Genomic DNA, 57,671 nt, shown 5'->3' with positions numbered 1-57,671 from the left:
TAATTGTAGGTCAACGGTAGGAACGGCTAATGATACAGATCTTACAGATTATGAAATAGTGAAAAGAGCAGCTTTGTTTGTTAAGACTTTTGTTGAAAAATTCGAAAGAAAATTATCTGAATTTTCTGAAGAGGCAAAACCAGGTTCAAAAATAAAGAAAAAAGGCAAAATATTAGGTCAGGTTGATTCAATTGTGAAGAGTGCTGTTCCACCAGGTGTGCGAGTAATTCCTGATAAAGTAATTGAATTTATAGATTGTCTTTCTGCAAAAGAGCATAAGAAAAGAGCAAAAAGTGCTTCTGCAAAAGTTAGGTCTTTCGAAGATGAAACAAGAAAGATCTTAGTAGATGCTAGTTTGGAAATTTTTCAAAAATTTGAGAGGCAATTTACTAAGATCATGGATAATGATCAGTTATCTTGGGAGAGGGGGATTGAGAAGTTAGCAATAGATGCTGTAGATAGAGTAATGAATTATATTTTAGCTAATAAAGAAGTATTTTCCATTGATCTTGTAACTAAAGGTATTGTTTTAGGTGAATCAAAAAAGCAGAGCCTGTTTGCCTTATATTCTGGATATCAAGTGAAAGATAAGCAAAGTAATGAGATTTTAATAACTTCAAAAATATATGGAAATGCAGGAATAAAAAGAGAGTATACTGATGCTATTGATTATTATGAACCTAAGGAATGTAGTTATGCTAAAAAATGCGGCTATCGTCTTCCCTTTATATGGGAATTAGAAGAATGGGATAAAGAGATAGAATTAAGATATGTATTTACACAATCACTTGAAGAAAGAAATGAGTATATTTTAGATGAGGAAAAAAAGAGAAGATTGGCTAGTAGTATATTAGAAGAGATTAATGCAAACGATCCAATAAAAAGAAGAGATATAGAAGAATTGAGTGAAAAGGTGATGGAAATGTGTGGTAAAAAAGAAGATAAAAATACACATTTATTTGTCTTTAATCTAGGCCCATTATCAAAGTTATTCATAAAAAGGAGAAGGATGTTGGTAGATTTGGCCAGTATGCTAGACAAAGAAAGTCAAGAATTGGAAATGTCACGGACGGTCTTAATTAGTGGAGGACACGGGACAGGAAAAAGTGAATTGGCTAGAAGCTATGGGTATGATAGGAAGAATGGTACTTGGAAGAATATTATATGGATAGATGCCGAAACACCTAGTACTCTTTTATCTTCATTTCATAGCTTAGCTCAAGAATTAGAAATTTCTATAGAAAAAGGCAAAGGTATACAAAGAATAGATGTTAAGGTGAAAACTGAAATGCAACAAGAGAGGAAAATTAAATCTATTGTTGAAGATGTATATAAGAGTTTTCGAGACGCAAAAAGTCTTTTTATTTTTGATAACGCTAGTAATTATAAGGATATTGAAGAATTTTTACCATCTTATTTTTTTTCTTTGTTTATTGGTAAAGAAAAGCCTTACGTTTTCATTACTTCCTGTAGCAAGAACTGGATAGGAGAAATAGAAAAGATAGTGTTGGATAACGGATTTACTCTACCAGAAGCCATAGATTTTATAGAAACAGCCTTAGGCGTAGATGGTAGGTTATGTAATGCAGATTTGATAACAAAATTAGCAAAAACATTGCATTACCATCCATTGGCTTTGAAAGAAGCAACAAACCACATTAAGGAAGAAGGTGTTAGTATTAGTCAATACCTAGAACGCTATAATGAAAAAATGCAAAAATCAAATCTTGATGATTTAAAGGCGCAAAATATCTCCCCAGAGTTATTTATAACTTTGAAGGTCAATTGTGATAAAATAAAAGAAGAAAAAGATATTGGACAGCGGTCGAATGATATTTTAGCCTTTATGGCTTACTTGAGTCCTGGTAAAATTGATACAGCGGAATTTTTTTTCCAGGAGGAATCGGAAAAGGATCAGCAGAGTACTTCGGATGCACTTAATCTACTTGATAAATTCTCAGTGATTGAGTTAGAGGAATCAATAGCAAGAGTTCATATGGGAATACAAAAAACAATAAGATTAGAAAAAGAACAAGCAGGAACAGAAGAAGAAGTTTTAAGAAGAGTTATGACATCATTTATGGATAGTGGTACTACAAGTGTAAGTCACATTATATCTGCTTGGAGTCATGCAAGTAAATATGACAAGTTAGTTAATGAATTTATAGATTCTATTTATGATGGAGGTACTATCTTACATTTGCTAGCCAAAGATGGAAATGAGGAAGTTATTAAACTTATATTAGAGAAAGTAGATTCAAATAGATTAAGTAAGATTGTTAATGCTGTTGATAAAATGAAATTTACTCCTTTAGACTGTGCTGCCATGCATGGTCATTTAGGAATAGTTAAATATTTTATAGAGAAAGGAAGTGATTTGGATGGAGATCTTACCCCTTTACACTGGGCTGCTGTATGTGGTCAATTAGAAGTAGTTGAGTATTTTATTGACAATGAATATTGGGGGGTTGATAAGTTGAGTAGAGAGAGTGCTACTCCTTTACACTATGCTGTTATCAGTGGTAATATGGATATTGTTAAATATCTTGTAGAAAAAGGGGCCAATGTAAATCTACAGGATGAAAGTGCAGGGCCCTTGCATCATGCTGTTGAAGAGAATCGTTTAGATATTGTTAAATACCTTGTAGAAAAAGCAAGGGCTGATATGAATTTAAAGGACAAAGCGGATGGTATGAGCCCTTTACACTATGCTATTGTCAATGGTCATATGGATATTGTTCAATACCTTGTAAAGGCAGGAGTTGATATAAATCAACAAGATGAAAGTGCAGGGTTCTTGCATTATGCTGTTGAAGAGGATCGTTTAGATATTATCGAATGTCTTGTTACACACGGGGCTGATGTAAATCTAAAGGACAAAGTGGATGGTATGAGTCCTTTACACTATGCTATTAAAAACGATTTTTTAGATATTTCTAAATATCTTATTACACACGGAGCTGATGTAAATCTAAAGGACAAAGATAATATGAGTTCTTTAGACTATGCTAATAAAAGTGATAGATCAGATATTGTTAAATATCTTATAAGGAGAAAGGCTGTTGAAAATCTATGTCAGAAAAATGGTGTGAATTCTTTGTACTATGGTACTGAAAGTGGTAGATTAGATATTGCTAAATACCTTCTAAAGAAAAAGATTAGTATAATTTTAAATCAATCTGATGAAATTGGTATAAGTTCTTTCTACTATGCTAACTTGTATGGTCGCTTAGATAGTATTAAGTCCCTTATAATACGAAGCACTATAGTAGATCCACGGAACAAAGAAGATGTTAATTCTTTGCATCTTGCTGTCATATTTGGTTACTTGGATACTGTTGACTACCTTGTGACAAATGGGGCTAATGTGAATGAACAGGATAAAGAAGGTATGAGTCCTTTGCACATTGCTGTCGCATGTGGTCACTCAGATATTATTGACTACCTTGTGGCAAATAGGGCTAATGTAGATGAACAAAATAAAGAAGGCTTGAGTCCTTTGCACATTGCTGTTATTCATGGTCACTTAGGTAGTGTTAAGTACCTTGTAGAGAAAGGGGCTGATATAAATCTAAAGGACAAATATAGTATAAGTCCTTTATTGTATGCTCTTACTATTACCATTGACCGCCCAGATATTGCTTCCTGCCTTATTAAGTATTCTTCTTTTGTAGCGCAAGAAGTTAATGTGGAATCCGAATTCAAGAATCTTTTGCACAATAATGCTCCAGGTATTATTTATTACCCTGAAGCACAATCCTCAGCTTTAGACTTAAGAGTACAATCACATAAAAGACACCAGAAGAGATCTGCGTATTTCAGCAAATCTAATAAAAAAAGAAAATTAGAAGATGTAAATGAAACATCTAAGGAAAACACATCAAATATACAATTGCTTCAGGGTAGTCAAGATAACGTAAATCTACCATCAGACGTATCAATGCAATTTGAAGGTCTTTTGGGTAAAATGGAAAGTACGGTTAGTGTAACTAATAGGGCACCTATGTCTTCATTTAACAGAGTTGCTGTAGAGTCTGTGAATAACAAGAACTTACAAGCAGGTTAGTTTTATAATAAGCTATTTAATTTCATGAGGAGAATATTCAAAAAACCCGAGAAGTAAAATAATAAATTGATATAAAGAAAAGTTTGCACGTAAGGATTGGCAAAGCTTGGAAAGACTACATATGGCTGGTTTTTGGGTTTTAAATTGCATATGGTAATTAATGAAAAAGGTGAAATTCAAGGAGTTACAATGACTAAAGGTAACGTTGACGACAGAAAACCAGTACCAAAATTAACTGAAAAACTGACTGGTCTTTTGTTGGGTGATAAGGGCTATATAAAGAAAGAGCTCTTTGCAAAACTCTTCGATAGAGGAATAAAACTCGTTACCAAAGTAAAAAAAGGTATGAAAAACACATTAATGCTGCTTGAAGAAAAGATTTTTTTAAGAAAAAGGTCGATTATTGAAACAGTTTTTGGTTACCTCAAAAACAGACTTGATCTTGAGCATTCAAGACACAGGTCTCCAATAAATTTCTTGGTCCACATCTTTTCCACATTAGTTTCATATTCTATGAAGCCTAAAAAGCCCTCTATTTCTAGATTTTACTGTATTGATTAATCCGCAACTGGGGTTTGTAAGACTCAAATTGCTCTTGAAAGAGCGGATAAATTTTATCTACCACACAATACCTGCATGCCATATTATATCTACAAAGTGGATTATTTATTTCACTTATTTTTTCTTCAGTTAACATTCTTCCTAGAGTAGCAGTGTTTAACCTTGTACCTGACCAACAATTCTCATCACGAAATACGTTGTATAAGAATTGTAGTTCATCATCTTTAAGATATTCTACTTCTCCAGTATAGGTTTTTACCCATTTTTCGATAGCTAAACGCCTTCCGGCAGCAATATTAGAATCTGGATATTTAATGATATCCTGTAATTTCTTAAGTATTGTAGCATGGCGATCTGTCCATCTTGGCATTGTACCCCCTATATAAAAATATTTACTGCATTATGCAAAAGTTAGAATCAAATAGCAACACTAAAATTATCAAGGACAAGAAAAATTTTATGAAAAACATTTTTTATATTTAAATATCATCTATTTTGCACTTAACTGATGCGTAGAATTGGTGAGAAAATCAAATAGGCTATAGCGAGAATAGCGGAAGAGTTAGATGTAGGCTTTAATATATTAGAATAATGGATAAAGAAGTATAATAAGTTGAAAAGCGCTCTAAGGGAGCTACAGTACTTAAGCTTTTTCGTTGAGCTGTGAAATATCAGCTTGAGAAAGGCCTGTAGATTCAGCTATTAAGTCAACAGACACGCCAGCCTTAAGTAGGTTTTTGGCCACAGCTATTTTAGCTTGTTTTTCGCCCTCTTCCCTACCTTTTTCTGCACCAATTTTAATACCTTCCGCTTTACCTTTTTCCTGTCCGATTTGGATGCCTTCTTTCCTGCCCTTCTCTTCTCCAATTTGGATTCCTTCATGTTTAGCATCGTCGAGTTTTTGTTCTAAGATAGCAGCTTCTTTTTGTAAATCCATTACTCTTTCTTCATATGCTAATAAGTCCTTCTCATTCCAATGAAATTTATCTAACTCATCATATGCTAACTTTATTATTGGTGATTTTTCTGCTATTTTCCTTAAATCTTCATCAGTTGTTTCTTCTGCATATTTAAAGAAAAATAGCCAACGATCTACTACATTTTCTAGCTGCTCTTCTCTACTTTTGGGAAACTTTGGTAACTCAATGAAGATAAATTGAAAATCTTTCAAATCATGCTCATTAGTTTTTTCATCTCTTATGGTATGGCTAGATATATAATCAAGCTTATCAGGAAATAAATTACAATTAGAAATAGCAATAAAGAAAACCTTCTTTAAATCAATGTACTTACCACCTTTATCAGCCTGCCTCGAGTAAGCCTTAGCAGCGTAAAGTTGAGCGCGTTTTTCAAATCCTTTATCACGAGCGAGTTGCATTTCCGCAATATATCTATTTCCATATGAATCCTTACAAAGAACATCAACAATGCTTTGTTTATCAGAAGCAATCTCAGGATTCATAATGGTGCTGAGAAACTCAACATCTTGAATAACGTTGATTCCAGTAAAGCCTAAGATATCGTTTAGAAAGTGAATAAGGATATTCTTATTTTTTTCAGTACCGAAGATTTTCTTAAATGTTAAATCAAGCTTAGGATCTAAAAATTTTGAAAGAGCCATGACGAATTAACCTAGAAAGCATTAATAATTATACACAATTGTGAAGAAATATTCAACTAAAATTCAAACATAGAAAGAAGCATCCCTTTTTTATATCTTTATTTGGTAGTATTAACCTGTATAATATTTATGGCAAACATCTCAATAAGGTATCAGATAGCACAAAAAGTAAGGAGCTGGAGGTTAAAGCGAGGTTATACTCAAAAAGATTTAGCGGGAAAAATCGGCGTAACGTATCAAATAGTACTACAATATGAAAAAGGAACACGAAAAATTTCGATTGAGAAGTTGTACGCTATAGCAGAAGTGTTATCGATTGGTATTATAGATCTCATTCCTGTATCAAATGAAAAAATCTGTCTTGAAGATGAGGGAGAAGAAATATTAAATCTAGTAAGAGAATATAAAAAGATTGGCGGTCAGGAGTTACGTAGAGTGTTTTGTTTACTGACCAAATTGGTTCAAGTTAGTGAGAAAAGTAGTAAAAAAGCAGAGAAAATAAAAATTGCAAAGGGTCTGGTTAAAGCAGGAATTTCTGTTGATGTTGTTTCACAAGCAATTGGCCTCTCTGCTAATGAGTGTGTTGAAGAAAAAACAGGTTCTATCTACTATAAAATAGGAAAAAAGATAAAAGAATGGACGGGAATATACTCAGAAGGATTTGGCTGAGAAAATGGATACAACACGTGATGAAATAAGCAACTATGAGCAAGGACGTGTGGCCATTCCACTGGAAAAATTATATGCAATAGCAGAAACATTATCAATTAGCATTACAGATCTGCTCATAGAGGAAGATGAGATAGTAGAAAGTGAGCTACCTGATTTGATTAAAGAATACAAAGAAATTGAGAGCCGAGAGTTACGTAATGCACTAATAAAATCTCTGTTTGAAAGCATACAAATTTGTGAAGAGAAAATTAGAGAAGCAGAAAGAATCAAAATTGCAAAGGGTCTGGTTAAAACTGGAATTTCTATTAATATTATTTTGCAAACGATAGGCATCTCTTTAGACGAAATTCAACAAATTTAAGTAAAAAAATCAGTATCTATTAACATCTTTACTTCTTGATGAAAAAATAAGTAAAAAAGATTTAAAAATTGATTTGACTTCACTCGAAAGCTATGGCTCTATGCCAATGCTGATAAAAAACAGCAGTAAATATCTAAAAAAAGTTTGTTGTTAGTGAAAGGTAAATTATATGAATAATAATAAGAATAAAGAAGAAATAGAATTCAGAATATTAGAAAGCAAAGGCAAAGCACTACTTGATCGTGAAATAATGGAAACGTTTCTAAGTGCAGCACATGAAAGGCCACAAGCTCAAGAAATTGCTAAAAATCTGGTGAATACTTATGCAGGAGTAGGAAGGATTTTAGGCCGAGAAATGGATGACCTGAAAGTTATAGAAGGAGTAACTGATTCTGCAGTAGCAATGATTATGTGTGTTAAGGAAACACTAGAAAGGGTACTAAGAGAAAAGCTCAAAAGTGAGCCAATAATGGACTTACAAAGGCTAGTAGAGTACTTAAACGTAAGTATAGGCCACTCAGAAAGGGAATGTATAAAAATACTGTATTTGAATAAAAGGCGTCAATTAATCGGAGAAGAATCCTATATTGGTGAAATGGAAAAAGCACCAGTATACATAAAGGAAATTATAAAAAAAGCATTAATAAAAAATGCAACATTAGTAATAATGTCACATAACCATCCTGGAGGGAGTTTAGAACCATCAGAAGAAGATCAAGCAGTAACGAAGAGCTTAGCAGCAGCATGTAGTACTGTAAGTGTTAGATTGTTTGATCACATTATTATCACAAGTGCAGGCTATTTTAGCTTTCGAGAAAACGGATTGTTATAGCAGAAAGTATTTGCAAATCTACTCACTATAATTTATAATGAGTAATAGAGTGTATAAACTAAGGTTTGTATACTTAAAAAGTATTTTTAATAGTGAGGATAATATGGGTAATAAAATAATTGTACCTTTTGATGATAAAAAAGGAGGTACTTATCAATTAAACGTTGATCTTGATAAATTATCAGAAGGTGAGATGTTAAATGCTATTATAGGAATTGGTCGTGTTAACCAGCAGTCCACCTTTGTAAGCAAAATTAATAAGGCTAAAAAGTCTCAAGAAATAGCACCTTTCCCTGGTAGAGAAGTTCGCGAAAACAAAATCAACTATGGGAAAGGACTTGACTACATATATGGCACAAAACCTGCAAGTGATCAAGAAGATAAAAATCCATTTACCTCCGCCTTGCAAAAAATAAAGCCAAGTGCAAGCGAAAGCAAAGAATTGAGCTGGTTTAAAAGTGCTGTAGTAGAGGCAAAAAACGTAAATGAATTGCACAAAGTTATAGACAAAGTAATAACTTCTGGAGTAAGGCTAAATGCATGTAATGATGGGGAATGGAGTTTTGCAGAATATCTAGTATTAGGTACACATTTTCATAAATTTGATAAGGCTGATCGTAAAAAGCTAATACGTAAATTAATGTTAAGCGGTGCAGAGTTTCATGATACTTTATTGCAGAATAAACTGATAGGTGAAATCTATAATGAGTTACAGCCAGAAGTTCAGCCACAGATAGATAAGAGACTAGAAGAACTAGAGAAGGCTGGCGAAAGTGCTGTTCAAGAAGGATCCTTAATAGATTTCGAGATAGACAATACAACATCATATATAGAATTTTCTGATGATAGCAAGGTAGAGGTAGCCAAAATACTGAGAGAGTTAGGAAGTAATATTTTAAAAATTGGCAATGATGCGGTTGAGGTTAAAAGTGAGAAGGGAGGTATAAGAAACTATATCGATATGTCAGATGAAAGCTCTATTATATTAGAGTTTCCTACAAGCATTGGTAAGCTAAATATTATATTGTACCACGATGTAAAAAAATATGATCAAGTACAAGTCAGAGTAGAAAACAAGAAAATGTGGGCTGAGTTACAAAAAAGAGGCGAAGAAATTGGAAAAAATTGCCTCTTTGGGGGAGTGAAGCTTAAGGAAGCAGTAGAGAAAGGTGGTTTCACTAGATGTGGCATATGGAGTGAAAAGTATGCTATAAAAGAGATTAGCAATGATGAAGTACTCTCTCCACCTTCGTGGGTAAATAGAATATATGGAGGTAGTAAAGAAACCTTTAGGGAACTTTAATGTGTCTACAGTCAACTTTAAGGTTCCAGAGTTTTTTTCTTACCGTTATATCTGGAGCCTTAACAAAATTAAGCTATAGTAGAAAATATTATATGTATGGTTCTTTTAGTGGAAAAAAGTCTAGACTGTGAAGTAGGGGAAAAAGTAAAAAATTGGAGGTTAGAGCGAGGTTATACTCAGAAGGATTTAGCGGAGAAAATTGGTGTAAATTACTGGGTAATACTGCAATATGAGAAAGGGAACCGTAGAATTTCAATCGAAAGGTTGTATGCTATAACTGAGGCACTATCAATCAGTATTACTGATCTTATTCCTGTATCAAAAAGCTGTCTTGAAGATGAGGAAGAGGAAATATTAGATCTAGTAAGAGAATATAAAAAGATTAATGATCAGGAGTTGCGTAGGATGTTTTGTTTGCTAACCAAATTTGTTCAAGTTAGTGAGAAAAGTAGCAGGAAAGCAGAGAAAGTGGAAATAGCAAAGCGCTTGGTTAAAGCAGGAATTTCTGTTGATATTGTTTCACAAATAATTGGCCTCTCTGCTGATGAATGTGTTGAAGAAAAAGTTAGTTCTATATACTGCCAAATAGGAAAGAAGATAAAAGAATGGAGACTAGTGAGAGAGTATACTCAAAAAGATTTAGGAGAGAAAATGAATACAACACGTGACGAAATAAGCAACTATGAACAAGGAAGGACTGCTGTTCCACTTGATAAATTATATGAAATGGCAGAAGCGTTATCGATTAATATCATGGACCTACTTGAACTAACAGAAGATGCGGATGATAAAATAGAAAATGAGCTACCTGATTTGATTAAAGAATATAAAGAAATTGAGAGCCAAGAACTACGTAATGCATTAATAAAATCTTTGTTTGAAGGGATGCGGATTTGTGAGGAGAAAGTGAGAGAGATAGAAAGGATTAAAGTTGCAAAGGATCTAGTAAAAGGTGGAATTTCTATTGATATTATTTTGCAAGCGGTAGGTTTACCTGTTGATGTAGTTCTAGATGGGTAGCTCATGAAAAAATTATAGCAATAAAGTTTTAAATGGAGGTATATGTGTTTGTTTCTGCAAGCAATGTTAGTTATGGAATAGGGCAAAGAGTAGGAAATAGTAGGTTAATGCAAGGGTATAATCAAGTAGAACTAGCAAGTAAAATCGGTTTAACATATCAAGAGGTGAACAGCTATGAAAGTGGCTATAGCGCTATTCCAATTGAAGTATTATATACAATAGCAAAAGAACTATCGATTAGTGCTATAGATCTGCTACCTGAATCAGTAGTAGTAAGAGAGTATAAAGATGAAGACGAAGAAATACTCTATCTAACGAAAATATACGAGAATCAAAAATTAGGCAAAATAGTACCTTCATTAGTCAGGTTTATTCATATTAGCGAAAAAATCAATCAAGAAGAGGCAAGGTTGGAAATAGCAAAAAATCTAGTTAAAGAAGGAGTTTCAGTTGACATAATTTCCCAGGCAACGGGTTTATCTATTTACGAGTATGATAGTACAGAGAGAGAAATCTGCACTGATTCTATATATTACAGAATAGGACAAAGAATAAGAGAATGGAGGTTGATAAGAAGATATACTCAAAAAGATTTGGCAGATAAAGTTGATTTAACGCTCAAGGAAATACACGAATATGAAAGAGGGTACACTGCTATAACATTTGATAAATTATATGAAATGGCAGGAGCATTATCAGTGAATATTAAAGTTCTACTGCCTAAAACAAGAGAAAGCAAAAAGCTATTGAGTTTAATGGATGAGTACGGAGAACAAGAATCATTAGTCAAATCTCTATCTGAAGATATGAAAAATGGCAAGGAAAAAGTTAAAAAAATAGAAAAAATCAAAGTTGCGAAAAATCTAGCAGAGGCAGGTGTTGCTAGTGATGTTATTGTGCGAGCAAGTGGCCTAACTGCTGATGAGTGTGAAAATTGAATTGTGTTTAAGATACAAGTAAAAATAGTCAATATATTAACCATTCTAAATCCTTGTTTAGCTGACTCAACTGAAGCATTTTCATAAAGTTTTGCTGCTAATTCGTGTTGTTTGATAAACTTCAAATTTAATGCTTTTAAAATTGATGCTGAAAACACATATTGCTAATGCTAGCAGAGGAGCTAGTTGGCACAGCCGTCAGTACTCCCGATTACTTTTCCTGATAATGTGATAGTATTCGCAAGTATTATCATATATTACAAAAAAATCAGTTAGCATTTCTGTTTATTAAAATTATACAATAAAGCTGCATTTTATATAATACTTCTCAAATTATTTCTACTAAATATTTATGAATATGGTTAAACAGTAGATAGAAGAAACCTTTTCTATTATTGATCTTTTGTACAGTAAAGTTATCTCATAAAATATTAAATTGGGAGTTTTATGGATCACAGACTAAGAGCTTATTTGCTTGGAGTTACCTGGTTTATACTCAGTTTACTTAGTAGTGTAGTTAATGATACTATATCAAAGTGTCTCGGTTTACACCTTCAAAGTTTTGAGATAATCTTTTTCCGTTTTTTATTTAGCACTATTACTCTTATACCTTTTATATTTTACTATGGAATAGGAGTTTGTAAAACAAGTCGAATATCTATTCAAATAACTAGAGGTGCATTGTTGTTTTGTGGAATGACCTTATGGACCTACGGGTTGACTATTTGCCCAATAGTAACTGCAACAATTATAGGTTTCTCAATACCATTATTTGTTATGCTTCTTGCAATTCCTTTTCTGGAAGAAAATATAATTTGGCAAAGATGGGTAGTAGCTGTCATTGGTTTTATTGGTATTGCTATTACTACTAAAGCTTATAGCGAGGACTTTAATCCTAAAATTCTTATTTTTATTGTATCCGCATTAATCTTCGCTACACTAGATGTACTTAATAAGAAGCTTGTAATGAAGGAGACAATAATAAGTATATTATTTTACTCAGCTCTAACAACAACAATTTTTTCCACTCCATCTTTGTTATTTTATTGGCATATGCCTTCCTTGTCAGAATTAATATTACTGCTGATTTTAGGAATAAGTTCAAACCTAATTCTGTTCTTCATGTTAAAAGCTTTTGCTCTTACTGATGCTACTGCACTTGCACCGTATAGATACATAGAGCTAATAATTTCTGCAATAGTAGCATACGTTATATTTAATGAATTACCTGATAAAAGTGCTTTATATGGTACTTTGATATTAATACCATCAACCTTATTTATAGCTTATTCGGAAGGTAAGGCAATTAAGAAAAATAGTGTAATACTTTTTGGTAGTAACAAATAAAGATATAAGAAGGTAATTTTAATTATCCGTTTAAAGTTTTGAACTATCGCTATCATATAAACTTGAATTTGAAATTTTTGAATATTTCAGAAATGTCCAAAAAAGCATACTGGTCAAGTTAAAAGAATACATCTAATATAGCAACCATTTAAGGTAGTTATCTTATTTATTTTTTTTGAGAAGTTTTGATCTGAAATGAGATAATTTTTTTTAAATAGTCTATAAATTACTAATTTTATCATTTAATATCTAAAATAATTTTTACCGTTTCTCTTTTTTTTTATGCCACTTCTTAACTTGACGAGTATGGCAAATATCAGTAAATCATTTTTTTTAAGTAGTATTTTTGGCTTAGCTTCTTAAAACATTTTTTTGGAGAAGAGATATCCCTTGTTACAGAATTTTTTTGGCATTCCTACGTATCAAGATAAAATATCACAGAATTTCTCTATCACTTTTTGATTGTCCTCTATCATTGCATTTGCCTCTTGCTGAAGAGATTTGATATTTTTTGATGTAATATTATCCATTTCAGGTGATGCTATTTTTAATTGTGATTGTATACGTATATATTTATCAGCTATAACTTGATCAAGTTGGTAATTTACTGAATCTAAACTTGAGGCAAACATCACATGTAATAGTGGTTTTATCCAGCCTATTTTTCCAAATCTCTTTGAATTGGCTATGCTTCTATCTGTTCTTCCAGTACCTATCGATAACAGTATAATCTCATCATTTGGAAACAATTTCTTACCACTTGCGTATGCACATGCCGCTGGATTATTTGCAAAAACCCCTCCATCCACTAATACTCTGTCTATCTGGTCAATTTTTAGATGTTTTGGTATGAAGTAAGTAGGTGCAGCCGTTGCAGCTCTGAGTGCATCTTTCAGCTTAATATTACCTTCTTTCCAGTTTTTAAAGAAAAATGGACGATTATTGTGAATATCATAACTTGTTATCAGTACCTTACTTAATGTGTTTTTTAGAATATCCTCTCCAAAATATTTATCCAGTACAGATTCAATATTTTTATGTGGATATTGTGCGCAGTTAAACCAAGATAGTATTGATCGCCTAAAAAATGAAGACTTAAAAATATATGGTCCATATTCCCGATAGAACTCGACTAAATCATTAGCAGAATATTGAGGTTTATCTTTTTTACATAATCCTGCTATAACAATTCCACCGGTTGAGGTCCCCGCCATAAGATCAAAGATTTCAGCTACCCTCTTTCTTGTTCTTTTTTCTATTTCTGCTAGAATAATGGCTGGTATTATGCCCCTTATGCCTCCTCCGTCAACTGAAAGGATGTATTTTTTCATGATTAGATATTTATTAATTCTGTTAACTTGCTCACTTTTATCAGGTTGTGTTACCTGTCCAAAAACTACAGTCTGTTTTACACCTAGGGAAAATTGTGCCGAACAAATAACCAATGCTATAGATCAAGCTCAAAAATCTATATTAATTCAGGCATATCAATTTACTTCAAAGCCTATTGCACAATCTTTAATTAGAGCAAAAAAACGTGGTATTGATATTAGGGTTATCCTAGATGAATCACAGGTCAGCTCAAAATACAGCGTCATCAATGAATTATTTAGGCAAAAAATACCGATATACATAGACTATAAACCTGCAATTTCACACAGCAAAATTATGATTATTGATGAGCAAAAAATCATAACCGGATCATTTAACTTTTCAGATGCCGCTCAGCAAAGAAATGCTGAAAACCTATTGATCATAACAGGAGATCCTCCACTAGTTGAGCAATACATCGAAAACTGGAAGGATCGTAAATCTCAATCTGATCCTTATACACCAAAAGTAGAAGAATAATTACTTAAAATCAGCTTTAAGCTCATCCAATTCCTCAGAAAGATTTTTTACCCTTTCCTCAAGTACGAGTACCTTTTCCATTAAACCATATTCAATAAGTTTATCGTGAAATTGTACCCTTGAGTCTAGCTTGGATAACCACCATATCAATGCTACGGTTTGGATTAATATGGTAACAATTACCGTAATTGGGATTTTTTGATTTTGCATGTTTCTCCTAATTGTGTAATAAAAAATTTTCAACTACTTCTTGTTTCCAGTTACGAAATATTACCGCTCAGACTCGTGTTTCTTTTCAGCATTATAGAGCAAGTGTATAATTTCATCGTACGGTTTATCTTTATTATGCCGTGATCTTAGTACAGCTACATCTCTTGGGTTTTTCCCACCTGTGTCTCTAATGTTAGGGTTTGCGCCTTTTTCTAACAAAAGTTTAATTATCTCTAGGTTACCTTTGTATGAAGCTGCATGTAATGCTGTCCATTTTTCATATTTTGCTGTGTTTATATCAGCTCCTTCCTCTATTAGAAATTTAACAACTTCAAAACATCCTGCACCTGATGCATAATGTAATGCTGTTAATTCGGGAATCTGTGTATTAATATCTAATAGATTATTTGCTGAAAATTTCACTACTTCTAGGCTGCAGCTCTTAGAAGCAACTTGCAACATTGTTTTATAATTATCTGTAGCTTTTGTTTTCATATAGCAATAGGTAATAACAACACATATTATCATTGTTATACACCACCAAAAATGTAGCTTATTTCTTGAGTCTCTATTCATATTCAATACTTTTTTCAACATTAAACATTTGTTTTACTGATTTTCCTTTAACGTTGATGCTGACAACACAGTGCGATAACCTGAACTATTTAACACATGTTCCGCTCTGTCAATTATCCATTCACCGTCTATATCTTGATGAAACCCTAATAAACTGAGTTTTGCCTCTGCAAATAGTTCTGGATTACCAGGCATAGTAACATCCAATACTGCATTATTTCGCTTTAATTGTTTTAACTTAGCATTTGCTGCACTTAGTGCTGATTCTACATTAGAGTAAAGCGTTTGTATAGTATAACTTGGGCTACCAAAGCCAACTGTTTCTGACATAGTTTCACCTCTTTCATAGCTATGCCATTTTGCAACCACTGAGTTGTACCTACTCACAGTAAAATGCACTTTCCAATTTATCGTGTCTTGAGGTCTAATAGCTGTTGTTCCTAAAGCTTTTCCAGTTGCCGACTTTGCTCTGCCTTTTGGAATAAAAAGTATGTATCCGCCAGCTAACTTTGCCATTGCCTCACGTTCTATTGCTATTTTTGTTAATAAACTTATATCACTTTCTTCTGTTTGGTTAATATGGGAAATCAACACATTTTCAAATTCTTTTGCAACTTTGCATCCATATCCGTGCTTTTCTGCTATTTCCTTAACCAAGTTACCTAGAGTAATTTGATGCCATTCTTTAGATACTTTCTCCTTTAATGATAGTCTTAAATTTGTTGCATGAGCCTTTATTAGTAAGGTTTTAGGTGGACTCTGTACCGTAATTTCATTAACTGTATATATACCCATGGGCGTCACTCCGATTTCCCTATACCCTAAAGAAATATTCAATTCATCTGGGATATTTAAGTTTTCATCTCTGTAATCAACACACACTTCAACTACATCGTCTATTGTCCCAGATTCATCGGTAAGGCGTAATGATATAACTCTATCTTTAATTGATTCACATTTATCTATTATAAAATCTGGCTGCATTTATTCCCAGATCTTCAATTTTGACTTTTGTATTGTTTTTTGAATAGTAGGGAGCTTTATCTTTAATCCTGCCGGTAAAAAGCTTCCGTATTCTGCCAAACCTAAGTTCTCTGCTAGTACTAATTCCACTACTCCATCCGTAAATCCGTAATGTTTCCAGCAAATCAGATCTAGCATTTCTCCTTCTTTGGCTAAATAATATATAGTCATCTATAGCTCTTCAAACTCAAACTAAATTCAACTTTTCTTGGTAGTCCATTAGGTAAAAAATACATCTGCTTTTCTTCTAACTTGGTAATTACGAATTGTCCTAAAATATTACCTAAACTATCTACTAAAACATGTGGGTTTTCAGCTTCTTTCATATTCTTTAATTGATTTAGCCCGTTGAGATTATGTGGATAAATCGTTCCTTCTAAATCTATATTTTCTATACCTTGACCGATATTTTGTAATAGTGGTATATTTTCAATACACTCAATTGTACTCCAACGATTTTCTCTATTATACTTTAAACTTGTTGGAGCAAATTTATAAGGGCCAAGAGACAACATTTTAATAAACGGAGTCTATGGTATCAAATAAAACATCACGTGACTTTTCTCTTATCCTTTTTATTACTTCATCTGCAAGACTACGAACATCTTGATTTGGCTCTGCTTTAATGCTGATAGTATAATTATTAGTGATGTTCTGAGTTTTATTTTGTTCTTTATTTTCAAATTTACTCTTTGCAAATATCTTATCATTATCACTCTCTGTAAACTTTTTCTCCTCAATAAGGCTTTTGATTCTGAAGCTATTCTGATTTCTATTGGAAAATTCTTTAATTATACTGTTACCTAGCAAAGGATTTCCACTGTTGAGAATATTACTCTTTAGGGGACTATGTACTGCTTTTATTTCAGTAACAATACTTTTTCTTTTTTCAAATTCTTTCAGTGGACTATTTTTAGCAAATATGCTACTAACTGTATTTTCTATCCATGAAAAGGCTTCTCCTATAGGTTTAATGAGTGATTTTATGTATTCCAAAAAGCTAGAAAAAAAGTCTTTCACCTTTTGCCAGTTAGTCACAACAAGAGCTGCACCAGTAACAAGTCCAGCAATTAAAAGCCCTATAGGATTACTCATTACAGCAAGCGTTATTGCTCTTAGTCCTGTTACTACTGCAGGAAAAACTGTAGCTGATAAAAATGAAAATACTCCAAGTAGGTTTGCTTTCAGACCAAAAATCGTACTTCCTAGCAATGTAAATCCGTATCCTAGTCCTACTGCTACAATTTTTAAACTTATTAAAGCTGCTATAGTTCCCATGATTGCTGTAGTTAAGGTTGGATATTTTTCTGCAAGCTCTGCTATATATCTAGTTTTTTCTTGTAAAAATTCAGCTATAAATTTTAAAGTAGGCAGCATCACCGAGCCCAGGTTCATACCAACTTCAGCTATTGCATTTCGAAGGAGTTTTAATTTATTGGCTGTAGTGTCTGCACGATTTTTGAATTCTTTTTGCAGAGAGCTTCCGTACTTTTCTGTATTAGCCAATAACTTTATTGCATCCTCATACTTATTAAAACTTCCAGCTAATAATGCAATATCATCTTGATATTCCTGACCGAAAAGTTTCATAAGGATTGTAGAACGTTCCTGATTATCCATTTTCTTTAGAGTTTGAAAAAAGTGAAGTAGTGTTTCTTCTCCGCTTTCACTGATCCTTTGTACCATTTCTTCCGCGGTTATGCCCATTTCTTCTAGTGCTGCTTTGAATTCTTTTCCTTGACCTTCAGCAGTTTGAAGTTTGCTAAGCAGTGCATTTATAGCAGTTGCAGCTTTTGCTGGTTGTTTACCTAAACTAATAAAAGCATTTACTAAGCTGCTGGTTTGTTCAAACTTTAATCCAAACTGCTTTGCAGTACCACCAACTATTGCTAGAGCTTCAACCATATCTTTTGCTTTAGCAGCAGTGTTATCTGATAAGTGGTTGATTACATTACCAACATGCTCCATTTCACTAACATCAATTCCATAAACGTTAGAGAGTTTAGCTATGGAATCACCTGCTTGCTCTGCAGACATATCAAATGCTGTAGACATTTTTGCCACCGTTTCTGTAAATTTGAAAAGATCTTCTTTTTTGATACCAAGTTGACCACCGCTTGCAGCTATTTGTGCTAATTCTGCAGCAAATAAGGGTACAGTACGTGACATCTTTTTTAACTTCTTAACAAATTTATCAGCTTCCTTTGTTTCTTTGTTAAACTCAACTACTTTTGCAACATCAGCCATAGCCGATTCAAAATCAACAGCAACTTTAATTGGCGCTGCAAGCGTTAGCCCTAGCCCAATAGTCTCTATAATTTGTGACTTAAAATGTGCTTTGGTTGCTAAAAAACTTTGGTGACTACGTATTGCAGACCCAAGTTTACCATACTTACCTTTTAGCGCTTCAACAGATGAACCAAGTTTATATTGGTCACTTACTAATGACTTAATATTTCTGCCACTTTTCCTTACTTCTTCATTAAATGAATGCAAAGCATCTCTCTTTTTCAAATATGCTTCTTTTGCTTTTATTGCGGAGGTTTTAGCCTTGTCAAATTCTGCTTTTAAAGTTTTGCTTGGTTTCTCTATCGCTTTCATTTGTTTAGCTAAAGATTTTACCTGATCTTCAAAGCCTTTCCATGACCTCTTGCTAGTCAAAACATCATGACCTAACTGCTTAAACTTTGATACTGATTTTAAAGATGAGTCAAGCTTTCTTATATTCTCACCAAGACGAGTAAGTTGACTACTGCTTCCCTTTATTACAGTATTAAAACTGCCATCAAGTACCGCACCTATTTTTATCGATAATACTGACATTTGAACTCCCTAGCTAATTTGCTCCATAAAATAAACTCACTAATCTCCATATCAAGAATGTGCTCAACTCCACCACCTATGATAGAGCCAAGCACTAGTATTTCTAATCTCAAGTTTTTTGGATAATTGGTGAAAAAAAATCCTTTAATACCTCTTGCACTTTCACATAATCAGCAATATCTAACTCTTCAATCGCTTCTTTTGCAACTGATGTCAAATTGGCAGTCAAAGTTACTTCCTTACTTAGATCACTACCATTAAGTCTCTCAATAGCTAGATAATCTCTAACTTTTGGACGTCTAATGGTAAGCTCTGAGATAGAAATACCATCAACTGTTATTGGGTTGTTTAGTGTTATAGTTTGCATAAAATTCTCCTATAAAAAATAAAATCTTGTAAAATGTTGTAACTATTTGATCAACATCTAAAAAATAGAATTCTAAAAATCTTCATATTCCAAGCACCGTTTGAAGTAGTGCCATCTGATCAACACCATTTATCTTTCTAATCATATTTTCAGCATCGATTTCTATTAACTCATTACCACCTATAGTAAGTTTATAGTAATGAGCAGCTACCGTGCATTTGAGAGTGGCTTTTTCAGCAGGTTTCCAGCTACCAAAATCAAATTCCTTGAATATGCCCCTAAGGTTGATAATTACTCCTTCAATATCATTGTTTCCGCTGCCTTGTAATCCTCCTCTTAGTGTCAAAGATACCGAATTTCCATTTATCAACCCAAATAGCCGAAAGAGCTCTGTATCGTATTCAGAAAAAGTGAAATCTGCTTCAAGTTTCTCCATCCCCATATCTATATTTACTGGAATATCCATACCACCAGCTCTATATTCCTCAGTTTTAATGGTGAGCTTCGGCAAGGTTATCTCATCTATTTTTCCTGCATAACCACGACCATCTACGAATACATTAAAATTCTTTAAAATCTTCGGTAACATCTCTTTCTCCCATTTTTATAATATTGTACCACTCACAAGATGTGACCTGAAAGTAATCTGTTCTGCTGGATATGGCGGTGTAAACTCAAAATCAAAAAACACTTTTCCACTTGCAATGTTTGCCGGCGTATTGAGTTCTGGTGTTGCATAACATTTTCCGCTGATAATTGCCCCCTGTGCTTTCAGATGCGCAAGATAAGAATTCACCCCCTCAATTACATCATCTATATAAGTTTTGGTAATATTGCGATCAACTGCCCATAGATGAGCTCGAAGTAAACTATCATTGATTAAATCTGCAGTACGCCTCACTGACAGAAAAGCCCATTTCGAATCATTTGAACATGTTCTATTTCCCCAAAGCCTATAGCCATTTTGATGAATTATCGTTGTTACTTCATTTTCATTTAAGTGGTTTGCTCTACAATTTGTATTACCGAGCGTAAAATCAATAGGCCTGCTTGTTCCAACAATACCGTTTATTTCTTTATTTGAAGGTGAGTGCCAGAATCCTTGTTCGCTATCTACTTTCGCTATTAAACCAGCTACAAACGGGCTTGCTGGCAAAATTTCTTCTTCAATAAGTACCTTAACCCAAGGATCAATAATATAAACTCTTGGGCTACCTACACTTTTTCTCCACTTGATTGCTTCTTCATCATTAGTATTTGGTCCATCTGCAACAATAATTGCTCTTAATTTTTCTGCTATAGGAATTAATGCTGAAACCACTGAATTTTTGCCATCTTCTGGTAGTTGGTGAGTAAATTGAGGTGCAATTAATATTCTTGGAGCAATATGAACTATGCTTTCACTACTGAGGAATGCCTCTATCCCTTGATACTCTCCAGTCTCTTTATCAACACCGCCAATTATATTTTGGATAGTTTCACTTTCTTTAACTCGAATAACTACTACTGTTGCACCAATTTGGGAAAATACTCCATTTACTGCTGAAAAAAGAGTCCCCTTTTTGCCAAGTTTTACCGCTTCTTTTAAGCTTCCTGCAATTAACACTGGTTTATTTAGCGGAAATTTTTGCTCATCGGCTTCAGGAGCAGTACCAATTACACCTATCACTGATGATTTAGCTGTACGCACTGATCTTGTCCCTGAGGTAACCTCAATAACATTTACCCCATGTAAAAATTGTTCTGTCATAGCTATTATAAACTTTCTAAAGAATTCTTCACTTGCTTTTTAAAATTGTTAAGAAAACTCTTTGATTTTCTTTTGATTACTACTTTTTAAGATTTAGTATATTTATTAAAATAAAGACAAAAACTAGAAAATATAGAAAACTACGCATTTTGTAATAAGTCTTCTTGAATATTCTTTTCACTTCGTTTAATACTCTTTTGTTAAATAGTAACTTTTTTTACCAATAAAAATTCTTTGGTGCCTATGGCTTGTTTTTAAGCTCTAATATCTTACGTAGTGAAAGATACAAGTATTTTGGTTTCAACTTATATATTTTTTTAATGCCAAAGTTTATATGTTGCATCTAACCCTGGACATTGCCAAGCTCTTAGCGTCCTCTCTACGTCCACCTCAAGCCCTGTAGTTAAAAAATTGCTGCGAAAATTGTATATTCCCCACTGTATAAATTGACCATAGATTGTGCTATACGCATGCTCACTTGCAAAGAACTCAGGTGTCTCACCAACTCTTTCACCTTCTGAGTGAAGATTGGATGACGTATAAAGTAACACTGTAACGGTTTTTCCTGCTGGAATGATTATGTTACCTAATCCAATAAATTCAGAACTGCTAATTTCATGCTGATAAATACGTGTCCAAGTAATTCTCGAAATCTCTGACTTCCTTGTATTAGTTCTATCAGGTGTACCTATAAATAATCCTGCTCCCCCATAATTAACTTCATCTTTATACCACATTGCAGATCCAACAAAGTTTATAGTTTTACTTATATCTACATTGCTTGTGTTTTTTACGAATATTACTCCCAGTGCAGCATAAGGGTATTTCAGCATATTGAATTGCTCAGAAAATCCATCATACATAAATCTTGGGTATGATTCTCCATAGATAAATGTACCTTTGCTTCCCTCTAAAAAACTGAGTTGTCTTGGCAGATAAAAACTAACATAGCTTGTATCATATGTGTGAGTACCTGCTAGTAGTTGTAGCATATAGTCTGTTTTTGTTACATCACTACTCCACTGACCAAGCTCAGTTGTAAAAGTTCCGTGGCCAAAGTAATTATTTTTTCTACTTAGTACACCAAATAAGAAAGGTAATGCTCCAGGTTCAATCATATGACGATTTCTTACTTCTTTCATGATTGATGAGCCACTTGGTACATCGTTTATGGAGTTAAGCTTGGTTGGTTCTCTGCTCCTTATTTCCTTCATAATTGATGAACCACTTGGCACATCATTAACAGTACGGAAGTTATTTACTAAACCTTTAAGACCATCTTTATGATCATTGCCAACACTGTTTATTGCTGCAATATTGGCATTCTTTCTTGTATCAAGTAGTGATATATGCGAATCTGATGATGCTTTTAAAGTATTTAAGGAATTATCCCTAAGCTTGTTGATTTCATTAACAGACTCTGTTTTACTGCAGTTATTGCTGATATTGAGTTTGTTTTATTGCTGTTTATATCATTTAGGTGTTTTTTTGCACTATCAAGCAGTTCTTTTAGCTTACGATCTGTCATTTGCACAATTTCAGAAACCGCACTTTTGTCGACTATTGATTCCAATGCTTTAGCAAGATATGCAAGCTGATCTGGAGTACTATTTACCGCTAAATCCTTAAGTCTTTTTTGTAGTGTATCAATTATCCCTTTTACTTCAGTCATCTGTACAACGTTGGCAATAGCTTTTTTATCTGCTATCAATTCCAGAGATTTTGCAAGATATGCAAGTTGATCAGGTGTGCTGGTTGCTGCTAAATCCTTTATCCTTTGGTATATTGCTTCTTTCATTCCCAAAAATTCAAAAAAGTTTCAAAGCTAAATCGTTCAAAATTACTTTTAAGTTGATTATGTTTATTTTCTCCCTTACTTATATCCTCATCTATTTTCTCTATAGCTCTTCGAATACGTACTACATCTTGAACTGCAATATTTTCTGGATGAGGCAGTGGATATCCTCGTTTGGTTTGGTCAACAGTCATTATGTGACAATCACTCTGAGATTTTTTACCTTAGGGCGATAAACAACTGTTCCACTTAAAACTAATTTTATCCTTGTCTCATTGCCATTAAAGTTTGTCAGCACATGAGTTCTCTCTACCCAGTTTTCCCCTATTGGTTTTCCTGATGTTAAATTCACTAACTGCCAATCCACGTTTTTTTGCACATATGCTTTAACATCTGCAGTGCCAGGTATTAGTGCATCATAGGTAATTGTTATCTTAGTGTTAGCTCCTGCTGTAATGCTCCTAGTTACATAATCTCCTTTTTCCCCTATATTACCTATAACTAGCTGTAACCCAGGATATAGCACTGGACTTTTTTCTCGCCCTCCTTTTAGGCTTGCTTTTACCGTTAGCTCTCCAGATAATCTTTCACGCAATGCAAGTGGCAAATTATCAGACAGAAAGTTTTCTCTTCCCTCTTCGTCTGTTAAAATAAATTCTACATTGGTATCAAATGCTACTTTTTCAACATTTGTTAAAACTATTAAATCTGATACGTTATTCGCATTGACTTTGCCAAGATTAAAAAGGTGAAAAAGTTCGCTAAATTTTGCAGCTAGTAATCGAAACGTTAAATCTAAATTTTGATGTGGTGTCCACGTACTTGCATTGCTTGATGAGAGTAATACTCCTACTTGATATGGTTGACTTGTTACCCACCTACTATTTACTGCATCATATTTGCCAAGTTCTGCTATTTTTACTGCAGTATCTGCATCATCAGTGAGTAGCACTATTGCATACTCTTGTCCTGCATGGCAAAACACTGGTGACCAAGTAATACGTGTTGCTGTACCATCTACCTTTATATCTTTTGGCTCAATATAGCTTTCAGCGATAACAGTTTGTGAGGGCATTCCCACTGCTGTTTCTCTAGTCTGAACAACAACACGTTTTTTGCCTTTATTTACAAACCATAGCTCTACACCTCCTATGTGTCTGCTCTCATTTAAAGTAAATGTTTGGGCTAAAGGGTCAATTCTTCTTGCTGCGATAACTCTTCTTCTTTCTTCTATAGTAATAGTTTTTTTACCAGTATAAGTTGCTTCTCCATAACTGCCTTTATCACCGAAGAACTGCACTAACTTAGTCCCAGCAGGAATGTTTCTTGGTACAGTAAATCTTCCTTTTATTTTTCCTCTGTTATCAGCAATAAATGTTGCGATCATGTTTTTCTTTCAAATATTTTCTATGCTTGAGGTTGAATAAAAATTCCATCAAACTTTAATTCCTTAAGCTTTTCACCAGTTGCAAAACCTTCAATCTCAAAATTTTGAGTTGCTTCTCTCATAAATTCAGTTTCGTATGAAGTACTTGACAGCAGCTCTGTCGTTTCTTTAACATTAAATACTCTTGTTACTGGACTTTTCCAATTAGTGGTAACCTCGGTCCAGTGGTCAATGTTTTTATTTAGAGTAACTTGTGCCGGGACTGGATCAAAAGCTTGATATGGATTAATCTTTTCTCCTTTAGTCTGTAAAATCTGCTCCAGTAACGGTTCAAGTTCATATGGCAAAAGATATCTTTCCCCACCTTTTTCAATATCTGCAACTTCTACATCTATTGGCAAAACTAGCTCCCTATTTACTATCGCTGCAGTCTGCAAAATTCCTTGATCACGCATATCATCGTCAAAAAATGAATCAACAAATACTCCTTTTTTGGTGGTAGGTTCTCTTGAATTTGCATCACTGCGTAAACGTTCCTCTGCAACCAGCGCATAAAGATCATTTATTCCTTTTTTCATTGCTTCAAGCTCATTCATCGGTACAGCATGAATAGCATTATTCACTATTTTTACCCCTTCTTTTTCTCCGTTTTTCCACGTTTGGTGAATGTAGCAGAGCAAAAGTTGTCCACTAGGTGCTTTAGGCATTGATGGTCGCCAAGGGTGAGCTATACCTTTTATTCTCCTTACCACCCCTTTGCTATCGATAGTAATTAAATCAAAACGGGGCATTTTCCAAGTGTAATCAATCAGAACCAAGCTGTTATCAACTGCACCTTTTACTTTACACCCCTCTTCACTTATATCTTCAGGGCTTACGTGGGTACGGCAACGATAGGTTATTTGATAACTACTTCCAGGAGCTGGTTCTTTGCCTGGTAATGACCAATCAACATTTCCTGCGTTTAATTTATAATCTACACTATTTTCATAAATTACATTGCCTTGTTTAGCTTGAATAATCTCAAGTACTGCAGAGTCAGGTATTGGATCAATGGCTCCTGAATATGAACCATGAGTAATGGTAATAGTTTTTTGAATAGTGATATCTACTTTTTTAATTTCACTTATTGGGAAATCATTAACTTTAAGCTCCATTACCCTTTGGCTATTTGGCTGAAAAGTATGTGGTTCTGATTCAACTGATTTTATATCTGGATCTTCATCAAAAGAAATGCGAATACTGTGAGGTAACTCAATCTCATAGCCATCAACATGAGCTTTGCCCTCATTAATCACAAATATTTTTTTTCCTCCTTCTCCCTCTTCCTTTTGCAGGAACATTACTTCAAGACCATTTACGACGTAGGAACCATTTGCCTCTTTGTCATAACGAGCAAGAGCGGTAGTTACTATATTTGCTTGTGGTGGCGGTGAATGTTCTATTAATACTCCATTTTTAATATGGTAAATTGGGTAAAATTCGCCATTTGTAGAGTTAACAGTAACACTTTCTACTTGCTATCCCCAAATGGTAGAAACTTTAAGTCTTGCAGCTCCTACTTCCTGATAATTTCTTGTACCAACAGCAGGATCACGAAGATTTTCGTCCTCAAGTTCTGTAATCGTAGATTCTAGATAATAAACACCTATGCGAACTATAGTACTCAGTGGAATAATAAATTCTTCTTTTTCGACTTTTCTAACTGCACCACGCAGATAGATTTTTCCTCCTTCAAGTGTAACTTTACCAGTTTCTCTATCTATAATACAATTGCTTCCCGTTATAACATCACCATCACGAAATATTGCATCGCCTATGCCTTTAAGCTTAGAGAGAGCATACTCCTGAGTTTCGTTTAATTCTGCAGATTGCAAACCTCTTCCAGCTAGAAACAAGCTTTTCTCATATTCTTTGTCAGGATTAAAGCGATTGTAATAGGCGTTTAAAGTCATTTTATGCTAGAAAAATTCAAAAAGTTACAACAAATGAAAAAGTTTCCCGGGTGGCAGCAGTTCTGATAAGCGGCACTGTATGCTCAAGGACCAATAAAATTCCAGGATCTTCTATATCTTGTGGTTCAAAATATCTCTGTCCTTCAGGTAATCCTTCTTTTATTTTAGTACCAACCATAACCCCTAATTCCCGTATAACTTGATTTGCTGCGTCCGTGAAATCGAAAGTAAATTTAAGGTACAAATTATTGGTTGGTACATTTGAGGACCTAAACCTCCCTGTTGGAGTCAAAAGCTCTCCATTCTCATCACCTATGCAGAATAGTACTTCATCTGCAGTACGTCTACCAAGCTCATTGAGCAGTTTTTCAGAAGTTATCAGCTCTGGTGGTGTGCTTTCAGTATACTCTATAGTAACTGCACTATTTGCCGTGATAGAGCTATTTTTCGTACGTTTTATTACACCAGTACTGCTATCAACTATATAATCTATACTTGGCTGATAAGTTGTTTGTCCTGTAAAAACCCTTACATCTTTAATAGTATGGTGATCTAGAGCTATTTCACCCTCAACAAAAACTTTTTCGACCTGATGGCTACTTCCAGAGCTTGAATCACCACTTCCCCAAGCAAGATGTAGAGATTGCTCTTTTATGCTGGCTGCTATTGCTGCTCTACCTGATTGTGTAAGAATTGACATTTGAAAATTTGACTCCTGTATTATATATATACACGGTTGCTCAACAATTCGTCCAAATAATGTAAAAAAAGTTTAAATAATTTTAAGGCAGCTTTTGAAAATCAACTAAATCATAGAAAATAAATCCTATATTTGAGCAAGATTTTTGAAAATCAGCCAGCCTTTCCCATTAGCTTTTACATTTTCAAATTTCAGCAATTCACTTTCAATTTTCATATAAGCAGTCTGTCTTATTTAATTTTAGAGAAGTCTTATTTGATCTATTAATAAAATAATTATTGTCTTATTTTATTTTTCATAATAGATAAACTATTCTTATTTAAATTCTGCAGAGTCTCGAAAGAAGAATTAGTAATAAATCTTTGATTATTCGAGGTTTTTATGAAATCTAAAAATTCTTTTTCAGGAATTGATCCAATAATTGTTAAATATATAAAGTACTATGCTAGCTGTCTTAATCATACTAACTGCTTTATTGATAAGAGTCTTGAAGATATAGAGCTGGAACTTTTTTGTGAGGTTTGGCCTTGCCTTAGTCTGTATGATAAAACAAGAAGTAGCTTTAATACTTTTGTTGCTAATTTAACTAGACGTCGTGCTCGTAACCTCTTGCGTAACCAACTATGCACTAAACGTCAGATTAACTTTGGTATTGATGATAACATACCAGATTCTAAATATCTTGAAGATGATATAATGGTATACATTGACGTAAAAAATATAATCTCAAAATTACCGAAATCTCATAGAAAAATATGTGAGCTGCTTAAGGTTTCTACTATTACTGAAGCTTCAAAAACAACAGGTATACCAAAAACAACTGTCTACAACATTTTAAAGCAGATACGGGATAAATTTTCATCTTTAAAATGAGATCTTCTCGAACTTTTTTTATAAGTTTTGGACGAATTACATAGGTCACCGTGTATATATCTAGGTAGTTAAACCAGGAGAAAAATGAAAATAATTGGTAGAAATGAACGACTGAAGATGCAAACAGGAACGAAAATTGTGATCTTTGGTCCTTATGGAATTGGCAAAACTAGTTTACTTAAAACTCTTGATGAATCAACAACACTTTGCCTTGATTTTGAAGCAGGACTTCTAGCTGTACAAGACTGGAAAGGAGATTCAATCAATATGCGCACTTGGAATGAGGCCAGAGACATTGCTTGTCTTATTGGTGGTCCTAATCCTGCGCTGAAATCTGATCAAGCGTATAGTCAAAAACACTATGAGCATGTCTGTAGCAAGCACAAAGATCTTCTTTCTGAAGTTTCTAAATACCAATGCATCTTTGTAGATAGTATAACCGTTGCTTCACGTTTATGTCTATTATGGTCAAGAATGCAACCTGAGTGTTTTTCTGATAGATCGGGAAAAGAAGACAAAAGAGCTGCTTATGGATTACTTGCTCAAGAGATGATGGCTTGGCTCAATCAGTTTCAACATATCAGAGATAAAGACATCATCATAGTTGGCACATTAGGTCAATATCTAGATGACTGCAATCGTCCAACTTGGCTACCTCAATGTGAAGGAGCTAAAACTGCTAGTGAGATTCCAGGTATTGTTGATGAGGTGATCAGCATGGTTGGAATTAAGAAAGATAATGGCACAGAAGTACGTTCATTTATCTGTCAGACTATTAATACTTGGGGATACCCAGCTAAAGATCGAAGTGGCTGTCTGAGTATGGTTGAAGAACCACATTTGGGTAAATTACTTGCGAAAATTAAAGCCAAAACTTTGGCTCCTATTGCTTAATTAAAAATTGGAGAATAATTATTATGGAACAAAGCTTTTTCAATATCGGTCAAAAAATCCCTTTCTTCAGCGTAAAGGAGTATTTAAGTGATCAAACGCCAATACCAGAAGATATCATCTGTCCTAGAATTTTAACGAAAAGAGGTTTATTGGTACTGGGTGGCCCACCTAAAATCGGCAAAAGTGACTTTTTGATCTCTTGGCTTGTTCATATGGCTGCTGGTAGATCATTTCTTGGTATGACACCAAGTAGACCTTTGAAAATTTTCTACATGCAAACTGAAATTGAATATGAATATATGAAAGAACGTTTGCAACAACTTCAACTTGATAATGAACTTTTGGATGTGGCTGCTAACAACTTAATCATTACGCCAAAAGTGCACTTATCATTTAATCATGATGAAATAAGTGGAATCAAGGAAATTGTAAATGAACGCTTTAAACCTGATGTTTTGGCCATAGATCCATTGCGTAACATCTTTAGCAGTGAGTATGGAAATGAAAATGACAATAGTGCTATGTTGTTCTTTCTGCAAAAGACTCTTGAAAAGCTACGCAGTGCTGTCAATCCAGATGCTTGTATTGTACTCACTCATCATACAAAAAAATTATCAAAAAAGATGCTGGAAGAAGATCCATTTCAGGGTTTGAGCGGAGCTGGGTCTTTAAGAGGTTTCTACAGTACTGGGATGGTAATGTTTGCTTATGACGAAGAAAGTACTGTACGTCAGATAGTATTTGAGCTTCGCAATGGTGAACGCGTGCCAAACAAACTTGTCGATAAGATAAATGGTCATTGGGAGCTTGTAGACCAATGGAGTTGATTCTTTTTTTTACTTAAATTATAGGAGACAATATGTTATCAGATTTTTTAACTGATTTTAATAACGCGAAACTGCAAAGCAGTTTAATACCGAAAGGTATAATAGTCAAGGTAAAAATGGCAATAAAGCCTGGAGGTTATGAAAATTGGTTCACTAAAAGCTATGCTACCGGCAGCATCTATTTAAACGCTGAATTTATTGTCACTGAAGGTCCATATGCAAAACGCAAGATTTTTCAAGTAATTGGTATTAAAAGTGGCAAAGCAAGCGTTGAAGTAGAAGACATCTGGGGAGAATCTGGACGTTCTATGCTTAGAAGTATTTTAGAGTCAGCACGGAACATTCATTCAAATGACACTTCAGAAAAAGCAGTTATTGCTAGAAAAGTCAACTCTATAGCTGATTTTAACGGGGTAGAGTTTACTGCAAAAGTTGGTATTGAAGCTGATAGATATGGAGAAAAAAACAAGATTGCCACTGTTATTACTCCAGAACAATCTGAAGTTGATTGGTTGCCATTTTGAAGTACGACGAAGAGAAGCTCTGGATTGCTGTAATTGAGAGAGCTATCAAAGATGCAGCAGGAAAGAATCTAGAGCTAAAGAAAGAAGCAATTAAATGGTTTGATTCAGAGTCTTTTGAAACTGTTTGTGAGCTAGCTAATCTCAGCTCTAAACGTATGAAAAGTATGTATGGGGGTTTTATGCAGAGAAAGGAAATAAAAGGATTATTGATTGATAATATTAAGAAGTGTGTACCTTACCTAATTCCAAACGGTCATTTTTATCGAGAGAGGACTTATGTTGGTAATTGTGATGAGGATACGATTACAGTTAAAATAGTGGGTAAAGAAGCTGGAAATTGGCGTAATTTTACTAAAGGAATCAGTGGTGATATTATTGATCTTTGGACTTTAGTTAAAGGTGATATAAATTCCGCTAAGAAGTGGTTAAATACTAAAGAAAACACAACAGAACATAAAATTACATCGTTTTCAGCAAGGCATTACTTGAATGATAAATCACCAATGCCAAAAGATATAATAGGCCCAAGAATTTTAACTCCAGGAGGTCTTTTGGTTATAGGTGGAACTCCAAAAATCGGAAAAAGTAATTTTCTTCTTTCCATGTTAGTACATTTAGCTGCTGGAGTATCATTTCTTGGTATGAAGCCTGCAAAGCCACTTAAGATATTCTATCTACAGAATGAAATGGAATATGATTACATAAGAGAACGCTTACAGAAGCTAAGAATCAGCAAGAAAACCCTTGATGCAGGAACAGAAAACTTAGTTATTACTAAAAAAGTACAATTAACTTTGAATGTGGAAAAAATAAAAGAAATTATGTCGGAAAATCTCGATGTAAAAACAGTTGATCTTATAGTAATAGACTCTCTTTTTGATTATAGAAGTATGATCTCTTTTCTGCAAAATGGTATTGATGAACTACGCTCTATAACTAATCCTACGGCTGGAGTAATAGCTACACATTACACCAAAAAAGTGTCAACAACCACGTTAAAAAAGAATCCATTTCAAGCATTGAGTGGTGCTAATGTTTTAAGAAGTTTATATACATCTGGAGTAATGATATTTAGGCCAGAAAGGAATACTCTGCAATTGATGTACGAACTTAAAAACGGCAAACCAATACCAACAAAATTCATAAACATGGTTAACGGACGCTGGATAGCTACAGCTTAACCAAATTTCTAAACTTTAAATATATTGGAGATTTGATGGTTATTTATTGTGATTTTAATACTGTAGATTCAAAAAAAAATGGAAGCTATAAATTATCAGAAAAGAAAGAACAGCTAAAAGCTCAGCTTCTGTTGAATATCAGATCATGCCTTTCTTATCTATTACCAAGAGGGATTTTTCGTGGTGATAAGTTTTATGTAGGCAATGTACAAGGTGATAAAGGCAAGAGTCTAGTAGTAGAATTAAGTGGCAATGAAGCTGGCTTATGGCATGATTTTGCAACAGGAGAAGGTGGTGATATTATCGACCTTTGGGCGGGAGTAAATAGAAAAAGTACAAGAATAGAGTTTCCTGAAGTAATGGCTTCTATAGCTGAATGGTTTGGAAAAAAAACATACTAGGAAATATAAAAATCTAGAACAATTTTTAACATGCAGTTGGAACTACTACGATGAAAACAATCAAGTTATTGTCATAGTCAACCGTTATGATCTTCCCGGAGGAAAAGAATATCGTCCTTTTGATGTAAAACGATCTAAGTTTGCTGCACCAGAAATAAGGCCTCTATACAACATCCCAGGAATTTTAAAGTCTGATAAAGTTGTTCTGGTTGAAGGAGAAAAATGTGCTGAAGTTCTAATAGAAAAAGGAATAACAGCAACAACAATAATGTCTGGAGCAAATGCACTTATTGAGAAAACAGATTGGACTCCACTTAAAGGTAAAAATATTATTATTTGGCCAGATAATGATGAACCAGGTAAAAAGTATGCTGAAAATGCTAAAAAAAAGCTTTTAGAGATCGGAGTTGCATCACTTGTTGTTCTTAATATTCCACAAAATAAACCGAAAGGCTGGGATGCTGCTGATTGTGTATTAGAAGGAATGAACGTTGAAGAATTTGTTCTTAACAATAAAAGCCCTAGAAAGTCAAAAACAATTGATACTACAGCTTGGACTAACACTGCTCCAGAGAGAAAATGGATTATTAAGGATTGGCTCCCTGTGGGAAGTGTTACAGCTCTTTACGGTGACGGTGGTGTTGGAAAATCTCTTCTTGCTCAACAATTAATGACTGCTGCTGGTATTGGTAAATCTTGGTTTGGTATAGATATTCAGCAGATGAGAACATATGGTGTGTTTTGTGAAGATGAGGAGGAAGAACTTTGGCGCAGGCAATGTGCAATACATAAACTTTATCAATTGGATATGGAATCTTCTGATTTTCATGACAATGTTTGCTTGTCATCTCGAGTATGGAAAAATAATATACTTATGGTTTTTAATAACAAAGATGTAGGCCAATTGACCCATTACTTTCAGGAGTTACTTGAAGATATTGAATTGTTTCAGCCAAAGCTAGTGATTTTGGATACAGCAGCAGATCTATTCGGAGGTAATGAAAATAATCGTTCCCATGTAAGACAATTTATTCAAAACTGTTGTGGTCGTATAGCAGAAGCAATAAAAGGGGCTGTTTTGTTGTGTGCTCATCCTTCTGATTCAGGGATAGTACGTAAAACAGGTACAGGAGGTTCAACAGCGTGGAATAATTCTGTTCGATCTAGATGGTATTTGTCAAAACCAGAAAAGGCTTGTACTTGCCCTAATGATCGTGTTCTTTGCCGCATGAAATCTAATTATTCTGCATCTGAACAAGATAAAATTTCATTGTATTGGCACAACGGGTCATTTATGCAACATGATGTAACCTTTGATTCGGGAAGAATAGTAAGAGATAATTATAATCGAAAACTTGATTTGGAACGCTCAAGAAGACATGACATTATTTTAGAGTTAATTGCTAATGAAGCATATAAAGGTGAAACTTACACTGCAGCACACTTTGCTAAGTATTTTGAGGGAAAACTAGGCCTTGGAAGTGAACGTAGCATCCGTGAAAGGATTAGCCATCTTGCAGCTCTTGGCTATATAAAGTTCTTTAAGGAAGCTCTTGGATATAAAGTATCAAGCACTAAATCAAAGTACGGCTATTTATGTGTTAAAGACATGGAGTTAAAAATTTCTGAAAATCAACATGTACTGATAAAGCCAGATTATTATCTTTCACCAAATAACGGAGTAACTTTACCAGTTGAAAATCCAGACGTTTGGGTTATACATAATTCTATAAAACAAGATGGCAAAATAGTATAGTAAGTTGGCAAGACGGTAAGTTGGCAGACTTAAGAATTCGCCATCTTGCCAACTTAAAATTGATAAAAATACGAGAAAATCAATAGCTTAAAGAAATAGTAAGATGGCAAGATGGCAAAAAGTTGCCAACTAGGTAGCATGGGTAAAGTCCTCCTATATAGAGGGTTTAGGGAAGTTGGCAAGATGGCAAAAATCTATATATATATATAAATATATACTATGCTATTATACATAGTATATATCAGTTAAGAGAAGAACTTAACATTTTTTGAGATCCTTTCATAATTTTGCTTTGTCTATGGAGTTGCAACCTGTAATAAAAATATAAAGTGATTCGATATTGATGCTACGACCTTTTGGAAAAATTAAAATATTCGCAAAAAACTCGATAGTATTCAAATTGCTGATGTTTAGTTGCTTTATTTACACCCTGAGAAGAGATGGTTTCTTAAAAAAAGGCTAAAAAATACGTTTTTAAGCTAGGTGTAATTTTTAGGATGGGTTTTATCTAAGCTTATAACAGACCTTAAAGCTCAAATAAAAGCTATTCTTTAATCACCGTAGAAGAAAGAAAATCTTTCAAAAAAACTGTTAACGCAAAGTAGAGACGAATATTTAAGTCTTGGGTTTTATGTCTCCATATTGATGGGCAAAACTAGAGCTGTACCTTTTAACGTTTATACTCTGACTTTAAAAAATAGTGCCTTTTACCCTAAATTTTTATTGATTAAAAAACTGTAGTTGCAAAGAAAATTTTTGAAGTCTAGAGAACAAGTGGCTAGTAAATTTTTGAAAGGTTATTTTTGCAACAGCTAACTCTTGTTACTTCTACCATAAGGACGGTGACAAAATGTCCCCACCCTTTAAAGCTCTTGAAGAGGTCATTACAACACTACCTATAATTTAGATAGAGAAAGGGCCATCTTTTTTTAATTAACGCTTGTAAACCCCTTAAAAACCCGAATACAAGGCATCGTAAAAGATTCTATTAGTGTAAACAAACCCATGGTTGAGTTTAACATCATTTTTATTCATTGTAAAGGAAAGTTTTTAAGAACCTGTTCATAATCTTTTGAGGGTAAAAGCAAATTTGCAGGCTAATATTGAGTTTTTGCTTATCACAATCTTCTACATTTTTCCAACCAAGCAAAAGAGCTTTCAGAAAGCCATCTTTTCAGCAGTGCAGTAAAAAAATGTAACTCACCTTATGAATGTAATCCATTATGAGAGATAAATAAGCTAGAGTTTTAACCTCATGCTGCATAATTGTAACCTGAAAGCTGAGCATAAACTTTTGCAAGTAACTGAGCATCAATTAGCGCCCCGTGTGATGTTCTATCATTCAGCGATATATCAAAACGCTTGCATAACTCATTTAAAGATGCAGGTGACTTTGGAAACTTTTTTCTCGCAAGTGGTAATGTATCTAACACTCTGTTTGAAGAGATTAATTTGGCATTCAGTTTACCAAGTTCCATATTAAGGAATTCTACATCGAACTTAGCATTGTGAATTACCAAAATATCATTAGATATGAATTTAAGGAATTCAGGTGCAATCTCTGAAAATAATGGTTTATCTTTTAAGAATTCTTCACTGATGCCGTGAACCTTAAATGCCCCTTTGTCTATATGCCGTTCTGGATTGATGTACCAGTGGGATACTTTGCCTGTTGGAATACGGTTCCACACACCCTATTTCAATAATACGGTGACCGAACTTAACACTAAGACCAGTAGTTTCAGTATCAAGCACTATTTCACGTTGCTTAGAAAGTGCTACAGTTAGAGTAGTTTTTACCGCTTTTTTTCTTCTGGCTAACAATTTTTGTATAGCACCTTCAGATTTTACTTCGCCCTCTACTCCAGAGCATATAGGTACTTTGGTGTTTTGTCTTGTCACGTTTCTAAGGATAACTACTTCATCATCTAAAAATTTTTTACCATTGCCCTCTACATAAAGTGAAGTAAGATTTTTGAGTGCTATATCTCCTCCATAGTGATGGCGCCATACTCCAACAATGTTATTGTTTTCTACATTTAATAAAGTAAGATTTGGGAGACGTTTGCTGCCAATCAAAAATGCAAAACCTCTGTCGCCAATATTATTATTACTTATTTCAAGCGAAGTGAGATTTGTTAAATTGCCTAAACCTATATATCCTGCACCTTCAAAACCAAGTTTATTATTCCTTAGAGTAAGCAAAGTAAGATGTGTAAGTTTAGCTAACTCTTTTATATCTTTACTATCAATCTCTACATTTATTAAACTAACCTCGTTAATGCTTTTTTTATTCTGTAGAAAGTTTGCTAGCTCTCTTACATCAATTTTAGCACTTATATCTGATATTGTTAAAACTTTATCATGTACATATTCGCTAAAGCTCACCTTACCCCCCATTAACATACTATGTGAATATTGTAGCTGATATTTTAGTAAATGTCAATTCTAGACTGGCTTTTTTACTACAGATGTTTGAATTTATAGATTATTGACATTTGTGCTCTTTTTTACTTTCAATCGATAATTAGCGTTAGCAGCACTCAAAGAAAGTATAAAAGGATTGAGACGATAACCATGTTCCTTGCAAGAATATCCTGGCCAGCCAATGTTTTCAATAACGTCGTTACAATCTGTACTAAGCTCTTTGGATAAAATTTCTTTTATTGCTTTAATCATTCTATTTAGTGGCCTTTCTAATCTTATACTCTAAATTGTGAATTTCTGAATTAAAACCCAAACTCTCTCCTAGTTGATTGATATTAAGGAACTTATATTTTTCTGCTGGCAATCCGCTTTTGAAATCCTGCCAAAACTGAGCTAATAACACATGCATAATATCAAGACGTGCTACTGAATGCCTACTGATAATTTGGATGTTATTTATGTAGATTGAGTTATTTATAATATGCAAATGCAGTACCTTAGGCTGAGATAGCTCAGTGGATGGAACGAGCGACATTTACTAACTTATTATGTTTAATAAACTTATTGTAGTATATTTTCAATAAAAAAGTAGAAGTTTTTTGGACGAATTTTGAAGTTACCGTGTATATATATTATGTACACACTACAACTTACCTCTAATTTCTAGTAATGTCAATCCTAACACTGGACCTCGGCAAACAAACAGGCTGGGCAATTCTAACAGATGGAGTAATTGAAAGTGGAAGCAAAAGTTTTCATGGTAGTCGTTTCAGTGGAGGTGGTATGTGCTTCTTGAATTTTCGTAATTGGCTCAATTCTTTGAAAGACATTTCTGCAGTGTATTTTGAGGAAGTAAGAAGACATTTAGGAACTGATGCAGCGCATTGCTACGGTGGTTTTCTTGCAGTTCTCTCTGCTTGGTGTGAAGAACATCATGTGCCCTACCAAGGTGTTAATGTTAAAACTATCAAACGCTTTATAACAGGCAAAGGTAATGCAAGTAAGAGTGAAGTTATTGAAGCTGTAAAGAAAAAAGGGGTTTCACCTAGAGATGATAATGAGGGGGATGCTTTGGCTTTGATGTTCTACGTTAGTAAAGATTTTAACACATTAAAAATACCGTAAAAGTGGGTCCTTTCGGCCATACTGGCGGGTTTGGTGGGTTAGACCCCAGGCCTTTTCTAGTGTTAGACATATTTTGAATATTAACTTTTTAATTATTAAGATATGAATTTAGCAATCCACTACTATCCTGTTGAAAACCTCGTCGAATATAAGCGTAATCCTCGTAAAAATGATGATGTAGTCAACAGAATGTGTGCTTCAATCAGGGAATTCGCCTTTCGTATACCAATAGTTGCAAAAAGTGATGGTACTGTGGTTGATGGTCATTTAAGACTTAAAGCAGCAATAAAACTTGGTATGGAGAGTATTCCAGTGGTCTTAAGTGATAATTTAAATGAACCACAAACCAAAGCTTTTCGATTACTGGCAAATCAATCAGCTAATTGGGCAAAGTGGGATGATGAGCTTTTGAAAGTAGAAATTCAAGAGTTAGAAGATTTGCAATTTGACCTTAAAATGACAGGATTTGAATTGGAAAAAGTTCAAAGGTTTCTCGATGATTTTGATGGTGAAAAAGAAGATCTTTCTGATTTAGCTGTTGATAACAAAAAAGTAACAAAACCAGGTGATCTTTGGATTTTAGGTGATCATAGAATCTATTGTGGTGATAGCTCTGTAGTTGAATCATATAAAGCGCTGTTAGATGATAAAATGGCAGACATTACTGTTTGTGATCCTCCATATAACGTTGATTATGGTAGCAGTCAAGAAAGAGAAGATAAAAAAATATTAAATGATAATCAAGGTGAAAAGTATGAGCTTTTTCTTTACGACATCTGTTCCAATATTTTAGCATATACGAAGGGAGCAATTTACATCTGCATATCATCATCAGAGTTTTCAACGTTACAAAAAGTATTTGAGGAAGCAGGAGGAAAATGGTCGACATTTATCATTTGGGCAAAGAATCACTTTACGCTAGGCAGGTCTGATTATCAAAGACAATACGAAGCAATGCTCTATGGATGGAAAAGCGGCAATAAACGTGAGTGGCATGGAGGAAGAAATCAAAGTGATCTGTGGTTTTATGATAAGCCAACACACAATACATTACATCCAACGATGAAGCCAGTAGAGCTAATGGAGAGAGCAATAGTAAACAGCAGCAGATCAGGAGACATAGTACTTGATCCATTTAGTGGCTCTGGCAGCACACTGATTGCATGTGAGAGAACAGGAAGAATTTGTAGGACAATAGAGCTAGATTCAAAATTTGTAGATGTAACGATAAAACGTTGGCAAGTGTACACAGGTAGGGAGGCAATTCTTTCTGGTACTGGTAAAACTTTTTCAAAGATTCAAGAAGAAAATTCGTAGAAAAAAGGTAAATAAAGAGAGAGAGGAGAAAAAAAGTGAAAATCACACAAACAGAATGGGCAAGAGAGATAGGAGTATCAAAGCAATATGTCTGTTATTTAGTAAAGAAAGGAATAGTTGAGTTGGAGGATGGTTTGATCGACCGAGAACAAGCAAATGAAGCGGTGGCAGCAATAAGAGATCCGAGTCAGCCATTGAGGAGGAAAAATCCAGAAAGTACAAGTAACCTCTCCACAATGTTGCTAAAAACTAGAATAAAAAATGAAATGGAACGTGGTAAACTGCTTGAGGCAAAGGCAAAAGCTGAGATTGGTGAACTTGTAGCAGTAGAGGAAGTAAAGCGCGAAGCATTTAATGTAGCAAGAGTTGTCCGTAATAATTTACTTAATATTCCAAATAGAGTTTCAGCACTACTTGCATCACTGAGTGACACTGAAAAGATTCATATGGCGCTAACTGAAGAGATCACGAACTCATTACAAGAATTATCTAACGCTAAATTTTAATAATGTCTGCTAACTTAAGTTTGGAATTAATAAAGTGTCTCATTAATCAACCTGGATTAGATGTTAATGTTAGAGGATTAAATGGAAAGACACCACTACATTGCGCTATAGAGTTTGATGAATTAAGCATGGTAGATTTGTTACTCACGAAGAAGAATATTAATACCTTTTGTGGAAGATAAATGAAGGTAAAACAATCTCTTGATTACGCCAAAGAAGGGAAAAAAGCAGAAATATTACAAGCGCTAATTAATAACAAATACGGATCAGAGGAAGATAGCTTACTTCACTTAGCTGCAATGATAGGTGAAGTTAATGCGGTTAGATATTTGATAGGAAAAGGTGTTGACGTTAATGTACGAAATGCTCTGCATCATACGCCATTACATCTAGCAGCAGGCATAGGACATGCAGAAGTTGTAAAGATTTTGATAAGAGAAGGAAAAGCTGAAATAGATGTCTTTGATGCACGAAATCAGACACCAATGCACTATGCAGTTAATAATAAAAAGTTGGAGATAGTAAAGTTACTGCTGAAGCTAGGAGCAGATGTAAATAGTGCACGCATGGGACAAAACTCAATGAAATTGTCACCTGTTCATATAGCTGTAAGTAATGCTAATTATGATGAAAGAGATTTGTGTCTTGATATTCTCAAATGCTTAATAAGGGAGCCTAATGCTCAAGTCAATTTGCAAGACTACGAAAATAAAACACCACTACATTACGCTGAAAGACTTAAAACAATAGAAGTTTTACTAACCCGAGAAGATATAGACCCTCTGGTAAAAGACGATAGCGGTAGAACACCATTTGACTACGCTAAACCTGAGATAAAGAAGGCTTTGATGAGCAATAAATATGGATCTGAAAAAAATAGTTTATTACATTTAGCTGCAAAAAGAGGAGAAATTGAGCTTGTAGAGTCCATTTTAAAAGAAGAAATTGATATTGATATTTCAAACAATAAAAGTCTATCACCGATTTACCTTGCTGCAGAAAAAGGACATTTACATGTAGTAAAATTACTACTGGAAAAAGGAGCAAACTATACACCTGTTCTGCACTCAGCAATCAAGTCAAATAATTTAGAATTGTTAAAAACTTTATTTAAAGAAAAGAGTATCAAATTACCAGATGAGATAGGCAGATCTGTACCAATTTATTATAGGTGTATAGAGCATAGAGATGCAAAAGTAAGAAAATACAATAATGTGATCTGTATTTTTACCTCAGTAAGTGCAGTAGCAATAGCGGTATATATAGGGTTAACAGCAACAACAATAAGTAGTGCAATCATTTTTGCAACAACAACAGGGATATTTGCGCTTATTATAGCACTAATGATAAGTGAGATGAGCAAAAGATATATAGAAAACGAATTTCAGAAAAAGATGTTTATGGAATTGGAGGAGTGTGGAGGAATAAACTCTACTGTTAACAATATTGAGATAGAACCAATTATGAGTAGATGCAGACAATGATATACGCCACATCTTTTTCTGAAGGTTTAAAACCAGATCCAGAGCTTAAAGTATCAGAGTGGGCAGATGAGTATCGAGTTTTAGCCCCAACTGCAGCATCAGAGCCAGGAAAATGGAGAACGGAAAGAACTCCTTATTTAAAAGAAATCATGGATTCACTTTCTCCGTCCTCACCAGCAGAAAAAGTAGTATTCATGAAAGGAGCGCAGATTGGGGGAACAGAAGCAGGTAACAATTGGATAGGCTATATCATCGATCAAACGCCAGGGCCAATGTTAGTAGTGCAGCCAACAGTTGAAATGGGAAAGCGTTGGTCAAAGGGAAGATTTGCGCCGTTAATAGAGAGTACGCCATGTTTAAAGAGTAAAGTAAAAGACCCAAGATCAAGAGATTCAGGCAATACTGTACAAAGTAAGGAATTTCCAGGTGGAATAGTTGTGATTACTGGAGCAAACAGCAGTGTAGGACTGAGGTCTATGCCAGTAAAATATCTCTTTCTTGATGAAATAGATGCGTATCCAGGAGATTCAGGAGGAGAAGGAGATCCAGTACTGCTTAGTATTGCTCGAACTAATACATTTGCACGGCGAAAGATTTTTTTAGTATCAACGCCAACGATTCATGGAATAAGCAGAATTGAGAAAGAATTTGAAGCAACAGATAAGAGATATTTTTTTGTACCATGTCCGCATTGTAATTATTACCAAATATTAAAATGGTCACAAATAAAATGGGAAGATAAAAATCCAAATACAGCACACTATATATGTATAGAATGTGGTGAAAAGATAGAAAATCATCAAAAGACAGAGATGCTTGAGCGTGGAGAATGGAGGCCTACTAATAGAGTAAAAGGTGAGAAAAAAGGATTTCATCTTTCAAGTCTTTATAGTCCAGTAGGCTGGTATAGCTGGACTCAAGCAGTAGAAGATTTTCTTCATGCAAAAGAAAGTGAACAATTACTGAAGGTTTGGATAAATACTACACTTGGAGAAACCTGGGTAGATAAAGGAGAAGTACCAGACTGGAAGCAATTATTTAACAGGAGAGAATTTTTTCCCGTAGGCACAGTACCTAGGAGAGAAGTGGTGCGTTACTGCAGGAGTAGATGTCCAAAAAGATCGTTTAGAAGTAGAAGTTGTAGCATGGGGAAAAAGCCGCGAAAGTTGGTCAATAGAATACCGAGTATTTGAAGGTGATACTGGAAGAGGAGAAGTATGGGGAAAACTCTCTGAGCTCTTAAATCATCATTTTATCGGTGAAAATGGTCTTGAATACATGATAAGTATGATGGCGGTTGATGCTGGGTATGCGACACAAGAAGTATACAACTGGGTAAGAGGTCATCAAGGCTCTGGAAGAGTGATGGCAGTGAAAGGTGTAAATAAAGCGCTAGTACCACTTGGCAGCCCAAGTAGAGTAGATATAACAGTTGGTGGGCAAAAGCTGAAAAGAGGAATAAAGCTCTGGCCAGTGGGAGTATCGATATTAAAATCAGAGCTTTTTCAGCTACTTAATATTTTAAAAGAAGGTGAAGAAGCTCCAGCAGGATACTGTCATTTTCCGGAGTATGCACCTGAATATTTTAAGCAGCTAACGGCAGAGCAATTAGTCAGTAAGGTAGTAAAAGGATACACCAAACAAGAGTGGCAAAAGGNGTATGTTTTATTTCCAATTTGCAAATCTTCAGTCTCTGTTCAAGTTGACCAAGAATTAGTTGTGCTTGACTCTTGCTTACACAATGTATAACACCATCATCAGCATATCTTGCACACTTTACACTTGGATATTCTCTTCTCATCCACATATCAAAGCTGTAGTGCATAAATAGGTTGCTTAAGATAGGACTTACTACACCCCCTTGCGGCACCCCACTGAGACGCTTTATTTTTGTCCCATCTTTTTGCTGTATCTCTGCACTTAGCCATCTTTGTATATATAAGAGAACCCACTTATTTGTGGTATGCTTTCTGACTGCTTTCATCAGTAGATTGTGGTCTATGTTGTCAAACATTCCCTTGATGTCGAACTCTATTAACCAATCTTGGTCGAAGCATCGCCTTCTCGTTTTTCCTATGGCATCTAATGCTGACTTATTTGGCCTATAACCATATGAATCCTCATCAAATACCTTCTCAAGTTCTGGTTCTAAAACACTTCTCACCACTTCCTGTGCTATACGATCGGCAACAGTTGGTATCCCAAGTGTCCTTGTTCCTCCTTCTGTCTTAATTATATCACAAGCCTTGACTGCTGGTGGAAAATAACTACCAGAAGATAGCCTATTCCATAGCTTGTAAAGGTTCTTGCTTAAGTCTTGATCAAACTTTTCAATTGTTAGATCATCAATACCTGCTCCTCCTCTGTTTTCTTTAACTTTTTTATAAGCCGAAAACACTAGAGATTTCGGTATATCAAAAGGCTTTGTTCGTTCAATCATTTTCATCCTCCTTCAAGTTGAATGATTTACTAAAGTCGACTAGCTCAACCCCTTCGCTCCATAGTCATTACAACCACTTCTTCACTACTACAAGTTGATCCGCCCCAGTGATTTGCATTGCTACTCTAAAGCTTGAGGATTAGCCTCTTGCTTATCTCGCTTTTCATCAAATCGACTGGTTCCTGCAGTTCCTTATTAAAGCCCAGATCAGACTCGCGCCACCTTTATGCCGAACACCACCTACACAGTAATCAGGTTTCTTGTAAGCTCATTAAGAGGAGAACGACTCACTCCTCCTTTCGATGTTCACTTCCCTTTTCGACACGTTCATCAGTGGTTCACTTACGTTCGCCTTTCTGATCCACACCTTCCAGCTCTTACGCTGATTTTTCCTTAACGCTTATGACCCTATCTCTTAAATAGAGCCACTTAAGGTGGTTTGAAACCTGCTCCTGAAAACCGACTTCGAAGGACCTTCCTTCATCTTCAATAAAGCTTCTCACAAACATTACTTTGTTTGTTACTGCAGCACACAGCCGCTCTCGGGATATGGTAAGAAAAAATCCATATGCAGCAAATATAATTGATACGATAGTAAGTAACTCTATTGGAACAGGAATAAAACCACAATCAAAAGCAAGAGATGGAGAATTTCGAAAGAAGGTGCAAGAATTATGGCTAAAATGGACAGATGAAGCAGATAGCTGTGGAATAAGTGATTTTTATGGATTACAAGCTCTAGTATGCAGAAGTATGATAGAGGGAGGAGAATGTTTTGTACGTTTAAGAACGAGAAAGCTGGAAGATAGATTTTCTGTACCATTACAACTGCAAGTACTTGAGTCTGAACATTTAGATAATAAAACAAATCAAACTTTAAGAAATGGTAATGTAATAAGAAACGGGATTGAGTTTAACAGGCTTGGGCAAAGAGAAGCATATTACCTATTTAAAGAACACCCTGGTGAAGGCTCGTTTGGTGAATCAGTGAGAGTGCCAGCAAATGATGTTTTACATATTTATAGACCATTAAGACCTGGGCAAATCAGAGGGGAGCCTTGGCTTTCAAGTATACTGCTAAAGCTCTATGAACTTGATCAATATGATGATGCAGAGCTGGTGAGAAAGAAAACTGCAGCAATGTTTGCTGGATTTATTACGAGACTTGATCCAGAAGCAAATATCATGGGAGAAGGTGAAGCAAGTGAGCAAGGAGTAGCACTATCTGGTTTAGAGCCTGGAACAATGCAGCTTTTAGACCCAGGAGAGGACATAAAATTTTCAGAGCCATCAGATGTTGGAGGAAGGTATGAAGCATTCATGAGACAGCAACTGAGGGCAATAGCAAAAGGTACAGGAATAACATATGAGCAGCTAACAGGAGCTTTAACAGGTGTTAATTATTCATCCATTCGAGCGGGATTAATAGAGTTTCGTCGTCGATGCGCTATGCTGCAAAATAACATTATGGTATTCCAATTTTGCAGACCAGTATGGAGTAGATGGCTAGAGTTAGCAGTACTTTGGGGAGAACTGCGTATAGATGAAAAAGTAGTAAAAGCAGCGAAAGAAGAAGTAAAATGGATACCACAGGGATTTGATTGGGTGGATCCACTGAAAGATCAGCAAGCACAACAAATAGCAGTAAGAAATGGATTTAAGAGTCGATCGGAAGTAGTATCAGAAATGGGTTACGATGTAGAAGAAATTGACCAAGAAATAGCAGAAGATCAAAAGCGTGCAAATAGTCTCAACTTAATGTTTGACTCTGATTGTAAAGGATTATGATGCTCTTAGGAAAACCATTAATGCTTGAACCAAGGAGTTTTGAGCTGCTATCGTTATACAAAGAAAAACAGCCAATTTTCAAAAATCACTCCATCAAAAGTAACGTAGAAAGAACTGCAATTATACCAATTCATGGAATTTTAACTAAAAAACCGGGTGCGTTTGATGAAATGCTCGGGATGACATCATATGAGCAAATAGAAGTACAAGTAAAGCAAGCATTAGAAGATAGTAGTATAGAGACTATTTTACTGGACATAGATAGTCCCGGAGGAGAAGTAAACGGTATTTTCGACTTAGCTGATTTTATCTACAGTGCAAGAGCAAAAAAGAGAATTGTGGCAATAGCAAACGATGATGCGTACTCTGCTGCATATGCTATAGCTTCTAGCGCTGAAAAGATTTTTCTCACCCGCACTTCAGGAATTGGGAGTATAGGAGTAATAGCAAGTCATATAGATCAAAGTAGGTTTGATGAAAAACAAGGTATTAAGTACACCACAATCTTTGCTGGTAGTCGAAAGAATGATTTAAACCCACATGAGCAAATGACGTCTGAAAGTCTGGAAAGCTTACAAAAAGAAGTAGACCGACTATATGAAATGTTCGTCCAGCTAATAGCACGTAATCGCAATCTTTCTATACAAGCAATCAAATCAACGGAAGCAGGGCTATATTTTGGCGAGAAAGCAGTAGAAATAGGTCTTGCAGATGGAGTTACAACATTTTTTGAATTTATCAACAATCATAGGAGTGTTAGTATGACAACTATTGAGGAGAACTATCGTAGAGAAATTTTAGAGATAATAAGATTATGTAATGTATCAAAGATGCCAGAAAAGATAGGAGAATTTATAGAGCAAGGAGTAAGTATTGAGAAAGCACGGGAAGTTTTAATGGAGTTACTTGCAGAGCGAACGAAAAAGACAGAGATACTGAGTGCAATACCACAGAATTCAGGAGAAGAGTTGATGATGCAGGTAGCTAAAGCTAGAGCACAATCAAGTATTTAAGTTTTTTTATAACCGCCGCATACAATAACTACAAACATGGCGGTAAAACTAAAGGAAAAAAGGAGAAAAGAAAATATGACATGTATAACCGAACAAAATAATCTAGGTGACCTATTAAAGTATGAGGCATCAAGTTTATATTCAAGAGACCAAATAACGGTAGCAAAGGGACAAAATCTGAAGCTAGGAACAGTAGTTGGTTATGATACTAAAGATAATTTAATTAAAGCTTTAAATCCAACTGCCACAGATGGTACACAAACAGCGATAGGTGTAATAGCAAGCGATGTAAACGCAAAGGAAAATAGTAAAGGAGTAATTATTGCTCGTGGTGCAATGCTAGCTGATCATGCAGTTGTATGGCCAGCAAATATCACTGAAGAGCAGAAAGCTGCAGCAATAAAGCAACTTGAAGCACGAGGGATCATTATCCGCAAGGGAGCTTAAAAAGCTATTAAAAACACAAAAGGGGGAAAATAAAAAATGCAAAATCCATTTATAAATACAGCATTTAGCATGACGGCACTAACAAATGCGATGAATATATTGCCGATAAATTATGGACGAGTTGAAAATTTAAATTTATTTCCAAGTAGGTCAGTAAGATTTAGACATATTACCATAGAAGAACACAACGGAGTATTAAGTTTACTACCAACGCAAGTTCCAGGAGCACCAGCAACAGTAGGAAAAAGAGGAAAAAGAAAGGTAAGAACGTTTACGATTCCACATATTCCACATGATGATGTAGTGTTACCAGAGGAAGTACAGGGAATAAGGGCATTTGGATCAGAGAGTGAACTTAAAGCGCTGGCAGATGTAATAACTGACCATTTGCAGCTAATGAGAAATAAACATGCAATAACGTTGGAGCATTTGCGAATGGGAGCGCTGAAAGGAATAATTTTAGATGCTGATGGGTCAGAATTATTAAATCTGTACAACGAATTTGAAATAACACCAAAAGTAGTAAATTTTGCCCTTGGAACAGCAACAACTGACGTAAAACGTAAGTGTCTGGAAGTACTCCGGTACATAGAAGATAATCTCAGTGGTGAATATATGACAGGAATTCATGCCTTGGTAAGCCCTGAGTTTTTTGATACACTAACTTCTCATGCTAAAGTAAAAGAAGCATATGAGAGATGGCAAGAAGGAGCAGCACTTCGAAATGATATGAGATCAGGATTTACGTTCTGTGGCATAACGTTTGAGGAATATAGAGGACAAGCAACTGACCCTGAAGGGACGGTAAGAAGATTTATTGAGAAAGATACAGGGCACTGTTTTCCAGTAGGAACAGCAAGCACATTTACAACATATTTTGCACCAGCAGATTTTAATGAAACAGTAAATACTCTTGGACAGCCACTATATGCAAAACAAGAGCCAAGGAGGTTTGATAGAGGGACCGATTTACATACGCAGTCAAATCCTCTGCCAATGTGCCATAGACCTGGAGTGTTAGTCAAAGTTGCTGCAACATAACAATACCGGTAGAATGATTGTAGTGAGGTATTCTACCAGTATGTTCCTTCTTAGCATACTCATAAACCTTAATACATAAAATGGAGAAATGCAAAAAAATATTCAGAGACTACTAAAAGATTGTTTTGCCCATTTGGGAAAAGTAGCTTTGTATGAATCAAAGGATAAGTCATATATGGTACAAGTACTAAAACAACAGCCAGATAAATTATACGAGATTGGTGAAGGACAATTTGTGGGAGAGATGCTTTTTCTTGAGGTAAGCGTTTTTGATGTACTCAGGCCAATGGTGGGAGATATTTTTGTTATTGATGGTTGTAAATATAAAGTATATTCTCCGCCACTGCGAGGTAATTCAGGAATAGTTTGGAATATAAACTGTACAGTACTTGGAGAGAAGGATGTTTAACATTGAGGTTAATGAAAATATTGAGAGGATTATTCACAACATTGATGCTAACAAAGCCAAAATAGAATTGGCAGCGGTAAGAGCACTAAACAAAACGGCACTATGGTTAAAAGCGCAAGCAGCTAGGGAAATCAGTGAGGAAAAGAAAAGTTTGATAAGAAAGAGATTAAGAATTTTTAAGGCGAAAACTAGCAGATTAGACGTGTTAATTAGAGCAAATCTCTATGACATTAGAGCATCGACAATTGGCAAAATACAAAAAACAAGAAGAGGATCGAAAGTAGGAAAGCATGAGTTTATAGGAGGATTTGCAGCAGTTATGCCAAAAGGAAATAGCGGTATTTTTAAACGTGAAGGAAGAGCAGCATTGCCAATAAAGGAAGTTAAATTGCCATTGGAACCAGAAGCATCAAAAGTAATAAGAGATCTTGTTAATTATGAGGTTGAGAAAGTGTTTGAAAAGTTCTTTGAGCGTGATATTACAGAAAATGTATGAATTTTAAAGATTTACATCAAGCAATTTGCACTAAGTTAAAAGAAGAAATATCAGCAATACAGGCGTGCGAAATTTATCCATCAATAAGAAAAGAATTATTAGCGCCAGCGGTGTTTGTAGAACTAGCAAGTTTAGAACCAGGTAAAGATGCAGGTACTGAGGAATTAGCATTGAAAGCCAGGTTTGAAGCAAGAGTGGTAGTAGATAGTACAGTAGAGAATGCCTCAATAATTGTGAGATCATTAGCCACAGAAGTAGCAAGAGTAGTAAATAAAAATACTTGGAACGTGAAAAATGTTTCACCAGGAGAATTTATATCAGGAGGAGGAGATGATTTTAGGCCAGAACTAGATGCTTATCTTGTATGGCTAGTTGAATGGTTTCATGAGGTACACGTGGGTAAATCAGTATGGTCAACTGGCATAATGCCACATGTTATTGAGATAGGTAAAGTGCATGTTAGACCATAGTTTTGCAATTTCAGAGCTAAATAGAAAATTAGCGAATATTATCCGTATTGGATTGGTAAAAGAAATAGATTATGAAAAAGCAAAAGTAAGAGTGAAAATAGGCGAATTTTTAACAGATTATTTACCGTGGATAACAAGTAAAGCAGGAAAAGATAGAAATTGGTCTTCACCAGGTATCGATGAACAAGTTGTGGTATTTTCTCCTTTTGGTGAACTATCATTAGGAGTGGTATTAGGAGGAATATATCAGGAAAAATACCCTGCACCAGAGAATAAAAAAGAAATAAATAGTGTGAAGTTTCAAGATGGAACAAGATTGTTATATGATAAGGAAAAACATCATTTAGAGATTGAAGTAGTAGACAAAATAACACTGAAAGCTGGGGAATCGAGAATAGAAATGACAAGAAGTGGAATAAAACTAAAAGCAGAAAGGATCGACTTAAATTGAACAAAGGAATAGTGAGGTTAGGAGATTACTGTGGAGAAGCTATACCACATTTCTGCATTAGCGGCAGTAATGATGTTTTTGTAAATGGTAAGCCAGTTTGCCGAAAAGGAGATAATTTTACAGAAGGTAGAGTATTAATTGAAGGATCAAAAAAAGTGTTTGCAAATGGCTATAGTATAGGAAGAGTTGGAGATTCAATATCTTGTGGTTCTAAAGTAATAAGTGGTAGTAGTAATGTTTTTTCAGGATAAAATATGCTATACTTACCAGAAATAAAGTTATGAATATCGATATAACTACTAGCCTATTAGGAGACATTAGTAATTTAATAGATAGAGCAAAGAATCATCTTTCTGTTCAAATTAACTCTACTCTAGTATTGTTAAACTGGGAAATTGGCTCCAGAATTGATCAAGATATCCTAAAGCACAAACGTGCAGATTATGGGAAGCAAATCATCTCCCAACTTGCAAAAGAACTTCAGATTAAACATGGACGTGGGTTTGATAGAGCGTCATTATTTCGTATGGTGCAATTTTCTAAATTCTTTCCTGATCAAGAGATTGTCGCGACACTGTCACAACAATTAAGTTGGTCACATTTTGTAGAAATTATTGCAATTTCTGATGAGCTGAAGCGTAATTATTATATAGAAATATGTCGTATTGAAAGGTGGAGTGTTAGGGCACTACGTAGTAAAATCGATACTATGTTGTATGAACGTACAGCACTAGCAAAAAAACCTGAAGATTTCATAAGAAGGAGTATAAAAAATTTACGTGAAGAAAATATGTTAGCACCAGAATTCATTTTTCATGACCCATACTTCCTTAGCTTCATGGAATTGCCATCAAGTTATAGTGAGACTGATCTAGAAAATACAATCTTGGATGAATTGACAAAATTTTTACAAGAGTTTGGGAATGATTTTTGTTTTGTAACACGTCAAAAAAGGATGAGTACTAAAACAACTGACAGGTATTTGGACCTGCTATTTTTTCACAGAGGATTAAAACGCCTTATAGCAATAGAGCTAAAAATAGGCCGTTTTGAACCAGCTTATAAAGGCCAGATGGAATGGTATTTAAATTGGTTAGATAAAAATGAACGAAAAGCAGGTGAAGAAAAACCGTTAGGGATTATTTTATGTGCTGATAAGGATCAAGAGGATATAGAATATCTTGAACTCGAAGGCTCTAATATTCATGTTGCACAGTATTTAACACAGCTTCCTTCTAAAGAAATTCTTGAAAAGAAGTTGAGAAAGGCTATTTCTATAGCACGTGAAAAACATGCAAGTATTCAGTCAGAGCCATGAAAAATATATGCGAGGAATGGATGCTAAAACAGGAAAAGCATTAGAAGGAATAGAGCACTTAAAGCAATCGATAATTGATATACTAACCACTCCAGTAAACAGTAGAATAATGAGGAGAGATTATGGCTCGAGATTATTTGAATTGGTGGATAAGCCAATAAATAGAGATTTAACACTTGAGATATATGCAGCAACTGCAGAAGCACTGGGGAAATTTGAGAAGAGATTTAAGTTAGAAAAAGTAAAGATTGCTGAAGCTAAAGAAGGAAAAATGACTCTTGTACTCGAAGGTCTTTATCTTCCAGAAGGTAAGTTCATAAATATTAATGGAGTAGTTGTTTAAAAATGCAGCAGCCAAATATTATCGAACCACTGAACTTTGAAGAGATTTTTTCTCGGATGAAGGAAGAGTTAATGAAAAGTTTTACAGCATTAGTAGAAAGTGACCCAGCGATGAAGGTATTAGAAGTAGCAGCATGGAGGGAATTGTTACTAAGACAAAGAATAAATGAATCAGTAAAGAGCAATTTACTAAAATTTGCAACGGGAGAAGATCTTGATAATTTAGCTGAGTTTTATGGAGTGGAGAGGCAGAAAGAAGAAGAGGATGAACGATTTAGAAAAAGAATTAAAGCAAAGATAGTAGGCTCAAGCACGTGTGGAAGCAAGGAGTATTATAGGTATCATGCACTGTCGGCAGATAGTAGAGTAAAAGATGCATTAGTAGAATCACCTATACCAGGAAAAGTACAAATTTCAATTTTATCAACAAAGTTATCCACACTGCCAGAAGAGCTACTTGAAATTGTAAGAAAGCAAGTTACTAGAGATGATATAAGGGTTTTAACCGATACAGTAAAAGTGATAGGTTGCAATATTATGGAAATAGATATTCACAGCAGAATGAGCATAAGTCCTATAATATCAGAGGAAGAAATCAAGAAGCAGTTTATTAAGAAGTTTGAAGCAAGCAAAAGGTTGGGATGGAACGTAACAAGATCATGGATAATAGCAAATTTGTTTGTAGAGGGTATAGAAAACGTAGAATTAATCGAGCCAAGAGAGGATGTTGTGGTTCTGGGGAATGAGTGTGCAGTGCTTGGCTACGTCAAGTTAGATAGGATTTAAAACGTATTTTTTTTGTTTTGTGCCAGTGAGGGGATTGCGTGCAATAAGTGGTTTACTGGATCCAATGTTAGGGAGACGAAAGTATTGATTTTCTTCCAGAAGTTGTAACTTGTTTTTTAAAGTATGGATAATATGGTCAAATTAACCCTCTGACATTAACATCTATTATGGAAAGTGTTTTCGATATTAAGAACATCTTTATTTTTCTGCAACGATCTCTTGGTTACTCATAAGCTACCTAAATAAAGGAAATTAAAGCAACTTGAAAGAAAAGACAAATGAAAAATTTATTACCGCCAAACGCAACAAAGCAAGAGCAAGTACTGGTTGATGCAATAGATTATAAGGTAGATCCAAGCTGTATAAGAGGGTTTAAATTTAGATTAGAAGAAAGAATATTACCTTGGCTAATTGAGGAATATGAATTGGGGGAAATTCTACGTTGGATAAGGGATAAAAGAAAAGCCGTAGTAGAAGGAGTAAAATTTCAAAGACTGAGAGGAACACCAGCATCACTCAAAATAGCACTCAAATGGGCAAATATAGAAGATATTACAATTATCGAAGAACCACCTGGCAAGCACTTTTTTGAATTACAGATAGGAATAAAAGATGTTCCAAATAACTTTTTTGTAGATGCAGTAGTAGAGCTTGCAAAACTATCATTACCAGCAAGATCAAGGCTAATGAGGATTTTCAATGATCACTACAACGTTGATAGGTTTATTTTAGATGAAAGTTTTTTTGGAAATTTGTTATCGGATTACTCAGGTATAAAGGTTGAAAAGGATGGACCAGTGTTATCATTTGGAAGAGTAAATTTTTTCAGGTCTAGTGGTCCAGTTATTAGGATTATAGAAAACTATCTACGCGATCATTATGAACGGGCTTTAAACAATGATATATATCGCCTAGATGTAGCAATCCTTGGAGAAACAGAGCCTCACACAAAGGATTACAAAGGCATTTATGAAAGAAGTCATCAGTGGTATAACTTAAAAGCCCTGTATCCTCTAACTCAAAGCTTATTACCGTCGATTAAATTTGCAAAAGCGCAAGTTATATTATCGGACAGTTGGAACTTAGGAGAAACAAATGCGTGCTTTCCAGTAAGTAGCGTAGAAGAAAAAGGAAATAAATTTGTATTGGGAAACGATAAACTTTCAGGGCAACGTTGGAATTTAAAACACAAGCCAATTTTAGAAAGGTTTAGCGTTACTCACCACTACAAAATAGAAAATTATACAGATCAGAAGGTCAGAAAATATGTTTTAGCAGAACACAACGTTTACTATAAAAACGACTTATATTCAGAGCAAAAAGACTCAATACACGAATTAGAAAAGCACATTTTAGTGTTTTACCCGGGAGTACTGAAATGGCACGAACATCGACATTTGCACAGAAGTTGGAAAAATAGTCAAGCAATATGTGTAATAAGTTAAATACTTATATTTAGATCCTCATATATTATATTAATAATAGTTTAAAGTGTATGAAATAAAAAGAAAAGGACTTGCTTTCTTATGCTAAAACGGACATGACTTGAATAGCAGCAGGTAAATATAAGAAATTTATCTAACGCTAGAAAAGCTAATTTTGTGAGGTATGAAATGAGTTTTAGTAAGTTTTTTAAAGAAGTATCAAGTAAGGATATTAATAAAAGAAATGAAGAAGGAGAGACGATCTTGCACCAAGCAGCGGAAATCTCCGATTACAAAACAGTGAGATTATTAATAAAAAAGGGGGCAGAGGTAAATGCAAGAGATAAAAAGGGTTATACACCACTACACTGTGCAGTATTTGCGAAAAGCTTAGAAAATGTAAAAGTGCTGCTAAGGTCGGGAGCAGAAGTAAATGCCACTCAATATGTCAGTGGATGTACGCCACTCCACTCTGCGTGCAAAGGAGCAGGAGTTGAAATAATAAAAGAGCTAGTAAAGGCAGGGGCTGAGGTTAATCAACTGAATAAGTATGGTGCAACACCAATGTATTACATCTGGGAAAGTGAAAAGTATCGTCTATGTGATAGCAAAGAGAGTGAAAAGGCAAGTAAATTTTTGAGAGAAAAAGGAGGAATAACAAAAAGTAGAGAACTGACATGCTATGGAATAGAGAGGCTAGTGGGAGAAATAGCAGACATGTTGAATGGAAGCTACATGCCGGAGCTAAAAATAATAGAGATAGGAGAAATAAGGAAGAGAGACAAATCACTAATAAAGGAAGAATGTGAAAATTTAGCAAGCAAAATAATAAGCCAAGTAAGTGAAATGATAGATGAGGTGGTGAAAAGGAGGGCTTAAAATTCAAAAAAAGGTGAGGTCGGTTATGAGTAAAAAAGGAAAAGAGGAGTCACTATTAGAGAACTCGTTTAAAAATATTTATGCAAGAGATGAGAATGGAAGAACAGCTCTGCATTATGCGGTAGACGCAAAAACAGTGAAGTTATTAGTCGAAAAAGGAGCGAATGTGAATGCAGCAGATGTAGAAGGACACACAGCACTGCACCTAGCAGTAACGGAGAAACGTCTAGAAATCGTGAGAGAATTGATAAAATCAGGAGCAGAAGTAAATGCTGAGGAATATGGAAATAAATGCATACCTCTACACCTTGCGTGCATGGTAGGAGAAAAAGAAATAGTGGAGGAGCTGGTAAAAGCTGGAGGAGAAATAGAACAAGAGGATACATTTGGAATGACAGCAATGGATTATGCGAAAAATAGCAAAGAGATAACTGAAATATTGAAGAAAGAAACAGAAAGAATTGAAAAGTTATTTGAACAGCAAAGTGGGAAACCTTCTATGAGAGGCTAAAGATATGGAGAAAGAAATAGAAAAGAAAGTAATGAATTTAGAGAAAAAACCTTTGGGTGAAATGAGAAAAATATGGAAGAAGGTATATGGGGAAGAGGCGCCTAGATACTCAAAGAAATATCTGATACCAAGATTAGCTTATAGAATGCAGGAAAAAGCATATGGAGAAATGTCAAGAAAAGGAGCAAAAAGACTAGAGTATCTGGCAGATCGGTTAGAGAAGGGAAAAAGAATAAGTAGCGATAAATTACCAGTAGCAGGAACAGAGCTAATATTAGAGAGAGGGGAAGAAACGCATGCGGTAATGGTAACAGACAAGTGTTTAATCTACAAAGAAGAGTTTTATACATCATTGTCAGCAGTGGCAGGAAAAATAATGGGAATGAGCTACAACGGACCTTTATTATTTGGGATGCGTGATAAAAATGAAAATTGAAGAGAATAAAATGCTAAAAGAAGTAAGGTGTGCGATATATACAAGAAAATCAAATGAGGATGGACTAGAACAAAAGTTTAATAGTCTTGATGCGCAACGAATAGCATGTGAAAAGTACATAAAGAGCAGAGAGGGTTGGGTAATATTGGCAAAAAGGTACGATGATGGAGGTTTCTCAGGAAAAAACTTAGAAAGACCAGCGATAAAGGAATTATTTGAAGATGTAAAGGCAGGAGAAGTAGATTGTGTAGTGGTATATACTCTGGATAGGCTATCAAGGGAAACAAAAGATAGTATAGAAGTGACATCATTTTTTAGAAGGCATAGAGTAAATTTTATAGCAGTAACGCAGATATTTGATAATAATACGCCAATGGGAAAATTTGTACAAACGGTATTGTCAGGAGCAGCACAACTAGAAAGAGAGATGATAGTGGAAAGAGTAAAAAATAAAATAGCAACATCAAAAGAACACGGACTATGGATGGGTGGAACTTTACCGCTAGGGTATGATGTAAAAGATAAGGAATTAATAATAAATGAGAAAGAAGCAAAAACAGTAAAGCATATATTTGAAAGATATGTGGAGCTGAAGTCAATGGCAGAGTTGGCAAGAGAGTTAAACAGAGAAGGGTACCGTACGAAATCAGATATCTTTAAAAAAGCGACGGTGAGAAGAATAATAACAAATCCAATATATACGGGAAAAATAAGGCATTATGAGAAAGAGTATGAAGGAAAACATGAAGCAATAATAAAAGAGGAAAAATGGCAAAAAGCACAAGAATTGATAAAGAATCAGCCATATAGAAAAGCAAAATATGAGGAAGCATTGCTTAGGGGAATAATTAAGTGCAAGAGCTGTGATGTAAATATGACACTGACATACTCAAAAAAAGAGAATAACAGATATCGATACTACATATGCAACAATCACTTAAGGGGAAAAGGCTGTGAATCAGTAAATCGAACAATAGTAGCAGGAGAGATAGAAAAAGAGGTAATAAAGAGAGCAGAAGATTTATATGAAAAATGGGGAGAAAAAGCGGAAAAATGGAAAAATTTAAGTTTTGGAAAGCAAAAAGAAGTAGTGAAAAAGTTAATAAAGGGAGTAACGGTAAAAGGAGAGGGGATAGAAGTACGTTCTGAATCAGAGGAAAAATTTATACCAATAGAGAAGAAGGGAAAGAAATGCACAGTAATTGAACCAGAAGGTAAAACAAATAATGTGCTACTCAAAGCCGTGGTAAGAGCTCATTTGTGGAAACGGCAACTGGAGGAAGGAAAATATAGAAGTGTGAAAGAGCTGAGTGCCAAAATTAATATAGGTACAAGACGTATACAGCAAATTTTGAGGTTAAATTATTTAGCACCAAAAATTAAAGAAGATATAGTAAATGGGAGACAGCCAAGGGGTTTGAGGTTGGTTGATTTGAAAGAAATACCGATGCTTTGGAGTGAGCAGATGGAGAAGTTTTACGGGTTTAAGCAAGCTGTCTGCCAGTAAAAAATAAGATAATTTCTTCGGAAGAATCTATAAATTATTTACAATTCTTTAATCTCAATTATGGAAAGATTAGTAAACTTAACACTCCAACTAAATTGGATAAACTGATTACAAAAAATAAGATTTTCAATAAGTTGCTTGTATAATCGACCTTTCATAGGTAACAAAGCCAACTCTCCTGCTATATCTCCTTACCCCATAAGTGTTGAAAGTAGTATCAGAAAAGTATAAAGAACTGTTATTGCAAGAAAATGGAGGCAATAATGGATCAAATAGAAAGAGTACTAAATTTAATAAAAGATGAGGATTTAGAAAGGCTAGGAAAATTAAGTGAAGTAGATAAATGTAATACTAAATTGTTGGGCAAGATTATATTTAAAGGTCTAATGAAGTTAATATTAATGGGGCAAAAAACAAGCTTAAGAGCGCTAGAAATGGTAATAAACAGGTGTATAATGGATAAGAATAGCGATAAAAGTACAGTAACATACAGTGGTTTGTCAAAAAGGTTAAAAGTTATAAATCCAGAATATTTTAAGGGAGTATATATTGATTTGATGAGCAAGATTAAAAAGCTATTACCCCAAAAAACATCAAATAATTTACATAAGTTTGATTCGACAATCATAAATTTATCGGGATATCTCATAAAAGATGGGCTAAAAATAGGCGGTAAAAGTAACGACAGTCAAGTTAAAGTGAGTGTAGGATTAAAGGATCAATTGCCGACAAGTATAAGATTTTGTAAAGGACAAGAAGAAATTAGTGAAGATATAGCATTAGTGAGAGCCATTAATGAAGCTAAAGTTGAAAAAGAGGATATTTTATTATTTGATAGAGGAATCAGAAAAGTTGGAACTTTTGCCGAATTTGATGAAAAGGAGTACAAATTTATCACAAGAGTTAAAGTAGGAAGAAAACATGATGTTATAAGCAGGAACAAAGTTATAGGAGAACAAAAATCGGATGGATCAGAGATTTTAGAAGATATAATAGTTAATCTTTATCGTGCACGAGGTAAAGTAGCAGAAAAGCATGACCTACGTTTAATAAAAATTCGAAATAAGGCAGGAGATGAAATATGGTTTTTAACCAACTTGCTTGAAATGTTAGCTTATGAAGTAACAGAGCTATATAGGCGCAGGTGGGACATAGAGGTATTCTTTAAATTTATAAAGCAAAATCTTGGATATAAGCACTTTTTAAGCCATACTATGAATGGCATGAAGGTGTATATTTACATGATTATTATTACGGCTTTGTTATTTCTTGTTTATAAAATCAAAAATAATCTACACGGATTCAAAATAGCACTATTACAATTCACATTGGATCTTAATGATTCTTTTATACGTTCAATTGTTTTACTATCAGGAGGGAATTTACATGCCGTCAATCACCTTGTATCACTCCACTTATAGCACTTTCAACACTTATGGG

The 57,671-nt window shown here is 34.6% G+C and carries 50 protein-coding genes and 10 pseudogenes (1 of these 60 only partly in view); 38 read left to right on the top strand and 22 right to left on the bottom strand.

Features of this window, described 5'->3' with window-relative positions; genetic code table 11:
* On the top strand, positions 1 to 4,066 hold the 3' portion of the coding sequence (locus BWZ41_RS07495) for an ankyrin repeat domain-containing protein (RefSeq protein WP_143689941.1). Its footprint begins 1,004 nt before the window's first position; only the last 4,066 of its 5,070 coding nucleotides appear in the window; its start codon lies off the left edge, out of view; its stop codon occupies positions 4,064 to 4,066.
* A gap of 93 nt (positions 4,067 to 4,159) precedes the next feature.
* Positions 4,160 to 4,627: pseudogene (locus BWZ41_RS07490) on the top strand (IS982 family transposase); the annotation flags it as partial.
* On the opposite strand, the gene BWZ41_RS07485 reads toward BWZ41_RS07490, so the two are convergent.
* Together BWZ41_RS07485 and BWZ41_RS07480 are read right to left on the bottom strand one after the other, a co-directional pair.
* The gene (locus tag BWZ41_RS07485) at positions 4,605 to 4,997 is read right to left on the bottom strand and encodes a hypothetical protein (RefSeq protein WP_143689940.1); all 393 of its coding nucleotides are present in this window, start codon (positions 4,995 to 4,997) and stop codon (positions 4,605 to 4,607) included. The pseudogene BWZ41_RS07490 and the gene BWZ41_RS07485 sit on opposite strands and share 23 nt — an antisense overlap.
* Before the next feature lie 273 nt (positions 4,998 to 5,270).
* Positions 5,271 to 6,248, bottom strand: coding sequence for an Rpn family recombination-promoting nuclease/putative transposase (locus BWZ41_RS07480; protein WP_143689939.1), 978 nt, complete (start codon positions 6,246 to 6,248; stop codon positions 5,271 to 5,273).
* Positions 6,249 to 6,377: 129 nt separating this feature from the next.
* On the opposite strand from BWZ41_RS07480, the pseudogene wmk (BWZ41_RS07475) reads away from it, so the two are divergent.
* The 6 genes and pseudogenes from wmk (BWZ41_RS07475) (at position 6,378) to BWZ41_RS07450 (ending at position 12,721) form a co-directional block, all read left to right on the top strand.
* Positions 6,378 to 7,281: pseudogene (gene wmk / locus BWZ41_RS07475) on the top strand (WO male-killing family protein Wmk).
* Between the two features lie 169 nt (positions 7,282 to 7,450).
* Positions 7,451 to 8,113: a JAB domain-containing protein gene (locus BWZ41_RS07470; RefSeq protein ID WP_143688996.1), complete on the top strand. Its 663-nt coding sequence runs from the start codon at positions 7,451 to 7,453 to the stop codon at positions 8,111 to 8,113.
* Positions 8,114 to 8,216: 103 nt separating this feature from the next.
* Positions 8,217 to 9,416: a hypothetical protein gene (locus BWZ41_RS07465; protein ID WP_143689004.1), complete on the top strand. Its 1,200-nt coding sequence runs from the start codon at positions 8,217 to 8,219 to the stop codon at positions 9,414 to 9,416.
* A 96-nt stretch (positions 9,417 to 9,512) separates the two neighbouring features.
* Complete coding sequence (wmk, locus tag BWZ41_RS07460; RefSeq protein ID WP_143689003.1) at positions 9,513 to 10,436, top strand: WO male-killing family protein Wmk; 924 nt, start codon at positions 9,513 to 9,515, stop codon at positions 10,434 to 10,436.
* Between the two features lie 32 nt (positions 10,437 to 10,468).
* Positions 10,469 to 11,374 carry a WO male-killing family protein Wmk gene (gene wmk, locus BWZ41_RS07455; RefSeq protein ID WP_143689002.1) on the top strand — a complete coding sequence of 302 codons (906 nt, stop codon included), beginning with the start codon at positions 10,469 to 10,471 and terminating at the stop codon, positions 11,372 to 11,374.
* A 447-nt stretch (positions 11,375 to 11,821) separates the two neighbouring features.
* On the top strand, positions 11,822 to 12,721 hold the full coding sequence (locus tag BWZ41_RS07450; RefSeq protein ID WP_143689938.1) for a DMT family transporter: 900 nt from the start codon (positions 11,822 to 11,824) through the stop codon (positions 12,719 to 12,721).
* A 422-nt stretch (positions 12,722 to 13,143) separates the two neighbouring features.
* Here BWZ41_RS07450 and BWZ41_RS07445 read toward each other — a convergent pair whose 3' ends face one another.
* Entirely contained in the window at positions 13,144 to 14,052 is a 909-nt protein-coding gene (locus tag BWZ41_RS07445) for a patatin-like phospholipase family protein (RefSeq protein WP_143689937.1), read from the bottom strand.
* Here BWZ41_RS07445 and BWZ41_RS07440 point away from each other — a divergent pair.
* Positions 14,051 to 14,572, top strand: coding sequence for a phospholipase D family nuclease (locus BWZ41_RS07440; RefSeq protein WP_139686866.1), 522 nt, complete (start codon positions 14,051 to 14,053; stop codon positions 14,570 to 14,572). The two genes, BWZ41_RS07445 and BWZ41_RS07440, sit on opposite strands and share 2 nt — an antisense overlap.
* Here the strand turns inward: BWZ41_RS07440 and BWZ41_RS07435 are convergent, their stop codons facing one another.
* From BWZ41_RS07435 to BWZ41_RS07370, 14 genes and pseudogenes are all read right to left on the bottom strand, one after another.
* Positions 14,573 to 14,782 (bottom strand): hypothetical protein, encoded by a 210-nt coding sequence (locus tag BWZ41_RS07435; protein ID WP_143688873.1) that lies wholly within the window; start codon positions 14,780 to 14,782, stop codon positions 14,573 to 14,575.
* A 60-nt stretch (positions 14,783 to 14,842) separates the two neighbouring features.
* Positions 14,843 to 15,379: an ankyrin repeat domain-containing protein gene (locus tag BWZ41_RS07430; protein WP_143688872.1), complete on the bottom strand. Its 537-nt coding sequence runs from the start codon at positions 15,377 to 15,379 to the stop codon at positions 14,843 to 14,845.
* Positions 15,380 to 15,391: 12 nt separating this feature from the next.
* Positions 15,392 to 16,342 carry a contractile injection system protein, VgrG/Pvc8 family gene (locus tag BWZ41_RS07425; protein WP_143689936.1) on the bottom strand — a complete coding sequence of 317 codons (951 nt, stop codon included), beginning with the start codon at positions 16,340 to 16,342 and terminating at the stop codon, positions 15,392 to 15,394.
* Positions 16,343 to 16,552, bottom strand: coding sequence for a tail protein X (locus tag BWZ41_RS07420; protein WP_096676762.1), 210 nt, complete (start codon positions 16,550 to 16,552; stop codon positions 16,343 to 16,345).
* A complete protein-coding gene (locus BWZ41_RS07415) occupies positions 16,549 to 16,896 on the bottom strand; it encodes a phage tail protein (protein ID WP_143689935.1) in 348 nt (115 codons plus the stop codon). Before BWZ41_RS07415 ends, BWZ41_RS07420 begins: the two co-directional genes overlap by 4 nt.
* Before the next feature lies 1 nt (position 16,897).
* The gene (locus BWZ41_RS07410; RefSeq protein ID WP_143689934.1) at positions 16,898 to 19,204 is read right to left on the bottom strand and encodes a phage tail tape measure protein; all 2,307 of its coding nucleotides are present in this window, start codon (positions 19,202 to 19,204) and stop codon (positions 16,898 to 16,900) included.
* A 109-nt stretch (positions 19,205 to 19,313) separates the two neighbouring features.
* On the bottom strand, positions 19,314 to 19,571 hold the full coding sequence (locus BWZ41_RS07405) for a phage tail assembly protein (RefSeq protein WP_143689933.1): 258 nt from the start codon (positions 19,569 to 19,571) through the stop codon (positions 19,314 to 19,316).
* 82 nt (positions 19,572 to 19,653) lie between these two features.
* Positions 19,654 to 20,160, bottom strand: coding sequence for a phage major tail tube protein (locus BWZ41_RS07400; RefSeq protein ID WP_143689932.1), 507 nt, complete (start codon positions 20,158 to 20,160; stop codon positions 19,654 to 19,656).
* A 15-nt stretch (positions 20,161 to 20,175) separates the two neighbouring features.
* Positions 20,176 to 21,321 carry a phage tail sheath subtilisin-like domain-containing protein gene (locus BWZ41_RS07395; RefSeq protein ID WP_143689931.1) on the bottom strand — a complete coding sequence of 382 codons (1,146 nt, stop codon included), beginning with the start codon at positions 21,319 to 21,321 and terminating at the stop codon, positions 20,176 to 20,178.
* A gap of 317 nt (positions 21,322 to 21,638) precedes the next feature.
* Positions 21,639 to 23,119 (bottom strand): annotated as a pseudogene (locus BWZ41_RS08610) (hypothetical protein).
* On the bottom strand, positions 23,116 to 23,310 hold the full coding sequence (locus tag BWZ41_RS07385) for a hypothetical protein (protein ID WP_143688746.1): 195 nt from the start codon (positions 23,308 to 23,310) through the stop codon (positions 23,116 to 23,118). Before BWZ41_RS07385 ends, BWZ41_RS08610 begins: the two are co-directional and overlap by 4 nt.
* Complete coding sequence (locus BWZ41_RS07380; protein WP_143689930.1) at positions 23,310 to 24,503, bottom strand: hypothetical protein; 1,194 nt, start codon at positions 24,501 to 24,503, stop codon at positions 23,310 to 23,312. The genes BWZ41_RS07385 and BWZ41_RS07380 overlap by 1 nt, the downstream gene beginning before the upstream one ends.
* A gap of 20 nt (positions 24,504 to 24,523) precedes the next feature.
* A pseudogene (locus BWZ41_RS07375) lies at positions 24,524 to 26,458 on the bottom strand (DUF4815 domain-containing protein).
* Positions 26,459 to 26,474: 16 nt separating this feature from the next.
* A complete protein-coding gene (locus BWZ41_RS07370) occupies positions 26,475 to 27,158 on the bottom strand; it encodes a hypothetical protein (RefSeq protein ID WP_143689929.1) in 684 nt (227 codons plus the stop codon).
* A 381-nt stretch (positions 27,159 to 27,539) separates the two neighbouring features.
* On the opposite strand from BWZ41_RS07370, the gene BWZ41_RS07365 reads away from it, so the two are divergent.
* The 6 genes and pseudogenes from BWZ41_RS07365 (at position 27,540) to BWZ41_RS07340 (ending at position 33,614) form a co-directional block, all read left to right on the top strand.
* Positions 27,540 to 28,031 (top strand): sigma-70 RNA polymerase sigma factor region 4 domain-containing protein, encoded by a 492-nt coding sequence (locus BWZ41_RS07365; RefSeq protein ID WP_143688971.1) that lies wholly within the window; start codon positions 27,540 to 27,542, stop codon positions 28,029 to 28,031.
* An 84-nt stretch (positions 28,032 to 28,115) separates the two neighbouring features.
* Complete coding sequence (locus BWZ41_RS07360; protein ID WP_143688970.1) at positions 28,116 to 28,925, top strand: ATP-binding protein; 810 nt, start codon at positions 28,116 to 28,118, stop codon at positions 28,923 to 28,925.
* A 23-nt stretch (positions 28,926 to 28,948) separates the two neighbouring features.
* Entirely contained in the window at positions 28,949 to 29,752 is an 804-nt protein-coding gene (locus BWZ41_RS07355; protein ID WP_143689928.1) for an AAA family ATPase, read from the top strand.
* 32 nt (positions 29,753 to 29,784) lie between these two features.
* The gene (locus BWZ41_RS07350; protein WP_143689927.1) at positions 29,785 to 30,276 is read left to right on the top strand and encodes a hypothetical protein; all 492 of its coding nucleotides are present in this window, start codon (positions 29,785 to 29,787) and stop codon (positions 30,274 to 30,276) included.
* Positions 30,261 to 31,457, top strand: coding sequence for an AAA family ATPase (locus BWZ41_RS07345; RefSeq protein WP_241653969.1), 1,197 nt, complete (start codon positions 30,261 to 30,263; stop codon positions 31,455 to 31,457). Before BWZ41_RS07350 ends, BWZ41_RS07345 begins: the two co-directional genes overlap by 16 nt.
* A gap of 35 nt (positions 31,458 to 31,492) precedes the next feature.
* A pseudogene (locus BWZ41_RS07340) lies at positions 31,493 to 33,614 on the top strand (AAA family ATPase).
* 1,121 nt (positions 33,615 to 34,735) lie between these two features.
* Here BWZ41_RS07340 and BWZ41_RS08605 read toward each other — a convergent pair.
* From BWZ41_RS08605 to BWZ41_RS07330, 4 genes and pseudogenes are all read right to left on the bottom strand, one after another.
* A pseudogene (locus BWZ41_RS08605) lies at positions 34,736 to 34,816 on the bottom strand (IS5/IS1182 family transposase); the annotation flags it as partial.
* Positions 34,817 to 34,885: 69 nt separating this feature from the next.
* Positions 34,886 to 35,438, bottom strand: a pseudogene (gene dnaQ, locus BWZ41_RS08220) (DNA polymerase III subunit epsilon); the annotation flags it as partial.
* Between the two features lie 288 nt (positions 35,439 to 35,726).
* Positions 35,727 to 36,014 (bottom strand): annotated as a pseudogene (locus BWZ41_RS08215) (DNA polymerase III subunit epsilon); the annotation flags it as partial.
* An 81-nt stretch (positions 36,015 to 36,095) separates the two neighbouring features.
* A complete protein-coding gene (locus BWZ41_RS07330) occupies positions 36,096 to 36,293 on the bottom strand; it encodes a hypothetical protein (protein WP_143689574.1) in 198 nt (65 codons plus the stop codon).
* Positions 36,294 to 36,710: 417 nt separating this feature from the next.
* Here BWZ41_RS07330 and BWZ41_RS07325 point away from each other — a divergent pair, with 417 nt between their 5' ends.
* The 5 genes and pseudogenes from BWZ41_RS07325 to BWZ41_RS07305 form a co-directional block, all read left to right on the top strand.
* Positions 36,711 to 37,166, top strand: a complete 456-nt coding sequence (locus BWZ41_RS07325; RefSeq protein WP_143689030.1) for a crossover junction endodeoxyribonuclease RuvC — start codon at positions 36,711 to 36,713, stop codon at positions 37,164 to 37,166.
* Between the two features lie 102 nt (positions 37,167 to 37,268).
* Positions 37,269 to 38,483: a DNA modification methylase gene (locus BWZ41_RS07320; protein WP_143689029.1), complete on the top strand. Its 1,215-nt coding sequence runs from the start codon at positions 37,269 to 37,271 to the stop codon at positions 38,481 to 38,483.
* 35 nt (positions 38,484 to 38,518) lie between these two features.
* Positions 38,519 to 38,989 (top strand): hypothetical protein, encoded by a 471-nt coding sequence (locus BWZ41_RS07315; RefSeq protein WP_077188538.1) that lies wholly within the window; start codon positions 38,519 to 38,521, stop codon positions 38,987 to 38,989.
* Positions 38,990 to 38,991: 2 nt separating this feature from the next.
* Positions 38,992 to 40,473, top strand: a pseudogene (locus tag BWZ41_RS07310) (ankyrin repeat domain-containing protein).
* Positions 40,470 to 42,130: pseudogene (locus BWZ41_RS07305) on the top strand (phage terminase large subunit family protein); the annotation flags it as partial. The pseudogenes BWZ41_RS07310 and BWZ41_RS07305, both read left to right, overlap by 4 nt.
* Position 42,131: 1 nt before the next feature.
* Here BWZ41_RS07305 and ltrA read toward each other — a convergent pair.
* The coding region (gene ltrA / locus BWZ41_RS08600; RefSeq protein WP_410543278.1) for a group II intron reverse transcriptase/maturase at positions 42,132 to 42,913 on the bottom strand (782 nt) is incomplete at its 3' end.
* Positions 42,914 to 43,402: 489 nt separating this feature from the next.
* Between ltrA and BWZ41_RS07295 the strand changes: the two genes are divergently transcribed.
* The 18 genes from BWZ41_RS07295 (at position 43,403) to BWZ41_RS07210 (ending at position 57,652) form a co-directional block, all read left to right on the top strand.
* Positions 43,403 to 44,701, top strand: coding sequence for a phage portal protein (locus tag BWZ41_RS07295; RefSeq protein WP_410543277.1), 1,299 nt, complete (start codon positions 43,403 to 43,405; stop codon positions 44,699 to 44,701).
* Positions 44,701 to 45,714: a S49 family peptidase gene (locus tag BWZ41_RS07290; RefSeq protein ID WP_143689731.1), complete on the top strand. Its 1,014-nt coding sequence runs from the start codon at positions 44,701 to 44,703 to the stop codon at positions 45,712 to 45,714. The genes BWZ41_RS07295 and BWZ41_RS07290 overlap by 1 nt, the downstream gene beginning before the upstream one ends.
* 75 nt (positions 45,715 to 45,789) lie before the next feature.
* The gene (locus tag BWZ41_RS07285; RefSeq protein WP_010405448.1) at positions 45,790 to 46,161 is read left to right on the top strand and encodes a head decoration protein; all 372 of its coding nucleotides are present in this window, start codon (positions 45,790 to 45,792) and stop codon (positions 46,159 to 46,161) included.
* A gap of 36 nt (positions 46,162 to 46,197) precedes the next feature.
* Positions 46,198 to 47,202: a major capsid protein gene (locus BWZ41_RS07280; RefSeq protein ID WP_143689926.1), complete on the top strand. Its 1,005-nt coding sequence runs from the start codon at positions 46,198 to 46,200 to the stop codon at positions 47,200 to 47,202.
* 88 nt (positions 47,203 to 47,290) lie between these two features.
* Complete coding sequence (locus tag BWZ41_RS07275) at positions 47,291 to 47,611, top strand: head-tail joining protein (RefSeq protein ID WP_143689635.1); 321 nt, start codon at positions 47,291 to 47,293, stop codon at positions 47,609 to 47,611.
* Positions 47,604 to 48,107, top strand: coding sequence for a phage tail protein (locus BWZ41_RS07270; RefSeq protein ID WP_177429458.1), 504 nt, complete (start codon positions 47,604 to 47,606; stop codon positions 48,105 to 48,107). The genes BWZ41_RS07275 and BWZ41_RS07270 overlap by 8 nt, the downstream gene beginning before the upstream one ends.
* Positions 48,104 to 48,577 (top strand): hypothetical protein, encoded by a 474-nt coding sequence (locus tag BWZ41_RS07265; protein WP_143689925.1) that lies wholly within the window; start codon positions 48,104 to 48,106, stop codon positions 48,575 to 48,577. Before BWZ41_RS07270 ends, BWZ41_RS07265 begins: the two co-directional genes overlap by 4 nt.
* Complete coding sequence (locus tag BWZ41_RS07260; protein WP_143689924.1) at positions 48,564 to 49,028, top strand: phage baseplate assembly protein V; 465 nt, start codon at positions 48,564 to 48,566, stop codon at positions 49,026 to 49,028. The genes BWZ41_RS07265 and BWZ41_RS07260 overlap by 14 nt, the downstream gene beginning before the upstream one ends.
* Positions 49,025 to 49,279 carry a PAAR domain-containing protein gene (locus BWZ41_RS07255; RefSeq protein WP_143689923.1) on the top strand — a complete coding sequence of 85 codons (255 nt, stop codon included), beginning with the start codon at positions 49,025 to 49,027 and terminating at the stop codon, positions 49,277 to 49,279. The genes BWZ41_RS07260 and BWZ41_RS07255 overlap by 4 nt, the downstream gene beginning before the upstream one ends.
* 29 nt (positions 49,280 to 49,308) lie before the next feature.
* The gene (locus BWZ41_RS07250) at positions 49,309 to 50,346 is read left to right on the top strand and encodes a PDDEXK nuclease domain-containing protein (protein WP_143689922.1); all 1,038 of its coding nucleotides are present in this window, start codon (positions 49,309 to 49,311) and stop codon (positions 50,344 to 50,346) included.
* A gap of 7 nt (positions 50,347 to 50,353) precedes the next feature.
* The gene (locus tag BWZ41_RS07245; protein ID WP_143689960.1) at positions 50,354 to 50,689 is read left to right on the top strand and encodes a GPW/gp25 family protein; all 336 of its coding nucleotides are present in this window, start codon (positions 50,354 to 50,356) and stop codon (positions 50,687 to 50,689) included.
* A 2-nt stretch (positions 50,690 to 50,691) separates the two neighbouring features.
* Entirely contained in the window at positions 50,692 to 51,474 is a 783-nt protein-coding gene (locus tag BWZ41_RS07240; RefSeq protein ID WP_143689637.1) for a baseplate assembly protein, read from the top strand.
* Between the two features lie 278 nt (positions 51,475 to 51,752).
* Positions 51,753 to 52,919 (top strand): phage tail protein, encoded by a 1,167-nt coding sequence (locus BWZ41_RS07235; RefSeq protein ID WP_143689636.1) that lies wholly within the window; start codon positions 51,753 to 51,755, stop codon positions 52,917 to 52,919.
* A gap of 168 nt (positions 52,920 to 53,087) precedes the next feature.
* Positions 53,088 to 53,777: an ankyrin repeat domain-containing protein gene (locus BWZ41_RS07230; RefSeq protein ID WP_177429442.1), complete on the top strand. Its 690-nt coding sequence runs from the start codon at positions 53,088 to 53,090 to the stop codon at positions 53,775 to 53,777.
* Positions 53,778 to 53,802: 25 nt separating this feature from the next.
* Complete coding sequence (locus BWZ41_RS07225) at positions 53,803 to 54,288, top strand: ankyrin repeat domain-containing protein (protein WP_143689010.1); 486 nt, start codon at positions 53,803 to 53,805, stop codon at positions 54,286 to 54,288.
* 4 nt (positions 54,289 to 54,292) lie between these two features.
* On the top strand, positions 54,293 to 54,724 hold the full coding sequence (locus tag BWZ41_RS07220; protein WP_143689009.1) for a DUF2924 domain-containing protein: 432 nt from the start codon (positions 54,293 to 54,295) through the stop codon (positions 54,722 to 54,724).
* A gap of 10 nt (positions 54,725 to 54,734) precedes the next feature.
* Complete coding sequence (locus BWZ41_RS07215) at positions 54,735 to 56,231, top strand: recombinase family protein (RefSeq protein ID WP_143689959.1); 1,497 nt, start codon at positions 54,735 to 54,737, stop codon at positions 56,229 to 56,231.
* Positions 56,232 to 56,494: 263 nt separating this feature from the next.
* A complete protein-coding gene (locus tag BWZ41_RS07210) occupies positions 56,495 to 57,652 on the top strand; it encodes an IS4 family transposase (RefSeq protein ID WP_158619486.1) in 1,158 nt (385 codons plus the stop codon).
* The last annotated feature ends 19 nt before the right edge of the window (positions 57,653 to 57,671 follow it).

The organism is Wolbachia endosymbiont of Nilaparvata lugens (assembly GCF_007115045.1).
GTDB lineage: Bacteria > Pseudomonadota > Alphaproteobacteria > Rickettsiales > Anaplasmataceae > Wolbachia.
This window is presented reverse-complemented; position numbering and strand designations above follow the sequence as displayed.

Coding starts and splice junctions, on each gene's coding strand:
- BWZ41_RS07330 (WP_143689574.1), bottom strand. CDS start 36,293: ATGATTAAAGCAATAAAAGAAATTTTATCCAAAGAGCTTAGTACAGAT.
- BWZ41_RS07215 (WP_143689959.1), top strand. CDS start 54,735: ATGCTAAAAGAAGTAAGGTGTGCGATATATACAAGAAAATCAAATGAG.
- BWZ41_RS07230 (WP_177429442.1), top strand. CDS start 53,088: ATGAGTTTTAGTAAGTTTTTTAAAGAAGTATCAAGTAAGGATATTAAT.
- BWZ41_RS07425 (WP_143689936.1), bottom strand. CDS start 16,342: ATGCAGCCAGATTTTATAATAGATAAATGTGAATCAATTAAAGATAGA.
- BWZ41_RS07285 (WP_010405448.1), top strand. CDS start 45,790: ATGACATGTATAACCGAACAAAATAATCTAGGTGACCTATTAAAGTAT.
- BWZ41_RS07395 (WP_143689931.1), bottom strand. CDS start 21,321: ATGACAGAACAATTTTTACATGGGGTAAATGTTATTGAGGTTACCTCA.
- BWZ41_RS07265 (WP_143689925.1), top strand. CDS start 48,104: ATGAATTTTAAAGATTTACATCAAGCAATTTGCACTAAGTTAAAAGAA.
- BWZ41_RS07235 (WP_143689636.1), top strand. CDS start 51,753: ATGAAAAATTTATTACCGCCAAACGCAACAAAGCAAGAGCAAGTACTG.
- BWZ41_RS07410 (WP_143689934.1), bottom strand. CDS start 19,204: ATGTCAGTATTATCGATAAAAATAGGTGCGGTACTTGATGGCAGTTTT.
- BWZ41_RS07385 (WP_143688746.1), bottom strand. CDS start 23,310: ATGACTGTTGACCAAACCAAACGAGGATATCCACTGCCTCATCCAGAA.
- BWZ41_RS07355 (WP_143689928.1), top strand. CDS start 28,949: ATGGAACAAAGCTTTTTCAATATCGGTCAAAAAATCCCTTTCTTCAGC.
- BWZ41_RS07380 (WP_143689930.1), bottom strand. CDS start 24,503: ATGATCGCAACATTTATTGCTGATAACAGAGGAAAAATAAAAGGAAGA.
- BWZ41_RS07360 (WP_143688970.1), top strand. CDS start 28,116: ATGAAAATAATTGGTAGAAATGAACGACTGAAGATGCAAACAGGAACG.
- BWZ41_RS07210 (WP_158619486.1), top strand. CDS start 56,495: ATGGATCAAATAGAAAGAGTACTAAATTTAATAAAAGATGAGGATTTA.
- BWZ41_RS07405 (WP_143689933.1), bottom strand. CDS start 19,571: ATGCAAACTATAACACTAAACAACCCAATAACAGTTGATGGTATTTCT.
- BWZ41_RS07485 (WP_143689940.1), bottom strand. CDS start 4,997: ATGCCAAGATGGACAGATCGCCATGCTACAATACTTAAGAAATTACAG.
- wmk (WP_143689002.1), top strand. CDS start 10,469: ATGGAGGTATATGTGTTTGTTTCTGCAAGCAATGTTAGTTATGGAATA.
- BWZ41_RS07280 (WP_143689926.1), top strand. CDS start 46,198: ATGCAAAATCCATTTATAAATACAGCATTTAGCATGACGGCACTAACA.
- BWZ41_RS07260 (WP_143689924.1), top strand. CDS start 48,564: ATGTTAGACCATAGTTTTGCAATTTCAGAGCTAAATAGAAAATTAGCG.
- BWZ41_RS07430 (WP_143688872.1), bottom strand. CDS start 15,379: ATGTTGAAAAAAGTATTGAATATGAATAGAGACTCAAGAAATAAGCTA.
- BWZ41_RS07320 (WP_143689029.1), top strand. CDS start 37,269: ATGAATTTAGCAATCCACTACTATCCTGTTGAAAACCTCGTCGAATAT.
- wmk (WP_143689003.1), top strand. CDS start 9,513: ATGGTTCTTTTAGTGGAAAAAAGTCTAGACTGTGAAGTAGGGGAAAAA.
- BWZ41_RS07325 (WP_143689030.1), top strand. CDS start 36,711: ATGTCAATCCTAACACTGGACCTCGGCAAACAAACAGGCTGGGCAATT.
- BWZ41_RS07240 (WP_143689637.1), top strand. CDS start 50,692: ATGCAGCAGCCAAATATTATCGAACCACTGAACTTTGAAGAGATTTTT.
- BWZ41_RS07470 (WP_143688996.1), top strand. CDS start 7,451: ATGAATAATAATAAGAATAAAGAAGAAATAGAATTCAGAATATTAGAA.
- BWZ41_RS07400 (WP_143689932.1), bottom strand. CDS start 20,160: ATGTTACCGAAGATTTTAAAGAATTTTAATGTATTCGTAGATGGTCGT.
- BWZ41_RS07350 (WP_143689927.1), top strand. CDS start 29,785: ATGTTATCAGATTTTTTAACTGATTTTAATAACGCGAAACTGCAAAGC.
- BWZ41_RS07290 (WP_143689731.1), top strand. CDS start 44,701: ATGCTCTTAGGAAAACCATTAATGCTTGAACCAAGGAGTTTTGAGCTG.
- BWZ41_RS07435 (WP_143688873.1), bottom strand. CDS start 14,782: ATGCAAAATCAAAAAATCCCAATTACGGTAATTGTTACCATATTAATC.
- BWZ41_RS07480 (WP_143689939.1), bottom strand. CDS start 6,248: ATGGCTCTTTCAAAATTTTTAGATCCTAAGCTTGATTTAACATTTAAG.
- BWZ41_RS07245 (WP_143689960.1), top strand. CDS start 50,354: ATGCGAGGAATGGATGCTAAAACAGGAAAAGCATTAGAAGGAATAGAG.
- BWZ41_RS07420 (WP_096676762.1), bottom strand. CDS start 16,552: ATGACTATATATTATTTAGCCAAAGAAGGAGAAATGCTAGATCTGATT.
- BWZ41_RS07415 (WP_143689935.1), bottom strand. CDS start 16,896: ATGTTGTCTCTTGGCCCTTATAAATTTGCTCCAACAAGTTTAAAGTAT.
- BWZ41_RS07365 (WP_143688971.1), top strand. CDS start 27,540: ATGAAATCTAAAAATTCTTTTTCAGGAATTGATCCAATAATTGTTAAA.
- BWZ41_RS07445 (WP_143689937.1), bottom strand. CDS start 14,052: ATGAAAAAATACATCCTTTCAGTTGACGGAGGAGGCATAAGGGGCATA.
- BWZ41_RS07370 (WP_143689929.1), bottom strand. CDS start 27,158: ATGTCAATTCTTACACAATCAGGTAGAGCAGCAATAGCAGCCAGCATA.
- BWZ41_RS07220 (WP_143689009.1), top strand. CDS start 54,293: ATGGAGAAAGAAATAGAAAAGAAAGTAATGAATTTAGAGAAAAAACCT.
- BWZ41_RS07465 (WP_143689004.1), top strand. CDS start 8,217: ATGGGTAATAAAATAATTGTACCTTTTGATGATAAAAAAGGAGGTACT.
- BWZ41_RS07225 (WP_143689010.1), top strand. CDS start 53,803: ATGAGTAAAAAAGGAAAAGAGGAGTCACTATTAGAGAACTCGTTTAAA.
- BWZ41_RS07275 (WP_143689635.1), top strand. CDS start 47,291: ATGCAAAAAAATATTCAGAGACTACTAAAAGATTGTTTTGCCCATTTG.
- BWZ41_RS07270 (WP_177429458.1), top strand. CDS start 47,604: ATGTTTAACATTGAGGTTAATGAAAATATTGAGAGGATTATTCACAAC.
- BWZ41_RS07250 (WP_143689922.1), top strand. CDS start 49,309: ATGAATATCGATATAACTACTAGCCTATTAGGAGACATTAGTAATTTA.
- BWZ41_RS07440 (WP_139686866.1), top strand. CDS start 14,051: ATGATTAGATATTTATTAATTCTGTTAACTTGCTCACTTTTATCAGGT.
- BWZ41_RS07450 (WP_143689938.1), top strand. CDS start 11,822: ATGGATCACAGACTAAGAGCTTATTTGCTTGGAGTTACCTGGTTTATA.